Below are 55,533 nucleotides of genomic sequence, written 5' to 3'. Positions count from 1 at the left end.
TGGATCATGACGACGACGTTCCCGTACCGGAGGCAGGCCAGCACGATGTCGTCGCCGTCCACGTAGAGGCTGCCCGGCGGCTCGCCCCACGCCTCGGTCATGGCGTCCCGCAGCTCCGGGTCGAGCGTGCCGAACCACGCCCGGTAGTCGGCCAGCGGCACCCGCGCGGGCGCGGCGGCCAGCTGTTCCTCGGTGAGCCATTCCACGTCGTGGCCGCCGGCCTCGATGAGCCGGTGGATCAGCTCGTCGCCGCCGTCCGGGTATTCGGTCAGCGAGTATCCGGCGTCCCGGAGCGCGTCGAGCACCCGGACGGCCGACACGGGGGTGTCCAGGCCGACCGCGTTGCCGACGCGGGAGTGCTTGGTCGGGTAGGCGGTGAAGACGAGCGCGATCTTCTTCTCGGCGTTCGGCTTGTGCCTCAGCCGGGCGTGCCGGACGGCGATGCCGGCGACCCGGGCGGCCCGCTCGGGGTCGGCGGTGTACACCGGGACGTCGTCGGGGCCCTGCTCCTTGAAGGAGAACGGGACGGTGATCAGCCGGCCGTCGAACTCGGGGATGGCGACCTGCATCGCCGCGTCCATGGGGGACAGGGCCGCGTCGGACTCCTCCCACGCGGCGCGCGAGGAGGTGAGGCACAGCCCTTGCAGCACGGGGACATCCAGGTCGGCGAGCGCGCCGATGTCCCACGCCTCGTCGTCGCCGCCCGCCGACGCCTGGGAGGCGTGCGTGCCGCCGGCCGCGAGCACGGTGGCCACCAGCGCGTCGGCCCGCCCCAGCAGTTCGTACAGCGCGGCGTCCGCGCCGCGCAGCGAACCGCAGTACACCGGCAGGGCGTTGGCGCCGGCCGCCTCGATCGCCTCGCACAGGGTGTCCACGAAGGCGGTGTTGCCGCTCAGTTCGTGCGCCCGGTAGAACAGCACGCCCACGGTCGGGCGGCCGTCCCGGACGGCGTAGGCGCCGTGCACGCCGAACTCGGGCATGCGGTGCGGCTCCGCGAAGCCCTCGCCGGTCAGCAGCACGGTGTCCGACAGGAACCGGGACAGCTCCAGCAGGTTCGCGGGGCCGCCCTCGACGAGGTACTTCAGCGCCTCCGCGACCACGCCGGCGGGCACCGAGGACTCGGCCATCAGCTCGGCGTCCGGTACGGCCTCGCCGCCCAGCAGGACGGTGGGGATGCCGGACGCCTTCAACACGGCCAGCCCGTCCTCCCAGGCCCGCTTGCCGCCCAGCAGCCGTACGACGGCGAGGTCCGCGCCCTCGATCAGGGCCGGCAGTTCCCCGGCGACGTCGACCCGGGTGGGGTTGCCGATGCGGTAGCCGGCGCCCGAGGCCCGGGCCGCCAGCAGATCCGTGTCGGCGGTCGACAACAACAACACTGTGCTCATGCGGGCGCTCCCGGTGGGATGAAGGGCAGTCCTGGCGGCGCGCCGGACTCGATGAGCCGCCACAGCGCGTCCGTGTCCGCGTGCTGTTCGATGAGGTCGCCGAGCCGGTCGAGCTGCTCCTCGCGCAGCGCGGCGAAGGAGGTGTCCGGCGCGGGCACGAAGCGGCGGCCCGCGGCGGCGGCCACCTCGCGCAGGAAGGCCCGCCGGAAGCCGTCCGACTCCAGCGAGCCGTGCCAGTGGGTGCCCCAGGTCTGGCCGGCGCGGCAGCCGTCGAGGAAGGGTCGGCCGCCTTCGACCGTGGCCACTCCGTGGTGGATCTCGTAACCGTCGACCCGCTCGCCGAGGGCCTCTCCGCTGGGCCGGGTGAGGGTCTTCTCGCGGGCGAAGCGCACGCGCACGGGCAGGATCCCGAGGCCGTCGACGTGGCCCTGGCGGCTCTCGACCTCGTCCTCGATGTGCGTGCCGAGGATCTGGAAGCCGCCGCAGACGCCGAGGATCGGGCGGTGTTCGGCGGCCCGGCGCACGAGGGCGTCCGCCAGCCCGCGTTCCCGCAGCCACCCCAGCGCCCGTACGGTGCCGCGGGTGCCGGGGATCACCACGAGGTCGGCGTCGGCCAGTTCCTCCGGCCGGTCCACGAACCGCACGACGACGCCCGGTTCGGCGGCCAGCGCGTCCACGTCGGTGAAGTTGGACATCAGCGGGATCGCGCACACGGCGACCCGGAGCACGTCGGCGCCGACCGGGGGAGTGACGGCGGACTCCCGCACGGTGCCCCGCAGCGAGACCCGCAGTCCGTCCTCCTCGTCGATGCCGAGTCCGTGCCGGAAGGGCAGCACGCCGTAGGTCCGCCGCCCGGTGAGGCCGTGGAGCATCTCCAGGCCGGGTTCCAGCAGGCCGACGTCGCCGCGGAACTTGTTCACGAGGAAGCCGGCGACGAGTTCCTGGTCCTCGGGCGCGAGCAGGGCGACGGTGCCGAAGAAGGACGCGAAGACGCCCCCGCGGTCGATGTCGCCGACCACCAGCACCGGCAGCCGCGCACCGCGCGCGATGCCCATGTTGACGATGTCGGTCCGGCGCAGGTTGATCTCGGCCGGGCTGCCCGCCCCCTCGCAGATCACCGCGTCATACGTGCCCCGCAGTTCGGCCAGGCAGTCCAGCACCGTGCCCAGCAGCCGCTGCTGGCGCCCGCCGTGGTAGCCGCGCGCGCTCAGCTCGCCCACCGGCTTGCCGAGCAGCACGACCTGGCTGCTCTGCTCGCCGCCGGGCTTGAGCAGCACCGGGTTCATCAGCGCGGTCGGCTCGATCCGGCAGGCCTGGGCCTGCATGGCCTGGGCCCGGCCGATCTCCGCGCCCTCCCGGGTCACGAACGAGTTCAGGGACATGTTCTGCGCCTTGAACGGCGCGACCTTCACGCCCTGGCGGACCAGCCACCGGCAGATCCCGGCCGTCACGACGCTCTTGCCGGCGTCCGAGGTGGTGCCGGCCACGAGGAGGCCACCGTTCACTTCCCACGTCCTTTCAGGAGTGCGCGCGCGGCGAGTGTGGTGCCGAGGGCGAGCAGGCCGACGCGGCGGGAGAGCCGTACGGCCCGGTCGATGTCGGCGACCTCGACCGGCCGTCCGGTGCCGCCGTTGAGTACGGGCCGGTGCTCGACCCGGCCGCCGTAGGAGAGCGTCCCGCCCAGGCGTACGCCGAGGGCACCCGCGAAGGCGGCCTCCACGGGACCGGCGTTGGGGCTCGGGTGCCTGCCCGCGTCGGCCCTCCAGGCGCGCAGGGCGCCGCGCGGGTCGGGTCCGGCGGCGGCGGCGAGGGCGGCGGTCAGCCGGGCCCCCGGCCAGCCGGCGACGTCGTCGAGGCGGGCGGAGGCCCAGCCGTAGCGGCGGTGGCGGGGCGACTTGTGGCCCACCATGGCGTCCAGCGTGTTGACGGCCCGGAACCCGAGCAGACCCGGCACCCCGGCGACCGCTCCCCACACCAGGGCGCCGACCACGGCGTCGGAGGTGTTCTCGGCGACCGACTCGACCACGGCCCGGGCCATCCCGTCGGCGTCCAGCGCCTGCGGGTCCCGGCCGCACAGGTGGGGCAGCCGGGCGCGGGCGGCCTCGATGTCCCCCGCCGCCAGGGCGCGTTCGACGGCGCGGGCCTCGCGGCCGAGCGAGGTGCCGCCGACGACGGCCCAGGTGGCGGCGGCGGTCAGCGCGACGGAGGCGGTACGGGAGGGGCGTGCGGCGCGTGCGGCCAGCGCCCCGAGTGCGACGGCGCCACCGGCGCACACGGCGGTGTGCAGGGCGCCCCAGCCGCGGTGGTCGTGCCACAAGGCGCCTTCCACGGCCGTGGCCGCGCGGCCGAACGCGGCGACCGGGTGCCCGCGGCGGGGATCGCCGAGGAGCAGGTCGCCGAGGACGCCGGCGGCGGCGCCGTACGCGTAAGTGCGATCGGCACCCATCGGCTCAGCCGGCCGTGGGCACAGGGGTGTTCCCGGTACGGGTCCTACGGCAGCCGAGCATGGCGATTCGTGTCCTCACTCAGGGTGTCCACGCCCTGGTTCGACGGATTCCGGCGGCGAGAGTTCCTGGCTCCCGGGGAGTTCTTCCCCGGTGACAGTGGCGGGACCGCGCCGGATTCGCACCGGCTTCCTCTTCTGCCGCCGTACATGGCCTGGGCAGTCCACCACGTGCCCGGAAGGGCCGTCAACTTGCCTTTGACCTGGGATGCCCGAGTGTGCTGAGGCCCACATCGCGGGCCGCCGGGCGGGCCTGACGGGAACCGCCCCGGCATGCGTCCGCCCCGCCGGGTCCGGCGGGGCGGGCCGGTCGGCGGGGCGGTGCGGGGATCGGGGGGCGGGCGGTCAGCCCTTGCCCACGATCAGGTAGATGCCGTAGGCCACGGCCGCCGCGCAGGCCGCGAAGCAGACGTAGGCGCCGGTGACGGCGAGCGCGGCGGAGCCGCCCCGGGCCGCGGCCCGCTCGCGGCGGGACAGGCCGTTGATGCCGAGGGTGAACAGGGCCACCAGGCCCACCGTGAACACGACGCTGGTGCCGAGAACGGAGCCGAGGGCCGCCCAGTCGATCGTCATGGGGATGCTTCCTTCGAGTAACCGTGCGGGCGGGGTCAGACCGTGGCGGCCGGCGGGGCGGCGGCGGGCGCCGGCTCGGTGGCCGGGGCGGGGATCGTGGCCGTCAGGCCGGCGGTCGCCAGGCCGGCGGTCGTCAGTTCCCCGGCGGCCGGGGCCGTCAGGTCGCCGGCGATCTGGCCGGCGGGCGGCGGGGTCACCGCGGCGATGGCGGCGGTGACGACACCGGCCGGCTCGCCGGTCTCCTCGACCACGTTGGTGTGGTCGACGACCTCGCGGCGGGAGATCTTCCAGATCGCGGCGCTCGCGGCGACCAGGAAGACGGCGACGGCGGCGGTGCCCCAGTCACCCAGGTCGGTGACGGACTCGGCGCCCGCGCCGACCAGCGCGGCGGCCGGCAGGGTGAGCACCCAGGCGACGGCCATGCGGGTCGCGGTGGACCAGCGGACCACGCCGCCCTTGCGGCCGAGGCCCGCGCCCATCACCGAGCCGGAGACGACATGGGTGGTGGACAGGGAGAAGCCGAGGTGGGAGGAGGCCAGGATGGCGGTCGCGGCGCCGGTCTGGGCGGCGAAGCCCTGGCGCGGCTCCAGGTTGGTCAGGCCCTTGCCCATGGTGCGGATGATGCGCCAGCCGCCGATGTAGGTGCCGAGCGCGATGGCCAGGCCGGCGGAGAGGATGACCCAGGTGGGAGGGTTGGAGCCGGGGGCGAGGGAGCCGCCCGCGATCAGGGCCAGGGTGATGATGCCCATCGTCTTCTGGGCGTCGTTCGTGCCGTGCGCGAGGGAGACCAGGCCCGCGGAGGCGATCTGGCCGGCCCGGTAGCCCTTGCGGCCGGCCTCGGTCCCGGCGGTGCCGCCGACGCCGTAGGAGAGCCGGGTGGCCAGGAACGAGGCGAGGCCCGCCACGACCGGCGCCGCGACGGCCGGCAGCAGCACCTTGGTGACCAGGACGCCGCCGTGGACGGCGTCGAAGCCGGCGGAGGCGACGGTGGCGCCGACCAGGCCGCCCATCAGGGCGTGCGAGGAACTGGAGGGCAGGCCCACCAGCCAGGTCAGCAGGTTCCAGAGGATCGCGCCGACCAGGGCGGCGAAGATGACCTCGGGACGGATGCCGGTCTCGTCGACGAGACCCTTGGAGATCGTGTTCGCGACCTCCACGGAGAGGAAGGCGCCCGCAAGATTGAGGGCGGCGGACATGGTCACCGCGATCTTGGGCTTCAGGGCGCCTGTGGAGATGGTGGTGGCCATCGCGTTCGCGGTGTCGTGGAAACCGTTCGTGAAATCGAACGCGAGAGCGGTTACCACCACAATCGCGAGGATCAGCGAGAAGCTTTCCATTTACCCAGGCAATCGTTCGAGGTCATTGGCTGGATGAACGTAGGCAACCTGAGTGAACGGAAGATGAACTGAGACGGGCGCAGTGGTGTCGGTAACGCCATGCCGACGTCGCGTTCCACGCCGCCGGGCCGGGCGCCCCTTGGCTACCGGGTCCTCGCGAAGATCCGCAACCGGTCCAGGGTGCCGTTGAAGAGATCCTGGTCACCCGGCAGCGCGCCCTTCACGCGGTGCTGCCAGAAGGTCCAGTACCGCCAGCCGCCGGGCAGCGCCCCCGGCCGCGCCGTGCCGTACCGGGCGATCCACAGCGGGTGGTCCTTGGAGAACGCGCGGCTGTTGCCGGTGCACAGCTTCCACCACTGGGTCGTGGTGTAGATCACCGGGCGGCGGCCCGTCCGGCGCCGGGTCTCGTCGCTGAACGAACGGATCCAGCCGACCATGCCCTTCTTGCTCAGCCCGTAGCACTTGCGCCGCGCGTTGTACGGGTTGTACTCGATGTCGAGCGCCGGCGGCAGCGTCCAGCCGTCCGCCCGCCAGCCGCCGCCGTGCCGCACGAAGTACGCGGCCTGCTTGGCGCCGGAGGACCGGTCCGGGAGCGCGAAGTGGTACGCGCCCCGGATCAGCCCCGCCTTGCGGGCGCCGGAGTACTGCCCGGCGAAGTAGGGGTTGCGGTAGCCCGTGGACTCGGTCGCCTTGACGAAGACGAACCGGGCGCCCTTCTTCCGGGCGGCCGGCCAGTCCACGGGCCCCTGGTGGGACGACACGTCGTGGCCCTTGGGCGGCTTGGCCGCGGCGGTCGCGGGGCCGGTGAGGGCGAGGACCGCCGCCACGGCCGCGGCGAGGACGCTCGCGCGGCGACGGGCAAGGGTGGGTACACGGGCCATGCGACTCCCCCGGGGGATGGCGGTCGGCGGGCGCGCCGGGCCTCGGGGCGGCGGCGGCCGTGGGGTGGGCAGGAAGCAGTCATTCAAGGTCCGCCGATCACGAAAGTGAGGGCGATTTCAGGCGTTTCACACCCAATTCCGCCCGTTCGGCCTCACGGCCCCCGGCCCGGAACCACCGGTCCGTCCGCTCCCCGCCCCGCCCCGCCGGCTGGCAGGATCACCGCATGGCTGAACCGCGACGGAACGTGGAAGACGGGCGACGGGACGAACGGCGGGACGGGGAACCGGCCGCGCGCCGGGCCGGCCGGGGGAGCGGGACGCCGGCCGGGGACGGGGGCGCACGCCGGGGCGCGGGGGAGGGGCGGGCCGAACCGGGCGCCGCGGCGCCGGAGGGCGGACAGGTCGGCGATACGGCGCCGGAGGCGGGGCGGAGCGCACCGGGCGGTGGGGCCGCCGGGGTGGAGGGGGCCGCGCCGGTCGGTGGGGCGGCCGAGGCGGGGGAGGCCGCGTGGGGCGGTGGGGCGGCCGGGGTGGGGCAGGACGTGGCGCTGCTCTGGGAGGAGGTGGTCGCCACGGCGCGGCGGACCGTCGCCGACGGACTGGTGGTCGGCACCTCCGGCAACGTCTCCGCCCGCCTCGGCGACCTCGTGCTGGTCACCCCCTCGGGCGTGCCCTACGACCGGCTCACCCCGGCCGACCTCACCGGCGTCGACCTCACCGGCCGCCAGGTGCTCGGCCGCCTCGTGCCGACCAGCGAGCTGCCCATGCACCTCGCCGTCTACCGCACCACCGACGCCCGCGCGGTCGTCCACACCCACGCCGTGCACGCCACCGCGGTCTCCACGCTCGTCCCCGAGCTGCCGCTGGTCCACTACATGGCCGCGGCCCTCGGCGGCCCCGTACGGGTCGCCCCCTACGCCGCCTACGGCACCGACGAGCTGGCCGGGAACATGCTCCGCGCCCTCGCCGGCCGCTCCGGCTGCCTGCTGCAGAACCACGGCACGGTCACCCACGGCGCCACCCTCGACCAGGCCTACGACCGCACCGCCCAGCTGGAGTGGATGTGCCGCCTGTGGCTGACGGCGTCGGCGGTGCCGGGCCTGAGCCCGTCCCTGCTGACCAAGGCACAACTCGCGGAGGTCGGGGAACGCTTGAAGGGGTACGGCCAACGGAGGTGATCCCCTTGCCGAGCGGCAACCCGTCCCGCGCCCCGCGGACCCCGCCGGTCCCGCGCGCTCCGCTCCACCAGGCCCCGCCGCCCCGTCCCCCCGCGGTCGAGCGGGTCCGCCCGGCTCCGGCCGCTCCCGTGCGGGCCGCGCTCGCCGGTCTCGGCCGCGTCGCGCGGGCCGGCCTCCGCCGGGCCCGGCCGTCCGCGTCGTCCGCGTCGTCCGCGTCCACCGCCCTGCGCCGCGCCCTGCCGGGCCGGCCGGCCCCGGTGCTCCCGCGGACCTCGTCCCGCCCGTCACCCCTCCCACGGCCCTCACCCCGCCCCGCGGTTCGGCTGGCCGCCGTCCGCCCTCCCCGTGACACTGGAGCCGTGCGTACCGTCACCGCGACCGCCAGTGCGGTCACCGCCGTCCTGGCCGCCGGCACGGCCTCCGTGGTCGCCGGCCGGCTCGCCAGCGACGCCGCGCTGAAGGCGTCCGCGGGCCGTCCGCTGCCCACCGAGCCCCGGCTCACCGTGCACGGCACGGCCGCCGGCCGGATCACCCTCACCCGCGACCTGGCCGCCCTGCGCCCCGGCGTCTACGGCCTCGCCGGCGACGGCTCGCACGCGGTCGTCGGCCCCGTCCTGGAGGGCACCCCGCACGCCGCCGACACCGTCGTACGGCGCCTGGAACGCGTCACCCACGGCACCCTCGCGCCCGGCGACGCGGCCTGGCTCACCCCCAACCTGTACGTCGGCAACCCCCGCACCGCCCTCGGCCTGGACCACGCCGACGTCGACGTGCCCGGCGAACTCGGCACCCTGCCCGCCTGGTTCGTCCCCGGCGCCCGGGACACCTGGGTGATCGCCGTGCACGGCCTCGGCACCACCCGGGAGCACGCCCTGAACGTCATGGGCTTCCTGCACGCCCGCCGGCTGCCCGTCCTCGCCCTCGCCTACCGCGGCGACCCCGGCGCCCCCCGCCCGCCGGACCGGCTGAACCACCTCGGCGAGACGGAGTGGCGGGACGTCGAGGCGGCGATCCGGTACGCCGTGGGCCGGGGCGCCCGCCGGGTCGTCCTCCTCGGCTGGTCCACCGGCGCCACCATGGCCCTGCGCGCCGCCGAGCACTCCGCGGTCCGCGACCGCGTCGCCGGGCTCGTCCTCGACTCCCCGGTGCTCGACTGGCAGGCCACGCTGCGCGCGCTGGCCCGCGCCCGCCACGTCCCGGAGCCGCTGCTGCCGCTCGCGGTGCGGGCCGCGCAGGGCCGGGCCGGACTGCGTACCGACGGGCTCGCCGGGGCCGCCGTCCCCGGCCGGCTCCAGGTCCCCGCCCTGCTCGTGCACGGCCCGGGCGACCGGGTCGCCCCCTGGGAGCACTCCCGCCGGCTCGCCCGGCGCCTGCCCGGCCTCGTCACCCTGCACACCGTCCCGGACGCCCCGCACGCGGCGATGTGGAACGCGGACCCCGAGGAGTACGAGGAACGGCTGCGCCGGTTCCTCACCCCGCTGCTGTGACACCCCGGCGCCGGGCCCGCCGGCGCCGGTGGCGGACATTCCGCTTACGGCCGTGGCACCGGTCCGGCCACGGCCGTACGACTGGCTCGATCCCGCCCGTCCGCCGCGTCCCGCGCCCCGTGCGTTGGCCAGTCCCGTCGCCCGCCGTGACATTCCGTTTGGGTTTTCGGACCGTCAACCGGAAGACTGCACCCGTGACGTCCCGTATCCCGCGCGACTCCAGGCTCCGACTCGTCCGACCTCGACCCCTGGCCGCCGCCCCCAGAGCTGTGAACCAGCGGCGCCCCCGCCGCGCCGCGCCCCGGCCGCCCGAGGGCACGCCCGCCCCCGCCGAACTGGCCGGAATGGCCCGTGCCGGTCTGGCCGGCGCGGTCCGCGTCGCCCGCTGGGCCGACGCCGCCCTCGGCCCCGGCCGGGACGGCGCCACCGCCGACGGCAAGGCCACCCTCTCCGACGCCACCGCCGAACGCGCCGCCGCCGACCTCGGCCTGAACACCGCTCAGGTCCGCGCCGACTGGGACACCGCCCGCCTCGCCGGACTCGTCGAGGTGCACGGCGACCGCGCCCGCCCCGGCTGGCGGCTGCGCGCCTGGGACCGCGACGACAGCGCCGTGCTGCGCGGCTGGGTCGCCCTCTTCGACGCCTGGTCGCTGGCCTCCCCCGAGCCCGAGGGGTACGAGCCGGCCGCCGTCGCCGAGGTCGTCTCGGCCATGCCCCAGGTGCTCTCCTTCCTCCAGCTGTCCGCCGGCCCGGTCCCGGTCGAGCAGCTGCTCGACCTGCTCCAGCAGCGGGTCACCGAGCTGCGCACCGAACGCTGCGAGGTCGCCTACGAGCCCGGCACCGGACGGCCCGCCGGATCCCCCGCCCCGGCCCAGGCCACCCCCGCCGACGCCCCGCTCGCCCCGCTGCTCGACTGGGCGCTGCGGGCCCTCGCCGCGGTCGGCGCCCTCACCTACGGCGGCGGCCAGGCCACCCTCACCCCGCTGGGCAGCTGGGCGGTGTGGGTCAAGCTGGAGCAGATCTGCGTGGCCGCGCAGAGCCCCGCCGGCAACATCGAGCAGTCCGCCGAGGACATGCTGCGCGGCTGCGCCCAGCTGCGCCCCAACGCGGCCCGCGCCGAGTACCGCGCCTGGCTCGCCGCCCGCCCCGTCGGCGGCGCCGTCACCGAGCTGATCGCCGCCGCCCGCGGCGACGACGCGCTGCTGCGCGGGCTGGCCTTCGAGGCGCTGCGCGTCGTCGGCGCGCCCGCCGAGCCCGACGTGCGGGCCGTGGTGGACGAGCCGGCCCTGCGGCCGTACGCCCTGCTGTGGCTCGCCGAGCACGACGGCGTCGACCCGGAGGACGCCCACGAGGTGCTCACGCGCGAGGAGGCCACCTGGCTGTGGGTGGACACCGCCGCGGCCGTCGCCGACCACGGCGAGGCGCCGATGCTGGTCCGGCACCTGGAGTCCGCGGTGCAGCCCACGGTGCCCCAGCTGCTCGACGAGGTCCGCGCCGTGGGCCATCCGCGCACCGTCCAGGTGCTGGTCGCGCTCGCCGCGGCGCACCCCGACCCGGCGCTGGCCAAGGCCGTGCGCCGGGCCGCGTTCCAGGTGCACACCGGGGGATGAGGCGGGCCGGGGCGGCTCAGGCCCCGGTCTCCGGGGCGTACGTCCCGAAGCTCCAGACGTTTCCCCCGGCGTCCCGGGCAAGGTACTCCCGGGCGCCGTAGTCCTGGTCCGCCGGGGGCATCAGGATCTCCACGCCGTGCGCCACGGCCCGCTCGTGGTGGGCGTCCACGTCGTCCACCACGACGTACACCCCGCAGGGCCCCGCGTCCTTCAAGGCGGTGTCGAGCGGGCCGCCGCGGCCCTTGGAACCGATCATCACCACGCCGCCGGCCTGGGCCAGCTCGGCGTGCAGGACCGTGCCGTCCGCCTTCTCGTACACCGACAGCTCGGTGAAGCCGAGGCCCTCGGTGAGCTGCCTGATCGCCGCCTTCGCGTCCGCGTACAGCAGCGTGGGGCAGACGCCCGGCCGCCCGCCGCCCGTGCCCGTCATGCCGACCACTCCTTCGCCTACCGGTTCCGTCGTCCCCCGGCGGCCCTCGCACCGCACGCGTCTTCGCTTCCCACCGCACACAACACCCGAAACCGCCACATCCCCACCGGCCATCACCCGACCGGGCGACTTTCCCCGCCCACCCCGTCCCGCCACCCCGGCGCACCCGCCCCCGGTCACTAGGCTGCGCCCTCAGCCACGCCCAGGGGACAGCGAAGGGGGAAAAGGTGCCCGCCCCACCCCACCACCCGGCCCCGCCGTTCCCCCGCACCCGCACCCGCCCCCGTGGCGCGTGCCTGTGCCGGATGCTCGGGGTGGTGGCGGGACTCTGCCTTCTCGTCGTGCTCCACCAGGCGCGGCCGCCGGCCTACGGAGACCGGCTCGTAGGGTCCGCGCAGGGGGAGCGGACCTGGGTGCCCCGGGTGCGGGGAGCCGTCGTGGCCGGGTACGACACCCGCACCGGCGCCCCGGGCTGGCGCTACACGCGCGCGGGGCACCGCCCCGTCGTCACGCTCCCCGCGCGCGGGCAGGCGATCACGCTCTGGGACGACGGGCTGCTGACCGCCACCGACGGCCGCACCGTGCGCTGGCACCGGGCCCTGCCCGACGCCGCCGAATGGCTCCCCGCCCACGGCGGCACCGGCGTCCTGCGCCCCCTCGGCCACGGCATCCTCGCCGTCGTCACCCCGCGCCGCGTCACCGCGTACCGCACCACCGACGGCGACCTGCGCTGGACGCTGCCCGCCCGCGGCGGCTGCGCGTTCCGCCCCGAGGGCGCGGTCCGGCGCGGTACGGCCCTGCTCCTCGCCCAGCCCTGCGCGGACACCGCCTGGACCGGCCAGCTCGTCGCCCTGGACGATCTGGGCCGCATCGCCCCCGGCCGCACCCCGCTCGGCAACGAACCGCCCGGTCCGCGCCCCGGACGCCAGGACGCAGGAAAACAGCTTGCCCCGCCCCGTTAGACTGGGACCCATGGCCATTCTCCTCGCGCATTAGACGGCGGGAACGTCCTCAGCCGCCCACCCGCCAACCTCTGTACGCCCTGGAGTCTGTCCGTGATCTCCGCCTCCGGTATCGAGCTGCGCGCCGGTGCGCGCGTCCTCATCGAGAACGCCACCTTCCGTGTCGCCAAGGGCGACCGCATCGGCCTCGTCGGCCGCAACGGCGCAGGCAAGACCACTCTCACCAAGTGCCTGGCCGGCGAGGGCATCCCCGCCGCCGGCACGATCACCCGCTCCGGCGAGGTCGGCTACCTCCCGCAGGACCCCCGCACCGGCGACCTCGACGTCCTCGCCCGCGACCGCATCCTGTCCGCGCGCGGCCTCGACGTACTGATCCGCAAGATGCGCGACAACGAGGAGCGGATCGCCAACGGCAAGGGCTCCACGCGCGAGAAGGCCATGAAGCAGTACGAGCGCCAGGAGACGGAGTTCCTCACCAAGGGCGGGTACGCCGCCGAGGCCGAGGCCGCCACCATCGCCGCCGCGCTGAACCTGCCCGACCGGGTGCTCGGCCAGCCGCTGCACACGCTCTCCGGCGGTCAGCGCCGCCGCATCGAGCTGGCCCGGATCCTGTTCTCCGACGCCGACACCCTGCTGCTGGACGAGCCCACCAACCACCTCGACGCGGACTCGATCATCTGGCTGCGCGACTACCTGAAGACCTACCGCGGCGGCTTCATCGTCATCTCCCACGACGTCGACCTGGTCGAGACGGTCGTGAACAAGGTGTTCTACCTGGACGCCAACCGCTCCCAGATCGACGTCTACAACATGGGCTGGAAGCTCTACCAGCAGCAGCGCGAGGCCGACGAGAAGCGCCGCAAGCGCGAGCGCGCCAACGCCGAGAAGAAGGCCGCCGCCCTGCATTCGCAGGCCGACAAGATGCGCGCCAAGGCCACCAAGACGGTCGCCGCGCAGAACATGGCCCGCCGCGCGGACAAGCTGCTCTCCGGCCTGGAGGCGGTCCGCCAGTCCGACAAGGTCGCCAAGCTCCGCTTCCCCGAGCCCGCGCCCTGCGGCAAGACCCCGCTGATGGCCGAGGGCCTGTCGAAGTCGTACGGCTCGCTGGAGATCTTCACCGACGTCGACCTGGCCATCGACAAGGGCTCCCGGGTCGTCATCCTCGGCCTCAACGGCGCCGGCAAGACCACCCTGCTGCGTCTGCTCGGCGGCGTGGAGCAGCCCGACACCGGCCGGGTCGTCCCGGGCCACGGCCTCAAGCTCGGCTACTACGCCCAGGAGCACGAGACCCTGGACCCCGACCGCACCGTCCTGGAGAACATGCGCTCGGCCGCCCCCGACATGGACCTGGTCGAGGTCCGCAAGGTGCTCGGCTCGTTCCTGTTCTCCGGCGACGACGTCGACAAGCCGGCCGGTGTCCTCTCCGGCGGCGAGAAGACCCGGCTCGCCCTCGCCACGCTCGTCGTCTCCTCGGCGAACGTGCTGCTCCTGGACGAGCCGACGAACAACCTCGACCCGGCCAGCCGCGAGGAGATCCTCGGCGCCCTGCGCACCTACAAGGGCGCGGTCGTCCTCGTCACCCACGACGAGGGCGCCGTCGAGGCGCTCCAGCCGGAGCGGATCATCCTGCTCCCGGACGGCGTCGAGGACCTGTGGGGCTCCGACTACGCGGACCTGGTCGCCCTGGCGTGATCGACGGGCCGGATCCCCGCGCATGGATCATTCGGCCGATCCGTGATCCATCATCTGTGTGAGATCTCCTCGTATCGAGGTGTGTCGTACACGGATTTCGCGGCCGACCCCCCGGTAGCCGGAGGGTCGGCCGCTCGGCATTCCTGACCTGGTACTTCGCGAATCCACCCGTACGGACCCCCGGACGCCACCCGCTGGAATTTCGTATTCCGCTTGTGGGGACCGCCTCCTGTCGTCACAACGATGTCTCACCGACCTTGCCGAATGGGTGGCCATCACGCCCGGGAGGGGTGATCATGAGGAGACCAGAGCGCACTTCCCATGAGGAGGCACGGGTGGCCGAGACTCTGAAGAAGGGCAGCCGGGTGACCGGCGCCGCGCGCGACAAGCTCGCGGCAGACCTGAAGAAGAAGTACGACTCCGGTGCGAGCATCCGGGCACTGGCCGAGGAGACCGGCCGCTCGTATGGCTTCGTGCACCGGATGCTCAGCGAGTCGGGCGTCACGCTCCGTGGGCGTGGCGGAGCGACCCGGGGTAAGAAGGCCGCTTCGTCCTGACTCCGGGCGGCCCATCGGCTTCGATGGTGGCCACCCGGTCGGCGGTCCGACCGGCCGGGTGGTTACTGTGCAGTCACTTAGCTCCGCTCTGCTGACCGCACCCATCGGAGGCACCCCATGGCTTCGCCCGACCAGGACCTCGCTCCCGCACTCGACAAGGACGGGGTACGGCTCACCGTCGAGGACACCCTCGCCACGGTGACGCTGGCCAACCCGGCCAAGCGCAACGCGCAGACCCCCGCCCTGTGGCGGGCGCTCGCCGAGGCCGGGCGGCTGCTGCCGGGCTCCGTCCGCGTGGTCGTGCTGCGCGGCGAGGGCCAGTCGTTCTCCGCCGGGCTGGACCGCCGGATGTTCACTCCGGAGGGGATCCCGGGCGAGCCGACCTTCGTCGAACTCGCGCGCCGTGACGACGCCGGGCTCGACGCGACCATCGCCGAATACCAGGAGGCGTTCACCTGGTGGCGGCGGACCGACCTCGTGTCCATCGCCGCCGTCCAGGGCCATGCCATCGGGGCCGGCTTCCAGCTCGCGCTGGGCTGCGACCTCAGGGTCGTCGCCGACGACGTCCAGTTCGCCATGCGCGAGACCAGCCTCGGCCTCGTCCCCGACCTGACCGGCACCCACCCGCTGGTCGGCCTCGTCGGGTATGCCCGCGCGCTGGAGATCTGCGCGACCGGGCGGTTCGTCGGGGCCGAGGAGGCCGTGGCGAGCGGGCTGGCCAACCTCGCCGTGCCCGCGACCGAACTGGACGCGGCGGTACGCGACCTGGCGGCGGCGCTGCTGGCCGCGCCCCGGGACGCCGTGGTGGAGACCAAGGCACTGCTGCGCGGCGCCGTCGACCGGACGTACGACGAACAGCGCGCGGCCGAGCGCGCCGCCCAGGCCCGCCGCCTGCGCGACCTGGCCGGCCTCGGCGAGTAGGCCCGAGCGCGCCCGGGTCCCGCGGCCGGACGCGCGCAGCCGCCGGGCCCGCTCCACGGCCCGGCGGCTGCGCGTCGCGGCGTCCCGGCACGCCCGCGCGCACCGGAGTGCCGTCAGAACCCGTGCCGCATGCCGCCGTCGACGGGCACCATGACCCCGGTCAGGTACGACGCGGCCGGGGACAGCAGGAACGCGGCCGTCCGGCCGAACTCCTCCGGCCGCCCGTAGCGGCGCAGCGGGATGCGCGAGGCGTTCGCGGTCCGGGTGGCCTCGGGGTCGGCGGACCGCCCGTCCAGCTCGCGGACGCGATCGGTGTCGATCCGGCCCGGCAGCACCCCCACCACCCGGATGCCGCGCGGCCCCAGCTCGTCGGCGATCGACTTGGCGAACCCGGCGAGCCCCGGCCGCAGCCCGTTGGAGACCGTCAGCCCCGGGATCGGCTCGTACACCGACCCGGACAGCACGAAGGCGATCACCCCGCCCTCCGGCAGCTCGGCCGCCGCCGCGCGGGCCAGCCGTACCGCGCCGAGGAAGACGGACTCGAACGCGTCCCGCCACTGCTCGTCGGTGTTGTCGGCGACGAAACCGGGCGCCGGCCCGCCCACGCTCACCAGCACCCCGTGGAAGCCCCCGAAGTTCTCCCGGGCCGCCCCGATCAGCCGCTCGGGAGCGCTCGGGTCGGCGTTGTCCACGGCCACGCCCACCGCGTTCGGGCCGAGGGCGGCGGCGGCCTCGGCGACCCGCTGCCCGTCCCGGCCGCTGACGACCACCTTCGCCCCGTCCGCGACGAGTTCCCGCGCGGTGGCGTTGCCCAGTCCCCGGGTGGCTCCGGTGACGACGTACACCCGGTCCTTCAGTCCAAGATCCATGGCCCTATCCTGCCCCGTCCTCCCCGAAGAGCGTGAGTGCGGTGTTCACCAGTCCGATGTGGCTGAACGCCTGCGGGAAGTTGCCGAGCTGGCAGCCGCCGACGGGGTCGTACTCCTCGGCCAGCAGGCCCACGTCGTTGCACAGGCCCACCAGCCGGTCGAACAGCTCGCGGGCCTCCCGCGTCCGGCCGGTCACGTGCAGCGCGTCGGCCAGCCAGAAGGAACAGGCGAGGAAGGCGCCCTCACCGCTCGGCAGCCCGTCGATCACCGAGTCGTCGGTGTCGTAGCGGCGCAGGAAGCCGCCGTGCCCGAGGTCGTCGCGGATGGCGTCGACCGTGCCGACCACCCGGGGGTCGTCCGGCGGCAGGAAGCCCACGCGCGGGATGAGCAGCAGCGCGGCGTCCAGTTCCCGGGAGCCGTAGGACTGGGTGAAGGTGTTCCGCTCCGGGTCGAAGCCCTTCTCGCACACCTCCCGGTGCACCTCGTCACGCAGCCGGCGCCAGCCCTCCGGATCGCCGCTCAGCTCCGGGTGCCGCTCCAGCGTCCGCACGGCCCGGTCGGCGGCCACCCACACCATCACCTTGGAGTGCACGAACTGCCGCCGGCCGCCGCGCACCTCCCACAGGCCCTCGTCCGGCTGCCGCCACGCCGACTCCAGGAAGCCCATCAGCGACCGCTGCATGGCCCACATGTGCGGCTTGGGGGACAGCCCCGAGGTGCGGGCCAGCGACAGCGAGTCCATCACCTCGCCGTACACGTCCAGCTGGAGCTGGTCGACGGCGCCGTTGCCGACGCGCACGGGGGCGGAGCCGGCGAATCCGGGCAGCCACGGCAGTTCCGTCTCCGGCAGCCGCCGCTCGCCCGCCACGCCGTACATGATCTGGAGGTCGGCCGGGTTGCCGGCGACCGCGCGCAGCAGCCAGTCCCGCCATGCCCCGGCCTCCTCCTGGTAGCCCGCGGTGAGCAGCGCGCCGAGGGTGAGGGTGGAGTCGCGCAGCCAGCAGTACCGGTAGTCCCAGTTGCGCACGCCGCCCGGCTTCTCGGGCAGCGAGGTGGTCGCCGCGGCGACGATCCCGCCGGTCGGGGCGTAGGTGAGGGCCTTGAGGGTGATGAGCGAGCGCACCACCGCCTCCCGGTACGGCCCGTCGTAACGGCACCGCCCGGCCCAGGCCCGCCAGTCGGCGACGCTGCTCTCCAGCGCCTCGTACGGGTCGATCAGCGGCGGGCGCCTCTCGTGCGAGGGGTGCCAGGTGAGCACGAACGCGACCCGCTCGCCCTCGGTGACGGTGAACTGCGAGTGGGTGCCGTACCGCTCGCCCCAGGTGTGCACCTCCGGCTCGGTGCGCAGCCAGGCGGAGTCCGGGCCGGCGACGGCCACCCGGTGGCCGTCCGCGCGGCGCACCCACGGCACGATCGAGCCGTAGTCGAAGCGCAGCCGCAGCGTGCTGCGGACGGTGACCCGGCCGCGGACGCCCTCCACGATCCGCACGACGTCGGGGGCGCGCTCGCGCTGCGGCATCAGGTCGGTGACGCGCACCGCGCCGTCCGCCGTCTCCCACTCGGTGTCCAGGACGAGGGTGTCGGGTCGGTAGGCGCGGCGGGTGCAGACGTCCGCTCCCTCGGGCGCGATCCGCCAGTGGCCGTGGTCCTCGTCCCCCAGCAGCCGGGCGAAGCAGGCCCCGGAGTCGAAGCGCGGCAGGCACAGCCAGTCGATCGAGCCGTCCTTGCCGATCAGGGCCGCGGTCTGTTCGTCCCCGATGAGGGCGTAGTCGTCGATGCGCGCGTTCACGGGATCCGGTTTCCCGGCAGCCCAGAGGGCCAACCAGGTGGTCGGCCGGGGGAGTGAGACGACCCGGGGGCGGGGCGGACGTGCGGGGGGCGGACCGGGGTCAGACCGGGGCCGGTTCGGTCTCCTCGGTGCGGCGCTCCGCCGCGGCCTCCGCCCGGTCGCGCAGCTCGCGCCGGACCAGGAACCACCAGCCGACCGGGACGGCCGCCGCGAACAGCCACCACTGGATCATGTACGCGTAGTTCAGCGGGGCGTCCTCGCTGCCCGGGTCGGAGATCTGCTCCGGGGAGCCGCCCTCGGCGCGGGGCGCGGTCTGCTGGATGTAGCCGCCGAGCACCCGCGCGTCCAGCCGCCGGGCCTCCTCGGCGCTGTTGATCAGCATGATCTGCCGGTCGGGCAGGCCCTTGACGTTCTTGATGCCGCTCGCGGCGGTCGTCTCGTCGGCCATCAGCCGTCCGGTGACGGTGGTCCGCCCGGCCGGCGGTGCCGGCACCTTGGGATAGTCGGTCTGCGCCCCGTTCGCGGGGATCCAGCCCCGGTTGACGAGCAGCACCTTGCCGTCGTCGAGGACGAGGGGGGTGAGGACGTGGAAGCCGACCTCGCCGTCGGAATTGACACGGCGGCGGACCACGACCTCCTTCGAGGTGTCGAAGGTGCCGGTCGCGGTGACCGTGCGGTACTTCTCGGCGCGGGACACCGCGTGCCCGGGGGAGGTCAGCCGCTCGACCGGGACGGGGTCGGCGTGCAGCGCGGCGGAGACCAGGTCGTTGCGGGCCGTGCGCTCCTCGTAGCGGTGCTGCTGCCAGAAGCCCAGCCTGATCATCGTCGGGATCAGCGCGATCGCGACGAGGGTGAGGATCACCCACTGGCGGGACAGCAGGAAGCGGTAGCGGTGCACCCCACGACGGTACCCCCGCGCCATGGGGTGCGTTCAGGCGGGTACCGGGTCAGACCCGGTCGACGATGCCGGCCCTCCCCTCGGCCCGGGCGCAGTGCGCGCCGCAGTACCAGTGGCCCTCCACCTCCACGCCCTGGCCGATGATCTGCACCCGGCAGTGCTCGCAGAGCGGGGCCATGCGGTGGATCGCACAGGAGAAGCAGTCGAAGACATGCACGGCGCCCTGCGCGTGCACCTCGAAGGTCATTCCGTAGTCATTGCCGCAAACTTCGCATGTCGCCATGCGCCACAGGGTGAGCCGTCGCCGTTTCCCCGGCGAGCCGGTGCCGGGTGAGTCGCGGGTCAATCACCCGTTCGTACGATGAACCGCACGCGTCCTCGGCTACTCGTCGGCGGGCTCCACGTCCCTCAGCAACTGCCCGAACGCGGCCTCGTCCAGGATCGGCGTGCCGTACTGCCGGGCCTTGACCGTCTTCGACGTGCCCGAGTCCGGGTCGTTGGTCACCAGCAGGCTGGTCAGCCGGGAGACGCTGCCGGCCACATGGAGCCCGGCCTCGGTGGCGCGGTCCTCCAGCAGCTCGCGCTCCGTCGACGTGTCACCCGAGAAGGCGACCCGCATGCCCTGTTTGAGCTTTTTGCCGTCTTCGTAGCGGCCGGGGTTGGGATAGGGGCATGCGGGCCTTTTGCGGGAGGGGCGCCAACCGCCCTGCCGGTAGCCGCCGTAGCCTCCGGACGCCTGCCGGGGCACCGGCCGGTCCGACCACTCCGTCAGCGGCCGGCACTCCAGCAGCGGCAGCCGGACGCCGCCCGCCGCCGCGGCCCGCAGGCTGGGCCGGAACGCCTCCGCCAGCACCCGCGCGTCGTCCAGCGCGTGGTGCGCCCGCTGCTGGACGACCCCGAAGTGGGCCGCCAGCGACTCCAGCTTGAAGTTGGGCAGCGGCAGCCCCAGCTCCTTCGACAGCGCGATGGTGCACAGCCGCTGGCGCACCGGCGCCTCGCGCCGCACGCGCGCGTACTCCCGCGCGATCATCTGCCAGTCGAAGACGGCGTTGTGCGCCACCAGCACCCGGCCGTCCAGGCGGGCCGCGAACTCCTCGGCCACGTCCGCGAACAGCGGCGCGCCGTCGAGCATCTCGCTCGTCAGGCCGTGTATCCACACCGGTCCCGGATCGCGCTCCGGGTTGACCAGCGTGTACCAGTGGTCCTCGACCTCGCCGAGCGCGTCCAGCCGGTACACGGCCGCCGAGATGATCCGGTCGTCGCGGGCCAGTCCGGTGGTCTCCACGTCAACGACCGCGTATCCCTTCGGATACGCGGCCGGCCACGGGGTGGCGGAGGGCGCTGCGGTCGCACGGTCTTCGAGCATGGTCACTGAGGATACGGGCCGCCACCGACAACGCCGTCCCCCAGGGCGGCAACCCGCGTCCCGGACCCGACCGCGCACTCGGCCACCGCACACGCGCGCGTGCCCGCGCCCTCCGTCCTCGTACGCGCGCGCGTGTCCGCTCACCCGGCACCGGCACCACCGCCGCCCCCGCCACTGGCCACCGGCCGTCAACCCTCTTCCCGGGCAGGCCGCTCCCCGCCCCGGACTGCCGTGCCGGTGTCGCGGATGACGGTCCGTCACGGGAGCCCGGCGAAGGGCGGTGCGACACGGCCCGGCGGCCGAGGCGGCGTTCGCCCGGGGCGGCGGTCCGGGCGGGGTGGCGGTCCTCCGGCCCCCCGCCTGTGCCCCCTTCGCCGCGGTGTCCCGCCCCGCCGCCGGCCGGCCCCGCGTCGGTGCGGCGCCCGGGGCGCTGCCGGTGGGATCCTCCCTGCTGTGACGGAACCCACCCACGACGAGCCCCACGGCGGCGCGCTCGGCTCCCGGCTGAACTGGCTGCGGGCCGCCGTACTGGGCGCGAACGACGGCATCGTCTCCACCGCCGGCCTGGTCGTCGGCGTGGCCGGCGCCACCGGGAGCCGCTCCGCGCTGCTCACCGCAGGACTGGCCGGGCTGCTCGCCGGCTCGATGTCCATGGCGGCCGGCGAATACGTCTCCGTCTCCACCCAGCGCGACTCCGAGATGGCCGCGCTGGCCGCGGAGCGCCGGGAGCTGCGCGACCGGCCGGAGGCCGAACTGCGGGAGCTGACCGAGCTGCTGGCCCGGCGCGGCCTGTCCCGGGACGTGGCCCGCGAGGCCGCCGAGCAGCTCACCGCGCGGGACGCGCTGCGGGCCCACGCGCGCGTGGAGCTGGGCATCGACCCGGACGAGCTGACCAACCCCTGGCACGCGGCCTGGGCGAGCTTCCTGGCCTTCACCGTGGGCGCGCTGCTCCCGTTGCTGGCCATCGTGCTGCCCCCGGCCGGCGCCCGGCTCCCCGTCACCGTGTGCTGCGTCCTCGCCGCCCTGGTCCTCACCGGCTGGAGCAGCGCCCGCCTCGGCGCGGCCCGCCCCCGGCGCGCGGTGGTGCGCAACGTGGCGGGCGGGGCGCTGGCGATGGGCGTGACCTACGCGGCGGGCAGTCTGCTGGGCGCGGCCGGGGTGTGAGCGCGCGGACCCCGTCGCCGTGGGGCGGCGGGACGGCGCGGCCCGGAGCGTGGACACCGGTGCCGCGGCCGGGACGGCGGCGCCCGCTCCGGTTCGGCCGGGGCCCGCACGGACGCCTCGTCCCCCTTCGACGGCGTGCCCGGCACCGGCCCGGGGCCCCGCCGTGACGGCCGGCCGCGCGGGACGCCGCGGGCACGACGTACGGTGAGGTGCGCCCGCCGCTCGCGGGCGCGCCGCACCGCCCCGCACGAGAAGGACCCCGTCATGCGCGCCACCACCATCCACGCCCCGTACGAGATGCGCGTGGAGGACGTCCCCGATCCCGTGGTGCAGTTGCCCACCGACGCCGTCGTCCGGGTGCTGCGCGCCTGCATCTGCGGCAGCGACCTGTGGGCCTACCGGGGCGAGGCCGCCCGGCAGCCGGGTCAGCGGATCGGGCACGAGTTCCTCGGCGTCGTGGAGGAGACCGGCTCCGAGGTGGGCACCGTCCGCCGCGGCGACCTGGTGGTCGCGCCCTTCATGTGGTCCGACGGCGTCTGCGACTACTGCCGCGAGGGCCTGACCACCTCCTGCGAGCACGGCGGCTTCTGGGGCTCGGTCGGCTACGACGGCGGCCAGGGCGAGGCCGTCCGCGTGCCGTTCGCCGACGGCACCCTCGTCCGGCTGCCCAAGGAGGCGGCCACGGACGACCACCTGCTGTCCGCCCTGCTGACCCTGTCCGACGTGCTCGGCACCGGCCACCACGCCGCCCTCGGCGCGGGCGCCCGGCCCGGGGCCACGGTCGCCGTCGTCGGCGACGGCGCGGTCGGCCTGTGCGCCGTCCTGGCCGCCAAGCGGCTCGGCGCCGAGCGGATCATCGCGCTGGGCCGGCACCGGGTGCGGACCGACATCGCGCGCCGGTTCGGCGCCACCGACGTGGTCGCCGAGCGCGGGGAGGCCGCCGTCGAGGCGGTCCGCGAGCTGACCCGGGGCCGGGGCGCGCACGCCGTCGTGGAGGCGGTCGGCACCGAGCAGTCCATGCGGACGGCCGTCGGCATCACCCGGGACGGCGGTGCCGTCGGCTTCGTGGGCGTGCCCCACGGCAGCGGCACCGGCCTGGACCTCGGCGTGATGTTCGACCGGAACATCGCGCTGCGCGGCGGGGTCGCCCCGGTCCGCGCCTACATCCCCGACCTGCTGCCCGACGTCCTCGACGGCACGATCGACCCCTCCCCGGTGTTCGACCTGACCGTCGACATCGAGGGCGTCCCGGCCGGCTACCGGGCGATGGACGAGCGCACGGCCCTGAAGGTGCTGGTCACCAACGACCGGTGACCGCGCGCGTCACCCGGCGCCGCCGCCCGGGGCGGCGGTCCAGCGGGCCGGATCCGAGCCCCAGGGCGCCGGGGGCCGGGACCAGCCGGCGGGGCCGCCCGTGAAGGACACGGCCGGGCGGGCGTGCCGCAGGCGGCCCAGCGCGCTGCCGCTCTCGGCCAGCCAGGCGTCCGGACCCGGGTACGGCTCCCCCTCGGCCGGTTCCGGGACAATGCCGTGGGTCAGCCAGTGCGCGGTCCGGGCCAGCGCGAGCCGCACCAGCCGGCTCCCGCCGTCGTACGACTGCTCGGTCAGCGCCCGCAGCACGGCCGCCGCCAGCAGATAGCCGGTGCCGTGGTCCAGGGCCTGCGCGGGCAGCGCGCCCGGCTCCCCGGCCGTGCCCTCGGTGACCGCGATGCCGGTGGCGGCCTGCACCAGGCTGTCGAAGCCGCGCCGCGCGTGCCACGGCCCGTACGCGCCCCACGCCGACACCTGCGCCACGACCAGCCCGGGGTGGCGCCCGGCCAGCGCCTCGGGGCAGAGCCCGAACCGGTCCAGGGCCCCCGGCCGGTACCCCGTGACCACGACGTCGGCCGTGCTCAGCAGGTCTTCGAGGGCGTCCCGGCCGGTGCCCAGGTCCAGCGTGGCGGACCGCTTGCCGAAGCCGGTGTCGGCGTGCTGGTCGGGCAGTTCCGGCAGCCACGGGGCGTCCAGGCGCAGCACGTCCGCGCCGAGCAGGGCGAGGGTGCGGGTGGCGACCGGACCCGCCAGGACCCGGGTCAGGTCCAGGACGCGCAGCCCGGCGGCGGGCAGCAGGGCGGTGGCACCGGGGCCGAGCGGCGGGAACACGCGCGGGGGCGCCGTGTCCGGCCAGGAACGCTCGACCAGCGGGCGCGCGGCCACCTCGGCCGCCTGCGGGTGCGCCGCCCACTCCCCGGGGGTGCGCAGGGCCACGGCGAGACCGCCCGCGTCGCCGACGGTCTCCTCCACCTCCAGGGCGGTGCGCCCGGCCAGGAGCCCGGCGACCCGGTCCGCCGAGGCGTCCGCGGGCAGCCCCAGCGCGCCGAGCAACCGGGCCTTGTGGTGCGGGTAGTTGGCGTGGGTGCGCACCCAGCCGTCGGCCGTGCGCCAGAACCGCGACAGGGGCGCGAAGGAGACCGGCGCCCGGCCGTCGATCCGCAGCAGCCGCTCGCTGTGGAAGGCCGCCGCGACCGCGCCGTCGTCGACCCGGACGCCCGGGACCCCGGGGAGGCCGGACCGGCGGGCCGCCAGCTCCGCGGCGGCCAGCGCGCAGGTGCCCACGCAGGCCCGGGCCAGCTCCCGCACGGGAAGGCGCGCCGTGAGCACGCCCTCCCGCGGGACGAGGGTGAGCCGGGACAGCCGGGCGGGGTCGCCGCCCAGCGCGGACCACGCGTACGTGAGTGCAGTCATGACCGCACTATGCATGATTGATTCGATCAATCTGCCGGGTGGGCGCCCGCGCGGACGCCCCTCGGGGCGCCTACCTGGTCACCGCGGCCAGCGCGTCCGCCACGCCCCGGCCGTAGAAGCCGTTGCGGTTCTTCGTCCCCTCGCACACCGCGTCCACCTTGCCGTCGCCGTCGATGTCGTACGGGTCGGTGCAGGGGGTGGCGGTGGCCTCCGCGTACAGCAGCGCCTTCACGGCCGCCGCCGGGGCGTGCGGGTGGGTTGACTTGATCAATGCGGCGACACCGGCGACGTGCGGGGTGGCCATGGACGTCCCGGCCATGTAGCCGTACTTGCCGCCCGGCAGCGTGCCCAGGATCAGGCCGCTGACCGCCGGGGGCTGCGGCGCCTGGAGGCGGTCGCCGCCGGGCGCGGCGATGTCCACCACGCCGAGGCCGTGGTTGGAGAAGGAGGACTTCAGGCCCTTCGCGCCGGTCGACGCGACCGTGACGACACCCGGCAGCTGGGTCGGTATGTCGAAGCACTCGTGCGGGTCGACCACCCGGTCCGAGGGGGTGCCGTCGTTCGGCGAGTCCTCGTCGGTGATCGCGTCGGAGGCGAGGTCGTAGTTCTCGTTGCCCGCCGCGGCGACGTTGACCGCGCCCTTGCGCTCCGCGTAGCGCGAGGCCCGGGTGACGGCGTCCACCAGTGCCTTCTGGTCGGGGTCGGAGGCGCAGTTGAAGTACCACGGGTCGGTGTAATAGCTGTTGTTGGTCACGTCGACGTGGTGCTCGGCCGCCCACACGAAGCCGCAGACCACGGCCTCGGCGTAGAAGAAGCCGTCCGGGTTGCCCACCTTGATGCCGGAGACCTTCACCCCCGGCGCCACGCCCGTCATGCCCACGCCGTTCTTCGCCGCCGCGATCTCGCCCGCCACGTGCGTGCCGTGCGGGCTCTCCGCCGCGCCCGGCCGCCAGGCGCCGTCCGTGGTGTCCGGCTTGCCCGACACGCAGTTGACGGAGGCCGCGCGGTCGAAGTTGGGCGCGATGTCCGGGTGGGTGTCGTCGACGCCCGTGTCGATGACGGCGACCGTGACGTCCGGGCTGCCCAGGGTCTTCTCGTGCGCCTTGTCCGCCTTGATGGCCGGCAGGTCCCACTGCAACGGCTCCAGCGGGTCCTGTCCGGCGGCGGCCCGGACGCCGGCGGCCTCGGCCGCGCTCAGCGCCTTCGGCGTGCCCACGTCGGTGGTGGACTGGGCGGGCAGCGGGCGGTTGCGCGTCGCGCCCGCCGACGCGACCCCGCGCACGGCGCGGATCCGCTGGGCGAAGCCGGGGTCCGAGGAGTGGACGACGATCACCCCGATCCGGTCGTAACTCGTCACCACCGTCCCGCCGTTGCGGACGATCGCCCGCCGCACCGACTCGATCGTGGAGCGGCCCGTCCCGGTGTTCACCACGTAGGACAGGGCGGGGCCGTCCGCCGCCCGCGCCACCGGGGCCTCCGTGGCCGCCGAGGGGGCCGCGGAGGCCGCCGACGGCAGGAAGCCGAACGCGGCGGTCAGCGACAGCGCGGCCGGCACGGCGAGCGCCAGTCGGCGGCTGGAGCGCAGATGAGCCATGGGATCTCCACATCATCCGGATACGGAACCGCCCGGAACACAGGTGGTCGTCCGGGCAGGTACATGACGAGGCGGTGCAGGGCCGAAGCTATCCGCCCGCGCTGATCTCCGAAAGGCCCAGGCGCACTTGAACCACCGCCCGGGCGGCGCCGTGACCGTGGACGGGAGGCCCGAAAGGATCAGGCCCCTACGGGAATCACCGAATGGAGTCGCATGATGACTCGCTGTAATGTGTTCCCGTCCCTGCGAGATCAGCAAGCGCACGTTCGTGACGCGAGGAGACTCCGTGGCCACCGAGACGCCGCCACCCACTCAAACCCCAGCCCGCCTTCCCTCCACCGAGGAGTTCACCGAGGTGCAGCAGAGCGCGGAGTTCGGTGAACTGCGCCGCGCGCACCGCTCCTTCGCCTTCCCGCTGACGATCGCCTTCGCCGCCTGGTACCTGCTGTACGTCCTGCTGTCCAACTACGCGGGCGACTTCATGGGCACCAAGGTGGCCGGCCATGTCAACGTCGCCCTCGTCCTGGGCCTCGCCCAGTTCCTCACCACGTTCCTCATCGCCTGGTGGTACGCCCGCCGCGCCGCCGCCCGGCTCGACCCGCGGGCCGAGGCCATCAAGTCCCGGATGGAGGGCGGAGCATGAGCGCCATGCCCCACACGCTGCTGGCCGCCGGCGAGGCGAGCGAGCACCGGACGCTGATCATCACCCTGTTCGCGGTGTTCGTCGCCGCGACCCTCGTCATCACCGTCTGGGCGGGCCGGCAGACCAAGGACGCCGCCGACTTCTACGCGGGCGGACGCCAGTTCACCGGCTTCCAGAACGGCCTCGCCGTCTCCGGTGACTACATGTCGGCCGCGTCCTTCCTCGGCATCGCCGGCGCCATCGCCCTCTTCGGCTACGACGGCTTCCTGTACTCCATCGGCTTCCTCGTCGCCTGGCTCGTCGCCCTCCTCCTGGTCGCCGAACCCCTGCGCAACTCGGGCCGCTACACGATGGGCGACGTGCTGGCCTACCGGATGCGCCAGCGCCCCGTGCGCACCGCGGCCGGCACCTCCACCATCGTCGTGTCGATCTTCTACCTGCTGGCCCAGATGGCGGGCGCCGGCGTGCTGGTCTCCCTGCTCCTCGGCATCACCAGCGACGGCGGCAAGATCGGCATCGTCGCCCTGGTCGGCCTGCTCATGATCGTGTACGTCACCATCGGCGGCATGAAGGGCACCACCTGGGTCCAGATGGTCAAGGCGGTGCTGCTGATCGCCGGCGCCCTGCTGCTGACCTTCCTCGTCCTGCTGAAGTTCGACTTCAACATCTCCGAACTGCTCGGCAGGGCCGCCGACAACAGCGGCAAGGGCAGCGCCTTCCTGGAGCCCGGCCTGAAGTACGGCGCCACCGGCACCACCAAGCTGGACTTCCTCTCCCTCGGCATCGCGCTCGTCCTGGGCACGGCCGGCCTGCCGCACATCCTGATCCGCTTCTACACCGTCCCCACCGCCAAGGCCGCCCGCAAGTCCGTCCTCTGGGCGATCGGCCTGATCGGCGTCTTCTACCTGATGACCCTCGCCCTCGGCTTCGGCGCCGCCGCGCTGATCAAGCCGGACGAGATCATCGCCTCCAACAAGGCGGGCAACACGGCGGCCCCCCTGCTGGCGCTCCATCTGGGCGGCGTCGACTCCAACTGGGGGGCCATCCTGCTCGCCAGCATCTCCGCGGTCGCCTTCGCCACGATCCTCGCGGTCGTCGCCGGCCTGACCCTGGCCTCCTCGTCCTCGTTCTCGCACGACATCTACGCCAACGTCATCAAGAGGGGCCAGGCCACCGAGGAGCAGGAGGTGCGCGCGGCCCGCTGGGCGACCGTCGGCATCGGCGCGGTCTCCATCGTCCTCGGCGCCCTGGCCCGCGACCTGAACGTGGCCGGCCTGGTCGCCCTCGCCTTCGCGGTCGCCGCCTCCGCCAACCTGCCGACCATCCTCTACAGCCTGTTCTGGAAGCGGTTCACCACCACGGGCGCCCTGTGGTCGATCTACGGCGGCCTGGTCACAGCGGTCGGCCTGGTGCTGTTCTCCCCGGTGGTCTCCGGCAAGTCGAGCTCGATGTTCCCCAGCGTCGACTTCCACTGGTTCCCGCTGGAGAACCCCGGCCTCATCTCCATCCCGGTCGGATTCCTGCTCGGCGTGGTGGGCACCCTCCTGTCGAAGGAGACCCCGGACGCCGGGAAGTACGCGGAACTGGAGGTCCGGTCCCTGACCGGCACCGGAGCCCACTGACGGCGGCACGCGGGACGACCGCGTCGTCGGGGCTGTACGGTCCTACGACGCGGTCGCGCCGTTCCTCGTGGGATCGGGCCGCTGTCGATGTCGGCGGGGTCACGTACGCTCACAGGTGACGGACGACGCATGGGCGGCCGAGAATGAGTGACCGGGAGAGGGAGGGGGCCCACGTGCTCATCGACACCTACGGCCGGGTGGCCACCGACCTGAGGGTCTCGCTGACCGACCGGTGCAATCTGCGCTGCACCTACTGCATGCCCGAGGAGGGCCTGCGGTGGCTGGCCAAGCCGGACCTGCTCACGGACGACGAGATCGTCCGCCTCATCGACATCGCGGTCCGCGCGCTCGGTATCGAGGAGGTCCGCTTCACCGGCGGTGAACCCCTGCTGCGCCCGGGCCTGGTCGGCATCGTGGAGCGCGTCGCGGCCCTCGCCCCGCGCCCCCGGATGTCCCTGACCACCAACGGCATCGGCCTGGTCCGCACCGCGACCGCCCTGAAGGCGGCGGGCCTGGACCGGGTCAACGTCTCCCTGGACACCCTCCGCCCGGACGTCTTCAAGACCCTCACCCGCCGCGACCGCCACCAGGACGTCCTGGACGGCCTGGCCGCGGCCCGCGAGGCCGGCCTGACCCCGGTCAAGGTCAACTCGGTCCTGATGCCGGGCCTGAACGACGACGAGGCCCCGGACCTGCTCGCCTGGGCGGTCGAGCACGACTACGAACTGCGGTTCATCGAGCAGATGCCGCTGGACGCCCAGCACGGCTGGAAGCGCGAGGGGATGGTCACCGCCGGGGACATCCTCACCTCCCTGCGCACCCGCTTCGACCTCGCCCCCGAGGGCGCCGACGCGCGCGGCTCGGCCCCCGCGGAGCGCTGGCTGGTGGACGGCGGACCGCACCGCGTCGGTGTGATCGCCTCGGTGACCCGGCCGTTCTGCGCGGCCTGCGACCGCACCCGCCTCACCGCCGACGGCCAGATACGCACCTGCCTGTTCGCCACCGAGGAGACCGACCTGCGCGCGGCCCTGCGCTCCGGCGCCCCCGACGAGGAGATCGCCCGCATCTGGAAGCTGGCGATGTGGGGCAAGAAGGCCGGCGCGGGCCTGGACGACCCCTCCTTCGTCCAGCCCGACCGCCCCATGTCGGCGATCGGCGGCTGAACCCGGTCGTCCCGGCCCGCCGTCCCGGATTCGGCGCCCGCGCTACGCGCCGTCGGGGCGCGCGAGACGGTCCTACGACTCCCGCCGCGCCCCGGTCTCCTCGGCGGCCCGCCACTCCTCGAAGGGGACCACGTCCTTCAGGAAACCCCGCACCCCGAGGAACTGCGACAGGTGCTCGCGGTGCTCCTCGCAGGCCAGCCAGGTCTTGCGCCGCTCGGGCGTATGGACCTTGGGGTTGTTCCAGGCCAGCACCCACTCGGCGGCGGCACGGCAGCCCTTGGCCGAGCAGATCGGGGTCTCGTCGCTCACGGTCTTCGTCTCGGTTCGTCTCGTCGAGGGCGGAAAACGAAAAGGGAAAAAGGGGCGGAAAACAAGGCGACGCCGGGCAGCCACGGGGGGAGCTGCCCGGCGTCGGTCCGTCGCTCCGACGGGGGATGCGGAGCGCCTACGCAGTATGTCACGGGTACCCCGTCGCCCGGGACCGGAACAGCTAGATTGATCTGAGGTTTTCTTGAGCTGCCGGGTGACCGCCTGCGCGGGTCCCGCGTCCGCCGTGGTCAGACCGGTTCGGGACGCTCGCCGCCCGCCCCGGCCGCCTGGTTCGTCGGCATGTCGCGCGGTGCGGAATCCCGTACGGCGCCCGTCCGTTCGTCCTCGGCCGGCGTGGCGGCGATCATCGGACGCATCGGCGTGGTGACGAACGTGGAGGGAAGCGTGGGCGGCCGCTCGCGGCCCGCGTTGGCGATCACCACGGCGACATAGGGCAGCAGCGCGCCGAGCACGAGCGCCACGATCGCGACGTACCGCTCGACGTTCCACAGCGAGACCGCGAGGATCACCGACAGGGTACGGACCGCCATCGAGATCACGTACCGCCGCTGGCGGCCCCGGACATCCTCGGCGAGTCCCGTCCGGGCGCCCGTGATCCGGAACACCTGGACGCCGCCGCCGTGCTGCTTCCGCATCGCCATTCACCATCCGCCCGCATCGGACCCGTCCCGGCCCGCACCCCCGTCCGCACACCCGGCCGGGCCACCCCCCACGTTACGCCGCCCCCGCGCCGCCTTCGAGGCCGGGTCGGCCCCTGCCTGCGACGACGTCCCGGGCCGTGACGCGTACGGGGGAGGCCGACATGCGCCGTACGGCGCAGCGCACCACACTGGCCGTAATGCTCACGTCGAGCCGTACAAGGAGGCAGCCATGGGCTGGTTGTGGGCGATCATCGTGGGATTCGTGCTCGGCATCATCGCCAAGGCGGTCATCCCGGGCAAGCAGCACAGCCCGCTCTGGCTGACCACCATCTGCGGCATCCTGGGCGCCATCGTGGGCAACGCGATCGCCCGCGCGGTCGGCGTGTCGGAGACCCGGGGCATCGACTGGAGCCGGCACATCTTCCAGCTCGTGGCGGCGATCGTCATCGTCGCGGCCGTCGACGCCCTCTACATGGCGACGCTCGGCAAGAGGAAGCACCGGGCCCGGGTGTAGGGGCGCGGACCTCCCGTCACGGGTCTCCCACGCCCCTGCCGCGCGCGGCGTCACCCGGCGACGATCTCCACCGCGGCCAGGTTCTTCTTCCCGCGCCGCAGCACCAGCCAGCGCCCGTGCAGCAGGTCCCCGGCCGCCGGGACGAAGTCCTCCGCGGTGACCTTCACGTTGTTGACGTACGCCCCGCCCTCCTTCACCGTCCGCCGGGCCGCGGACTTGCTGGGGACCAGGCCGACCTCGGCGAGCAGGTCGACCACCGGGGCCGGCGCGGCGACCCGCGCGTGCGGCACCTCCGACAGCGCCGCGGCCAGCGTCCGCTCGTCCAGCTCCGCCAGCTCGCCCTGGCCGAACAGCGCCTTGGACGCGGCGATCACCGCGGCCGTCTGGCCGGCGCCGTGCACCAGGGTGGTCAGCTCCTCGGCGAGCGCCCGCTGCGCCGCCCGGGCCTGCGGACGCTCCTCGGTCTGCCGCTCCAGCTCCTCCAGCTCCTCGCGGGACTTGAAGGACAGGATGCGCAGGTAGCGGGAGATGTCCCGGTCGTCCACGTTCAGCCAGAACTGGTAGAACGCGTACGGCGTCGTCATCTCCGGGTCGAGCCAGACGGCACCGCCCTCGGTCTTGCCGAACTTGGTGCCGTCCGCCTTGGTCATCAGCGGGGTGGCCAGGGCGTGCACCGATGCCTCGGGCTCCAGCCGGTGGATCAGGTCCAGACCGGCCGTGAGGTTGCCCCACTGGTCGCTGCCGCCCTGCTGGAGCGTGCAGCCGTAGCGCCGGTACAGCTGCAGGAAGTCCATGCCCTGCAGGAGCTGGTAGCTGAACTCGGTGTAGCTGATGCCCTGGTCGGACTCCAGGCGGCGGGCCACGGAGTCCTTGGTCAGCATCTTGTTGACGCGGAAGTGCTTGCCGATGTCCCGCAGGAACTCGATCGCGGAGAGGCCGGCGGTCCAGTCCAGGTTGTTGACCATGACCGCCGCGTTCTCGCCCTCGAAGGACAGGAACGGTTCGATCTGGCCGCGCAGCCGGTCCACCCAGCCGGCCACCGTCTCCGGGTCGTTCAGCGTGCGCTCGGCCGTCGGGCGCGGGTCGCCGATCAGGCCCGTGGCGCCGCCGACGAGCGCCAGCGGCCGGTGCCCGGCCTGCTGGAGCCGGCGCACGGTGAGCACCTGCACCAAGTGCCCCACGTGCAGCGACGGCGCCGTCGGGTCGAAACCGCAATAGAACGTGACGGGACCGTCCGCGAGCGCCTTGCGCAATGCGTCCTCGTCGGTGGACAGGGCGAACAGCCCGCGCCACTTCAGCTCGTCGACGATGTCCGTCACGGTTCTCGTGTCTCCTCGATGATCTTCCGGCAGCCGGGTGACACCCGACCACGAACGCCTACGAGGTTATACGCCCTGGCTGACAGAGCTCATGTTGAAATCCGGGACCCGCAGCGCGGGCATCGCGGCCCGGGTGAACCAGTCGCTCCACTCGCGCGGCAGCGTCTTCTCCGTCCGCCCGGCCTCGGTGGCCCGGCCCAGCAGGTCCACCGGCGACTCGTTGAACCGGAAGTTGTTCACCTGCCCGGTCACCTCGCCGTTCTCCACCAGGTAGACGCCGTCCCGGGTCAGGCCCGTCAGCAGCAGGGTCGCCGGATCGACCTCGCGGATGTACCACAGGCAGGTCAGCAGCAGCCCGCGCTCGGTGTCCGCGACCATCTGCTCCAGCGAGCGGTCGCAGCCGCCGTCCAGGATCAGGTTGCCGAGCGCGGGGGCGACCGGGAGCCCGGTCAGGCCCGCGCTGTGCCGGGTCGTCGTCAGGTGCTTCAGCACGCCCCGGTCGACCCACTCGGTCGCGTGCGCGGGCAGCCCGTTGTCGAACACGGACAGGTCGCCGCCGGAGGAGTGGGCGATCACGAACGGCGGGCACTCCAGCCCCGGCTCGTCCGGGTCGCTGCGCAGGGTCAGCGGCAGCTCCGAGAGCCGCTCGCCGATCCGGGTGCCGCCGCCCGGCTTGGAGAACACCGTCCGCCCCTCGGCCGCGTCCCGGCCGGAGGCGGACCACAGCTGGTAGATCAGCAGGTCCGCGACCGCGGTCGGCGGCAGCAGCGTCTCGTACCGGCCCGCGGGCAGGTCTATGCGCCGCTCGGCCCAGCCGAGCCGTACGGCCAGCTCGGCGTCGAGCGCGCCGGGGTCGACGTCCTTGAAGTCCCGGGTGGACCGGCCGGCCCACGCCGAGCGGGCGCGGTCGGGGGACTTGGCGTTCAGCTCCAGCGTGCCGGTGGGCTGGTCGTGCCGCAGGCGCAGCCCGGTGGACGTGCCCACGTACGTCGACACCAGTTCGTGGTTGGCGAAGCCGTACAGTTCCCGGCCGCCCGCACGCGCGCGTGCGAAGGCCTCGCCGAGCGCCGGCGCGAAGTCGGCGAACACCGCGGAGGAGGTCTTGGCGGGCGCGTCCGTGAAGTCGGGGGACTGGGGCGCCCCGCCCACCAGCGGCTGCGCGTCCTCGGCGGGACCGGCGCCGCGCGCGGCGGCCTCGGCGGCCCGCACCAGCGGTTCCAGCTCCCCGGCGGTGACCGCCGACCGGGACACCACCCCCGAGGCGGTGCCCTCCTTGCCGTCCACGGTCGCGATCACGGTGAGCGTACGGCCCCGGGTCACCCCGTTGGTGGTGAGCGCGTTGCCCGCCCAGCGCAGGTTGGCGGTGGAGTGCTCGTCGGCGATGACGACGCAGCCGTCGGCGCGGGAGAGCGCCAGCGCCTGCTCGACGATCTCGTGCGGCTTGTGGGTACGGGCGCTCATCGACCGGCCTCCTGCGTGGTGTTCAGAATGTTGACGCCCTTGAAGAGGGCCGACGGGCAGCCGTGGGACACGGCGGCGACCTGCCCCGGCTGGGCCTTGCCGCAGTTGAAGGCGCCGCCGAGGACATAGGTCCCCGGTCCGCCGACGGCGGCCATGGAGCCCCAGAAGTCGGTGGTCGTGGCCTGGTAGGCGACGTCCTTCAGCTGGCCGGTGATCCGCCCGTTCTCGATCCTGAAGAAGCGCTGGCCGGTGAACTGGAAGTTGTACCGCTGCATGTCGATCGACCAGGACCGGTCGCCGACGACGTAGATGCCCCGGTCGACGCCCCCGATCAGGTCCTCCGTGGACAGCCCGGCGGGGTCCGGCCGCAGCGAGACGTTGGCCATGCGCTGCACCGGCACATGGGCGGGGGAGTCGGCGTAAGCGCACCCGTTGGACCGCTCGAACCCGGTCAGCCGCGCCGTCCGCCGGTCCAGCTGGTAGCCGACCAGGGTGCCGTCCTTCACCAGGTCCCAGGACTGCGCCGCCACGCCCTCGTCGTCGTAGCCGATGGTCGCGAGGCCGTGCTCGGCGGTGCGGTCGCCGGTGACGTTCATCAGCTCGGAGCCGTAGCGCAGCCTGCCGAGCTGGTCGAAGGTGGCGAAGGAGGTGCCGGCGTAGGCGGCCTCGTAACCGAGGGCGCGGTCCAGCTCCGTGGCGTGGCCGATGGACTCGTGGATGGTCAGCCACAGGTTGGACGGGTCGACCACCAGGTCGTACAGGCCCGGCTCCACGCTGGGCGCCCGCATCTTCTCGGCGAGCAGCTCGGGCATCCGCGCCAGCTCGTCCTCCCAGTCCCAGCCGGTCCCGGTCAGGTACTCCCAGCCGCGCCCCACCGGCGGGGCGAGGGTGCGCATGGAGTCGAACTCGCCGCTCGCCTCGTCGACGGAGACGGCGGTCAGCTGCGGGTGCAGCCGTACCCGCTGCTGCGTGGTGACCGTCCCGGCGGTGTCCGCGTAGAACTTGTTCTCGTGCACGGTGAGCAGCGAGGCGTCGACGTGGTCGACGCCGGGCGCGGCCAGCAGCCGGCCGCTCCACTGCGCGAGCAGCGCCGACTTCTCCTCGTCCGGAACCGAGAACGGGTCGATCTCGTACGAGGAGATCCACGTCTTGTCGGCGTGCACCGGCTCGTCGGCCAGCTCCACGCGTTCGTCCGAGCCGGCGGCCTTGATCACCTGCGCGGACAGCTTGGCCATGGCGACCGCCTGGGAGGCGACCCGGGCGGCGGCGTCCATGGTCAGGTCCACCCCGGACGCGAAGCCCCACGTGCCGCCGTGCACCACCCGGACCGCGTACCCGAGGTCGGTGGTGTCCGACGATCCGGCGAGCCGTGCGTCCCGCAGCCGCCAGGAGGCGCTGCGCACCCGCTCGAACCGGAAGTCCGCGTGCTCGGCCCCCAGCGCACGCGCGCGTGCCAGCGCGGCGTCGGCGAGGGCGCGTAGGGGAAGCGCCGTGAAGGCTTCGTCGATGGAATGAGGCACGGAGGTCTCCCTGCTGTCGTGGCCTGTCGGGTCCGATCATGTCCCGGGACCGGCCCGGCGGACCACAGGTTTGGGTCCCCCGCGACCGCGTTCTGTAGGGATCCGACAGCGACACCCCCGAGCCACTGTCGGTGCCCGCTTGCCCTCGGGAGCGGCGGTACCGATAGGTTTCCGATGAAGCCGCCTGCCGCCCAGGAGCCCGGGCGGATGTGCAAGACCGCTATCGAAAGGGTGATCCGTTGAGCCGCTCGGTTCTCGTCACCGGAGGCAACCGGGGCATCGGCCTCGCCATCGCCCGCGCTTTCGCCGACGCCGGCGACAAGGTCGCGATCACGTACCGCTCGGGTGAGCCGCCGGCCGGTTTCCTGGCCGTCAAGTGCGACATCACCGACCCGGAGCAGGTGGAGCAGGCCTACAAGGAGATCGAGGACCGGCACGGTCCGGTCGAGGTCCTGGTCGCCAACGCCGGCGTCACCAAGGACCAACTCCTGATGCGCATGTCCGAGGAGGACTTCACCTCGGTCATCGACACGAACCTCACCGGCACCTTCCGGGTCGTCAAGCGCGCCAACCGCGGCATGCTGCGGGCCAAGAAGGGCCGCGTCGTCCTGATCTCGTCCGTGGTCGGCCTGCTCGGCTCGGCGGGCCAGGCGAACTACGCCGCCTCCAAGGCCGCGCTGGTCGGCTTCGCGCGTTCCCTCGCCCGGGAGCTGGGCTCGCGCAACATCACCTTCAACGTCGTCGCGCCCGGTTTCGTCGACACCGACATGACCAAGGTGCTCAGCGACGAGCAGCGCCAGGGCATCGTCGCGCAGGTACCGCTCGGCCGGTACGCGCAGCCGGAGGAGATCGCCGCGACGGTGCGGTTCCTCGCGTCCGACGACGCCTCGTACATCACTGGAGCCGTCATCCCGGTTGACGGCGGACTGGGAATGGGTCACTGATCACCATGAGCGGAATCCTCGAGGGCAAGCGCGTCCTGATCACCGGTGTGCTGATGGAGTCCTCCATCGCCTTCCACGCCGCCAAGCTGGCCCAGGAGCAGGGCGCCGAGATCATCCTGACCGCGTTCCCGCGGCCCACGCTGACCGAGCGCATCGCCAAGAAGCTGCCGAAGCCGACCAAGGTCATCGAGCTGGACGTCACCAACGAGGAGCACCTCGGGCGCCTCGCGGACGTCGTCGGCGAGGAGCTGGGCGGCCTGGACGGCGTCGTGCACTCCATCGGCTTCGCGCCGCAGGACGCGCTCGGCGGCAACTTCCTCAACACGCCGTTCGAGTCGGTCGCCACCGCCATGCACGTCTCGGCGTTCTCCCTGAAGTCGCTGACCATGGCCTGCCTGCCGCTGATGCAGAACGGCGGCTCGGTCGTCGGCCTCACCTTCGACGCGCAGTACGCCTGGCCGCAGTACGACTGGATGGGCCCGGCCAAGGCCGCCCTGGAGGCCACCAGCCGCTACATGGCCCGCGACCTGGGCAAGCAGAACATCCGCTGCAACCTGATCTCGGCGGGCCCGATCGGCTCCATGGCCGCCAAGTCCATCCCGGGCTTCAGCGATCTGGCCTCCGTGTGGGACACCCGTTCCCCGCTGGAGTGGGACCTGAAGGACCCGGAGCCGGCCGGCCGCGGCATCGTCGCGCTGCTGAGCGACTGGTTCCCGAAGACCACAGGCGAGATCATCCACGTCGACGGCGGTCTGCACGCCATCGGCGCCTGAGGCACCGCCCGGGGCCTCACGAGGCCCCGCCGACGCCCCGTTCCCCGCCGCGCCGCGGGGAGCGGGGCGTCCGTCGTCGGCCACCGGGTGCCGGGTGTCACCCGTTCGGCTCACCGGCCGGGCCGCCGCCGCGCCGGCGGCGCACCCTATGAGTACGCCTTCGCGGACGCGCCGTGCCGAAACCTCCGGATGACGCGTCCGCCCGCACGACCCTCCGCTGCCCGGCCGAGGAGGTCTCCTTGTGCGCCTGTTCCGCAGCATCGCCCCGGTGGCCGTGGCCCTGGCCCTCGTCCTGTCGCTGCCGTGCGAGGCGCTGCCGTACGACGGGCTGCCCCACGCGCGCGTGCGGGACGGCGAGTCACCGCCGCCGGTCCGGTTCGGCGCCTCCTGCCGTACGACCGTGCGCGGCTCCCAGGTGGTGGCCTACTGCCACAACCCCTATGTCGACATCGACCGCGTGCGGCTGCACATCGAGTGCGCCCGCTGGTGGGACATCGACACCGACAGCGCCCCGGCGGACGCCTGGCCGGCCATGACCGTACGGCTCACCGGCCGGTGCTGGAAGGAGGTCCGTTCGGTGTGGATCAGCCACCAGAAGGCGCGCTGAACCGGCCCGGATCGCACAGGAACGGATAGCTCGCCGCCTCCTCGGCCGCCGCCTCGGCGTCCCCCGTGCGGATCGCGTCCACCAGGCGCGCGTGGTCCATGTGGGTCTCCGGGGTCAGCTCCGCCCCGACGTCCGCGCGCAGCCAGTCGCGCAGCACCTCGCCCAGATCGGCGTACATCGCCACCATCACGTCGTTGTGGGACGCGGCCACCACCGCCAGGTGGAAGGTGGCGTCGGCCGCCACGAAGGCCTCCGTGTCGCCGGTCTCCCACACCTGCTCGCGCCGGACCAGCAGCGCGTCCAGCTGCTTGAGGTCCTTCTCGGTGCGCCGCTCGGCGGCGAGCTTCGCCGCGGCCGACTCCAGCGTGGAACGCAGCTCGGCGATGTGCCGCGGATCGGCGCCGGCGAAGCGGCGGTGCATCACCCCGGCCAGCTCGCTCGTGGCCACGACGTAGGTGCCCGAGCCCTGGCGGATGTCCAGCAGGCCGTTGTGCGCGAGCGCGCGGACGGCCTCGCGGACGGTGTTGCGGGCGACACCGAGCTGCTCGACCAGTTCCGGCTCGGTCGGGATGCGCGAGCCGACCGGCCACTCGCCGGAGGTGATCTGGTTGCGCAGTTCGGCGATGACCTGCTCGGACAGGGCCGAACGACGCGGGTGGCTCAAGGGCATGGCACACCTTCGCACGGGAGGACCGGGCGCGGAGGCTCCGGGGATGGACCGGCAATCATCCTATGATTCTATGATGGGCCTCATGGCTAGTGAGGAAACCCGGACAGTGGAGACCCGTACGGCGATGTCAGCGACCGAACGCGGTACGGCCCCCGCGACGAACACCCCCGAGACCACCCCGGGTGCGGGCCGCACGCGCGCGTGGGCCACCCGGCTGGTCGTCGTCGGCATCATGCTCTCCGCCCTGAACCTCCGGCCGGCCATCACGAGCCTCGGCGCGCTCCTCGAAGAGGTCCGCGACGGACTCGGCATGAGCGGCAGCGTGGCCGGACTGCTCACCTCCGTGCCCCCGCTGTGCTTCGCCGTCTTCGGAGTCATGGCACCACGCCTGGCCCGCCGCTTCGGACCGGCCGCCGTGGTGTGCGCCGGCATGGCCGCCATCGCCGCCGGCCTGGTCATCCGGCCGTACGTCGGCAACACGGCCGGATTCCTGGCCGCCAGCGCCCTCGCCCTGATGGGCATCGCGGTCAGCAACGTGCTGATGCCGGTCATCGTCAAGCGCTGGTTCCCCGACCGGGTCGGCTCCATGACCGGCCTGTACTCGATGGCCCTCGCCGCCGGCACCTCCCTCGCCGCCGCGCTGACCGTCCCGCTCACCGACGCCATGGGCGGCAACTGGCAGTCCGGCCTCGTCGTCTGGGCGGCCATCGCCGCCGCCGCCGTCCTGCCCTGGCTGCCGCTGCTCCGCGACCGCGGCGCCACCACCGCCGCCGCCGACGCCCGGCCGGAGGAGCCGGCACGGGACGCCGACGAGCCGCAGGCCCCGCTGCGCATCACCCGCAGCCGCACCGCCTGGTCGCTCGCCGTCTTCTTCGGCCTCCAGGCCACGGCGGCCTACATCACGATGGGCTGGATGCCGCAGATCTTCCGGGACGCCGGTGTCTCGGCCGGCACCGCCGGTGTGCTGCTCGCCGTCACCATGGTGATGGGCGTGCCGCTGGCCTTCATCATTCCCCGGGTCGCCACGCGCCTGCCCCACCAGGGGCCGATCGTCCTGGTGCTGGGCGTCTGCGGGCTCGCCGGATACGCCGGGCTCTACCTCGCGCCGGCCGGCGGCGCCTGGGCCTGGGCCCTGCTGCTCGGCGTCTCCAACTGCGCCTTCCCGCTCGCCCTGACCATGGTCGGGATGCGCGCCCGCAGCGGTGCGGGCGTGGCCCAGCTGTCCGCGTTCGCCCAGAGCACCGGCTATCTGATCTCCATCCCCGGCCCGCTGCTGGTCGGCGTGCTCTACCAGCAGAGCGGCGGCTGGGGGCTGCCGATCGCGCTGATGGCCGCGCTGATGGTGCCGCAGATGGCGGTGGGTTTCGTGGCCGGGCGCGACCGCACGGTCGAGGACGAGGCGACGCGCTGACCCGGCCGGGGGTGCCCCGGCGCCGTCCTGGGGGCGGCGGGATGCGAGACTGGACGCATGCAGCCTGTGCTCGACCCGAACCCGCGAAACGGCCAGAAGAAGATGCTGCTCGTCTTCGGCGCGTTCCTCGCCATCTTCGTGATCATCGCCGTGGTGGCGACCATCGCGTCCCCGTGACGACGCCCCTCCCCGGCCCCCACGGAGCACCCGGCCGCCCGGGTCTTCCCGGCCGGATGGTGGGGCTGGCCCCCCCATCCCCTAGGGGGTCGGGGTCAGGGTCAACTGGGTGGGAATCCGGATGGGTTGGCGCCCCCGGAAGCCGTAGCTTCGAGGTGTGACCGCGACGGGCGGTCGCGGAACCTCGAAGACGCACGCACGGAGGCGACCATGCCGGCCCGCACCCCCTCCCGGCCCCTCCCGGCGACCACGGGCGGTGCCGGCACCCGGCTGCCCTGGTGGGCGCTCGCCCTGCCCGCCCTCGCGTTCGTCGCGCTGCTCACGCTGGTACTCAACCCCACGGACGCCCAGGCGGCCGGCGGCGACCCGGCGATCGCACGGCTGCTGGAGCGCGTCCAGCAGCTCGCCGCCCGCTGACGGCAAGCGTCCGCACGCCGTGAATCCGCATGTCAACTCCCTGCGCCGGGTGGTCCGTTTCGTGCGAAGCTGGATCTCATGAGCGTCGCAGAACCCCGCAGGATCGTCCTCTTCCGGCACGCGAAAGCCGACTGGCCCCAGGTTCCCGACCACGAGCGCCCGCTCGCCGAGCGGGGCCGCATGGACGCCCCCGTCGCCGGACGCAGGCTGGCCGACACCGACATCGCCTTCGACCTGGCCCTGTGCTCCACGGCGACCCGCACCCGCGAGACCTGGAAGCTCGCCGTCCAGGAGCTGGCGCACCGGCCGAGGACCGTCTATGAGGAGCGGGTCTACGAAGCCTCGCCCGGCGAGCTGATCGCCGTGCTCAACGAGGTGCCCGACGAGGTGCGCAACGTGATCCTCATCGGCCACAACCCGGGCGTGCACGGCCTGGCCGAGATCCTGGCGGGCTCGGCCGAGGGGGACGCCCGCGCCCGGATGAACCGCCGCGGTTTCCCCGCCGCCGCCTTCGCCCTGCTCTCCTTCGACGGCCATTGGAAGGGCGTCGAACCCGGCGTCGCCACCCTCACGGACTACTGGGCGCCCTCCGAGTGATCCGGCACCCCGCCCGGCCGGAAGCGTGGGGCCCGGCACCCGGCGGGGTGCCGGGCCCTCCCGGCGCTGCGGACGGCCGGTGGCCGGCCCGTCACGGACGGACGCGGCCCGGTCCGGCCCGGTTCAGCCCTCGTCGTGCGTGTCGGCCGCCTCGACCTCTTCCCGGGTGACGCCGAGGAGGTAGAGGACCGTGTCGAGGAAGGGGAAGTTCACCGCCGTGTGCGCCGCCTCCCGCACCACGGGCTTGGCGTTGAAGGCCACGCCCAGACCCGCCGCGTTCAGCATGTCCAGGTCGTTGGCGCCGTCACCGATCGCCACGGTCTGCGACAGCGGCACCCCGGCCTCCGCCGCGAACCGGCGCAGCAGCCGCGCCTTGCCCGCCCGGTCCACGATCTCCCCGACGACCCGCCCGGTCAGCTTGCCGTCGACGATCTCCAGCGTGTTGGCCTGCGCGAAGTCCAGCCCCAGCCGCTCCTTGAGATCGTCGGTGACCTGGGTGAAGCCACCGGAGACGACGCCCACCTGGTAGCCCAGCCGCTTCAGGGTGCGGATCAGGGTGCGGGCGCCCGGCGTCAGCCGGACCTGCCGGCGCACCTTCTCCACCACCGACGCGTCCAGCCCCTTCAGCAGCGCCACCCGCGCGTGCAGGGACTGCTCGAAGTCCAGCTCCCCGCGCATCGCCGCGGCGGTCACCTCGGCGACCTGGTCCTCGCAGCCGGCGTGCGCCGCGAACAGCTCGATGACCTCGTCCTGGATCAGGGTCGAGTCCACGTCCATGACCACCAGCCGCTGGGCCCGCCGGTGCAGGCCCGCCGAGACCACCGCGATGTCGACACCCAGTGCCGCGGCGTCGGAGGCCAGGGCCGTGCGCAGCGGCTCGGTCTCCACTCCGGAGACGGCGAACTCCACCGCCGTCACCGGGTACTTCGCGAGCCGGAAGATACGGTCGATGTTGCCGCCGGCCTTCGCGATCCGGGCGGCGATCGCGGCCGTCGACTCGGCGGTGAGCGGATGGCCCAGCACGGTCACCAGGGAGCGTCCGAGGCCGCGCGGGCGGTTGTCGCCGTGCCCGGAGATGATCTCGGCCTGCATCTTCACCGACTCGGCCCAGCTGTGCACGGTGGCCCGCAGGTCGCCCTCCAGACCGGCCGGCGGCTGGGTCACCAGGGCGCACAGCACCAGGCGGCCCCGGGTGACGACCTGCTCGATGTCGACGACGTCGACCAGGTAGGCGGCGAGGGTGTCGAAGAGGCCCGCCGTGATGCCCGGCTGGTCCTTGCCGAAGATCTTGACAAGGAGGGTGGGGACCTCGGGGGTCTGCGAAGCGGAGGTCTGCGAAGCGCTCATGGTGTCACCACCGTATCCGGCACCCGGTGCCTCCCGCCGCCGAGGTCCGCCTGACGGACACGGAACAATCGGCGGCGCCCCGGTGTCGGGGGCCTTACCGCCGGGAGGCGGCGCGGGCGCGGAACCCGGCGCCACCGCGCCCCACCACGAGCGTGCCACGCACCACGCGCGTCCGCCGCCCGTCCCGGCCACGCACCACGCGCGTCCGCCGCCCGTCCCGGCTGTGCCCGACGCGCGTCCGCCGCCCCGCGAACGCAGGGCACCGGCCCCGCCCCGCCCCGCCGCGCCGAGTGGCGTGATCCCGACGCCGGTGCCGGCCCCGGGAGCCCGCACCGCCCCCGCCGCACGCCCCTGCCGACTCCGCCGTACGCACCCCGGTGGGCCGGCCGACCCGCCGGCCCCGCCGCCCGCGGACGCCGGTGGCCCCGCTCGCCCCCTCGCCGCACCCGCCGACCTCCGCCCCGCTGCGCCCCCTCCACTTCCTCCACCCCCGTCACCAGGGCCAGTTGGAGCGCCCGGGCAACCCCTTGGCAAGGCCCGGGTTTCGGTCAGGCGGCCGCGCCTGGAATAGTTCCCCACGATGTTCGACATCCCTAGACTCCCCGCTACGGGGGCAATTCGGGGGACAACTCAGTGGGGCATGGAGTGCCGGAACTCGTACTGGAAACAAACGGACGGACCTGGACGCTCGATCCGTCCAGGCCTTACACCCTCGGCCGCGATCCGCAGGGTGACATCGTCTTCGACGACGCCAGGGTCTCCTGGCGGCACGCCACGGTCAGCTTCAACGGCCACAGTTGGGTCATCGAGGACCACGGCAGCACCAACGGCACGTACGCGCAGGGACGGCGGGTCCAGTACACGGAGATCGTCCCCGGCTCGTCGCTGCACCTCGGCAACGCGACCGACGGCCCGCGGCTGAACCTCTCGGCGGCCACCGCACCGGTCGGCGGCCCGGCACCGCAGCCGCAGTCGGCGGCCCCGTACGCCGCGCAGCCCGCCGGCGCCCCCGACTGGACCCGGCAGGCCCCCGCCCACCAGGCCATACCCCAGCAGGCGCCGACCCCACAGGCCCCGGCCCACCAGCAGGCCGTACCGCACCAGGCCCCGGCCGCGCACCAGGACCCGCACGCGGCCTGGCAGCAGCCCGGGCCCGCGGAGCAGTACGTCCAGAAGACGCCCGGCGGTGGCGCGGGGGCGCCGCCGGTCCACGGCGACCGCAGCCCGACCACGTTCCACCAGTTCGCGCTCGGCCGCGTGATGCGCATCGGCCGTGCCCTGGAGAACGACCTGGTCGTCTCCGACCTCCAGGTCTCCCGGAACCACGCCGAGTTCCACGCCACGCCCGACGGCCGCTTCGAGATCCGTGACCTCGGCTCGCACAACGGCACCTACGTCAACGGCCAGCCGATCCCCAAGGGCGGCTCGGCGCTGCTCGGCCCGAGCGACATCGTCGGCGTCGGCCACTCCACCTTCCGCATCGTCGGCGACCGCCTCGAGGAGTTCGTCGACACCGGTGAGGTCTCCTTCTCGGCCCGCCACCTGACCGTCACGGTCGACGGCGGCAAGCAGATCCTCAAGGACGTCTCCTTCGGAGTCCCCGAGAAGTCGCTGATCGCCGTCATCGGCCCGTCCGGCTCCGGCAAGTCCACCCTGCTCAAGGCGCTCACCGGCTACCGGCCCGCCAACCAGGGCGAGGTGCTGTACGACAACCGGAACCTGTACAAGCAGTTCGCCGAGCTGCGCCAGCGCATCGGCCTGGTGCCGCAGGACGACATCCTGCACCGCGAGCTGACCGTGCGGAAGGCCCTGAAGTACGCGGCCAAGCTGCGCTTCCCCGCCGACACCACGGCCAAGGAGCGCGATGCCCGCATCGACGAGGTGCTGCGCGAGCTGAAGCTCGACATCCACAAGGACAAGAAGGTCACCTCGCTCTCCGGTGGCCAGCGCAAGCGCGTCTCGGTCGCCCTGGAGCTGCTCACCAAGCCGTCGCTGATCTTCCTGGACGAGCCGACCTCCGGCCTCGACCCGGGCATGGACCGGGACGTCATGCAGCTGCTGCGCGGCCTCGCCGACGACGGCCGTACGGTCCTCGTGGTCACCCACTCGGTGGCCGAGCTGGCGTTGTGCGACAAGCTGCTGGTGATGGCCCCGGGCGGCGCGGTCGCCTACTTCGGCCCGCCCGAGGAGGCACTGAACTTCTTCGGCTACGACAGCTGGGCCGACGTCTTCTCCGCCTTCGAGAACTACCGCGACTACGACTGGGCGGGGCGCTGGAAGGGCTCGCAGCACTACCAGATGTACGCGGCGGAGATCGACGCCGTCGCCCCGCAGACCGGCCCCGTGCCCGTGCCGCAGGCCCTGAGGCCGCCCAAGCCGCAGAGCTGGGGCTCGCAGCTGATGACCCTCGTCCGGCGTTATGTGGCGGTCATCGCCTCCGACAAGGGCTTCCTGGCGCTCACGGTGCTGCTGCCCGCGGTCATCGGCGCGGTCAGCCTGCTGATCCAGCACGACCGAGGACTGCTGCCGAACCCGGTCAACCCCAAGACCCACCTGCCCGCCCCGAACGGCACCGCGACCACCGTCCTGCTGATCCTCGCGGTCGGCGCGTGCTTCGCGGGCGCCGCGAACTCGGTCCGCGAGCTGATCAAGGAGCGGGTGATCTACGAGCGGGAGCGCGCGACCGGCCTGTCCCGCTCGGCGTACCTGATGTCCAAGGTGGTCGTGCTCGGCGCCGTCACCATGTTCCAGGGCCTGCTGGTCGGCCTGATCGGCTTCGCCAGCCGCGAGATCCCCGGCGAGGGGCTGGTGCTCGGCGGCTCCACGCTGGTCGAGCTGTGCCTGCCGATCATGGCGCTGGGCTTCACCTCGATGATGGTCGGCCTGGTGATCTCCTCGCTGGTGAAGACCGCCGAGAAGACCATGCCGCTGCTCGTGATGTTCGCGATCGTCCAGGTCGTCTTCACCGGCTGTCTGTTCACCCTGCACGGCACGCTCGGCGTGAACGAGTTCTCGTACCTGATGCCGTCCCGCTGGGCGGTGGCCGCGGCCGGCACCACGCTGGACTTCAACGCCATCGCCCCGAACACCGACGACCCGGGCAGCACCGACCCGCTGTGGGACCACGCGGCCTCGGCCTGGGGCCTGGACATGCTCGTGCTGCTCGCGCTCGGCGCGGCCTGCGGTTTCTTCGTCTCCCGCTTCCTGCGCCGCCACGAGCCGGAGGTCATGCGCAAGTAACCGCGCCCGTACGACGCCGAAGGGCGGCGCCCCGGTCCCCGGGTGCCGCCCTTCGGCGCTTGCGTCGCTGAGGTCCGCGCCAGGCCTCAGTACGCGCTGTTGACGTTGTCGATCGAGCCGTACCGGTGCGCCGCGTAGTTGGCGGCGGCGGTGATGTTGGCGACCGGGTCGTAGATGTTCCAGGACGTGCCGGCCACGTGGTACGCGGTGAAGGTCGGCGGGATGACCTGGAGCAGGCCCTTGGACGGGATGCCGTTGACGGCGTTGACGTCCCAGTTATTGATGGCGAGGGGGTTGCCGGAGGACTCCCGCATGATGTTGCGGTGCAGCCCGTTGTAGCTGCCCGGGATGCCCTTGGCCTTCATGATGGACAGGGCCTGCCGGATCCAGCCGTCGAGGCTGTTGGAGTACGTCTTGGCGGCGACCGGCCGCATGGGCAGACGCGCGGTGGAGCGGGTGGCGGCCTGCACGGCGGAGTGCTGCCGGGCGGTCTTCGCGGTGGCGGCCCGCTTCTGCGCGGCGGCCTTGTCGGCGGCGTCGTCGTCGGCCTTCTTCCGCGCCGCGAGGGTGTCGAGCTTGACGCTGGTGGCGGCAAGCCGGCCGGTGACGGTGCCCTTGACGTTCTCCAGGACGGCGTCGGAGGCGACCTGCGCCGTCGCGGCCGGGGCGCCCGTGGTGACGGTGCCCTCGTGGCCGGCGGTGGCCGACAGGGCGAGGGCGGCGGTGCCGAACGCGGCGACGCCGGCGACGCCGGCGATCCTTCGCTGCTTGGCCAGCGTACGACTATGGGCTCGGGCGAGGATGTTCTTGGGCATGGCTGATGGACCTCTTCGATAGCGCGGAGGTCGCTCCTGCGTCCGCCGGGGGAATCGGCTCCTCCCGCACGAACGCCGCGGTGCGAATCCGCGGCGCTGAGCGACGAGGCAATTCTTAGCGGGCGCAAAATGCCCAGGCAAAGGTGTGACATACGATCCGGGATAGTGGATCAGGGAAGGGCAAAATAGGACAGACGGGGCCGTCGATCCCGTTCATGTGGACGGGGGTATCTCCTATGCGCTTTCGTACGTGATGTAGGCCCTATGCGCGGGCTCACATGGAATACCGGGAGTACTCACAGCCCGTTGCCACCGCAACGCGCGGCGTGAGGGCTCTCCTCCCACAGGATGAGACGGCCGGCGCCCGCCTCGTCCCCTGGGCAGAGCCCGCTCCGCACTCCCTCCCGCGCCCGGGGAAGCCCGGCCCCGCCACCTCTGTCCTCGCGGGCGCGGTACGCACGCGCGCGCGTACGCGTGTGCCGCCCCTCCCTCACCCCGGCGTGCCCGGGTCCTCCGCCCGCCCTAGGACCAGCGGACCAGATTCCGCCGTGACCGGACCGATCCGGGCTGTCGGACCCCGCCGGTACCGTGAGGACATGAGTCAAGGCCCCCGGTCCGGCCTCGCCGCGGTGAGTTCCGCGCTGCTGGCCATGAGCAGGCATCTGGAGGTGCGCGACGTCCTCAAGACGATCGTCGCCTCCGCCCGCGAGCTGCTCGACGCGCAGTACGCCGCCCTCGGCGTCCCCGACGACCACGGAGGCTTCGCCCAGTTCGTCGTGGACGGCGTCAGCGAGGAGCAGTGGCGTGCCATCGGCCCGCTCCCGCGCCAGCACGGCATCCTCGCCGCGATGCTGCGCGAGGCGAAGGCCGAGCGCCTCGCCGACGTGCGCGAGGACCCCCGCTTCGAGGGCTGGCCGGACGCCCACCCCGACCTGGCCGACTTCCTGGGCCTGCCGATCAGGGACGGCGAGGAGGTCATCGGGGCGCTCTTCCTCGCCAACAAGCGCTGCCCCAGGCCGGAGGGCGGCTGCGGCTTCACCCAGGACGACGAGGAACTGCTCTCCATCCTCGCCCAGCACGCCGCCATCGCCCTCACCAACGCCCGCCTCTACGAACGCAGCCGCGAGCTGACCATCGCCGAGGAACGCTCCCGCCTCGCCCACGAACTGCATGACGCGGTCAGCCAGAAACTGTTCTCGCTGCGCCTGACCGCCCAGGCAGCGGCGGCGCTCGTCGACCGCGACCCCGCCCGTGCCAAGGGCGAGCTGCACCAGGTGGCCTCGCTCGCCGCCGAGGCCGCCGAGGAGCTGCGCGCCGCCGTCGTGGAGCTGCGGCCCGCGGCGCTGGAGGAGGACGGGCTGATCGCCACCCTGCGCACCCAGATACAGGTCCTCGACCGCGCCCACTCGGCCCGCGTGAGCTTCGCCGGCAGTGGCTTCCGCGCCCTGCCCGCGGCCCAGGAGGAGGCCATGCTCCGGGTCGCCCAGGAGGCCCTGCACAACGCCCTGCGGCACTCCGGGGCGGCACATGTCCACGTCAGCGTGGGGCGGCGCGGCAACGGCGCCGTCCTGCGCGTCACGGACGACGGCGGCGGCTTCGACCCCACGGCGGTCCGCCGCGCCGGCCGCCACCTCGGCCTGGTCTCCATGCGGGACCGGACCAGTGGCGTCGGCGGCTCGCTGACCGTGGAATCGGCGCCCGGCAAGGGCACCACGATCGAGATGGAGGTCCCCGGTGGGTGAACCGATCAAGGTGCTGCTGGTCGACGACCACCAGGTCGTCCGCCGGGGCCTGCGCACCTTCCTGGAGGTCCAGGACGACATAGAGGTCGTCGGCGAGGCCGCCGACGGCGCCGAGGGAGTCGCCCGCGCCGAGGAACTGCGGCCCGACGTCGTCCTCATGGACATCAAGATGCCGGGCACGGACGGCATCGAGGCGCTGCGCAGACTGCGCGGACTCGGCCATCCCGCGCGCGTGCTGATCGTCACGAGCTTCACCGAGCAGCGCACGGTCGTCCCCGCCCTGCGCGCCGGGGCCGCCGGGTACGTCTACAAGGACGTGGACCCCGACGCCCTCGCCGGCGCCATCCGCTCCGTGCACGCCGGGCACGTCCTGCTCCAGCCGGAGGTCGCCGACGCCCTGCTCTCCCACGAGGAGGCGGGTGGCGGGCAGGGCAGGGGAGGATCGCTCACCGAACGGGAGCGCGAGGTGCTCGGCCTGATCGCGGACGGCCGCTCCAACCGGGAGATAGCCCGCGCCCTCGTCCTGTCCGAGAAGACCGTCAAGACGCACGTCTCCAACATCCTGATGAAACTGGACCTCGCCGACCGCACCCAGGCCGCGCTGTGGGCCGTACGCCACGGCGTGGCCGACTGACACGCCCGGCCGGTCCTCACCCACGGCAACACGGAGCGTCACCAACCGGGCTGAGATTCATACCGTCGTGGGAATGTCACCCGGATGGCGCATCCTCCGGCGATCCCCGCCGTTCCCCAGTGCGTGCCGCGGCGATCGCCGCGGGGGAACACCACAGGAGGGGCAGACAGTGAAGAACCTGAAGAAGGCGGCGGCCGCGACGATGGTGGCGGGTGGCCTGGTGGCCGCCGGCGCGGGCCTCGCCTCCGCCCAGAGCGGCGCCGCCGGCGCGGCCGTCGGGTCCCCGGGCGTCGGCTCGGGCAACGCCGCCCAGGTGCCGGTGCACGTCCCGGTGAACGCGGTCGGCGACAGCGTGAACGTCATCGGCGTGCTGAACCCGGCCTTCGGCAACCTCGGCCTCAACCACTGAGCCGGACCGCGAAGCGACCCCGGGCCTCCCGGACGCCGGGAGGCCCGGGGGCCACCCGGCGGACGCGGCTAGCGCGCCCCGCGCTCCCGCTCCTCCACGTACGCGTTGTACGCCGCCACCTGCGCCCGCCGCGCAGTCCGCTCCACCGGCCTGAGCGCCTCGGCCCGCGCCCGCATCTCCGCGGAGCTCACCGCGGCCCCGTGCCCGTTGCCGTGCGCCAGCGACACCAGCAGCCCCACCCGCTGCGCCAGCTCCAGCACCCGCACCGCCCGCGGCGGATACCCCGGCGCCAGCACCTCCCGGCCCCGCTCGGCCCGCGCCCGGTACGCGTCGATCGCCGCCTCGGCCACCGGACCCGACCCCGCGACGTCCAGCTTCGACAGCACCTCGGTCGCCTCCCGCAGCGCCTCGGCCAGCTCCCGCTCCGCCTCGCCCAGCGACGGCACGTCGGCCGGCGGCGCCTCGCGCACCGGCAGCACACGCCAGACCACCTCCACGTGCACATCGCCCTCGGGCCCGGCCTCGTACACCTCCGGCACCAGCCCGAACGCGGCACCGTGACAGACCACCGCCTCCTCGGCCTCCAGTGCCCGCGCGTTGAACTCCGGCGGACCGCTCAGCCCCAGCGGATGCCCCGGCGCCGGCAGCGCCACCCGCAGCCCGACCGCCCCCAGCGCGCGCAGCCGCCCCAGCGCGAGCGTCAGCCCGACCGGCGCCGGCTCACCGGGCAGCCCCTCCACCCGGTGCACCGCGTCCTCGCCCACGATGGCGAGGGCGGCGTCATCCGGAGCGACAAGTCCGGCCAAAAGGGCATTGCCCCAAGCTGCGAGGCGTCCTGAACGCGGTTCCGAGAGCATGCCCCCACCCTAAGGACCGGACCGATGGAATGGAGCGGGGCACTCGTGGCGTAGATTTCATAAGGGCTGCGCCCACCGGCGCGGGACCCCAGCCACAGGCGTACGCGACAGCCGAGACCGGCCACACTGCAAGGGGAGACAACGCGCTCATGAGCGATGTTCTGGAGCTTCAGGACGTATCCGTGGTCCGCGAGGGCCGGGCTCTGGTGGACCAGGTCTCCTGGTCGGTCAAGGAGGGCGAGCGCTGGGTCATCCTCGGCCCCAACGGCGCCGGCAAGACCACCCTCCTGAACGTCGCCTCCAGCTACCTCTACCCCAGCACCGGCACCGCCACCATCCTCGGCGAGACCCTCGGCAAGCCCGGCACCGACGTCTTCGAGCTGCGCCCCCGCATCGGCATGGCCGGCATGGCCATGGCCGACAAGCTCCCCAAGCGCCAGACCGTCCTGCAGACCGTCCTCACCGCCGCCTACGGCATGACCGCCGGCTGGCAGGAGGAGTACGAGGACGTCGACGAGCAGCGCGCCCGCGCCTTCCTCGACCGCCTCGGCATGAGCGACTACCTGGACCGCACGTTCGGCACCCTCTCCGAGGGCGAGCGCAAGCGCACCCTGATCGCCCGCGCCCTGATGACCGACCCCGAGCTGCTCCTGCTGGACGAGCCCGCCGCCGGCCTCGACCTCGGCGGCCGCGAGGACCTCGTCCGCCGCCTCGGCCGGCTCGCCCGCGACCCCATCGCCCCCTCGATGATCATGGTCACGCACCACGTCGAGGAGATCGCCCCCGGCTTCACCCACGTCCTCATGATCCGCCAGGGCAAGGTCCTCGCCGCCGGCCCCGTCGAGCTGGAACTGACCTCCCGCAACCTCTCCCTCTGCTTCGGCCTCCCGCTCGTGGTCGAGCAGGTCGGCGACCGCTGGACCGCCCAGGGCCTGCCCCTGTCCTGACCCCTCCCCTGCGCGCCCTGTCCGCCGCCCGGCCACGGCCCTACCATGACCATGTGGACATCGACGCATGGGTGTGGTGGCTCGTCGGCGCGGCGGCACTCGGAATCCCGCTCGTGGTCACCGCCATGCCGGAGTTCGGCATGCTCGCGGTGGGAGCCGTCGCGGCGGCGGTCGCCTCCGCCCTCGGCTTCGACGCCGTCGTCCAGGTCCTCGCGTTCGTCGTCGTCTCCGTCGCCCTCATCGCCGTCGTCCGGCCCATCGCCGCCCGGCACGGCCGGCAGCGCCCCCAACTCGCCACCGGCGTGGAGGCGCTGAAGGGCAGACAGGCCGTCGTCCTCGAACGGGTCGACGCGGCCGGCGGCCGGATCAAGCTCGCCGGAGAGGTCTGGTCGGCCCGTGCCCTCGACACCGGCCGCGCCTACGAAGTCGGCCAGGAGGTGGACGTCGTGGACATCGAGGGGGCCACCGCGATCGTCCTGTGAGGACAACTCACGGGGAACGGCACACGAGTTGCCCCGCGGTCTGACAGACTCGACCAGCAAGATCCTCAACAGTCATGAGATCTGCCGAAGGCGCCGAGGCGGAGAAGGGTACGGGGAGCGACGATGGAACCGGTCATCATCGTCCTGATCATCCTGGTGGTGTTGGTCTTCATCGCCCTGATCAAGACGATCCAAGTCATCCCACAGGCCAGCGCCGCCATCGTCGAGCGCTTCGGCCGTTACACACGGACGCTGAACGCGGGCCTGAACATCGTCGTCCCGTTCATCGACACCATCCGCAACCGCATCGACCTGCGAGAGCAGGTCGTACCGTTCCCGCCGCAGCCGGTGATCACCCAGGACAACCTGGTCGTGAACATCGACACGGTCATCTACTACCAGGTCACCGACGCCCGGGCCGCCACCTACGAGGTCGCCAGCTACATCCAGGCGATCGAGCAGCTCACCGTCACCACGCTGCGCAACATCATCGGCGGCATGGACCTCGAACGGACCCTGACCTCCCGCGAGGAGATCAACGCCGCCCTGCGCGGCGTCCTGGACGAGGCCACCGGCAAGTGGGGCATCCGCGTCAACCGAGTCGAACTGAAGGCCATCGAGCCGCCCACCTCCATCCAGGACTCGATGGAGAAGCAGATGCGCGCCGACCGGGACAAGCGGGCCGCGATCCTCCAGGCCGAAGGTGTCCGGCAGTCCGAGATCCTGCGCGCCGAGGGCGAGAAGCAGTCCCAGATCCTGCGCGCCGAAGGCGAGGCCAAGGCCGCAGCCCTGCGCGCCGAGGGCGAGGCCCAGGCCGTCCGCACGGTCTTCGAGGCCATCCACGCCGGCGACCCGGACCAGAAGCTGCTCTCCTACCAGTACCTCCAGATGCTCCCCAAGATCGCCGAGGGCGACGCCAACAAGCTCTGGATCGTCCCCAGCGAAATCGGCGACGCCCTCAAGGGCCTCTCCGGGGCCATGGGCAACTTCGGCTCCCTGGGCGGCGGTTCGGGTGGCGCAGGCTCCAACGGCGGCACGGAGCGCCGGGAGAAGCCCCCGATCGACTGAAGCACGTCCACCCCGCGCCCCGAACCGGGTGCGGGGAACCGTGCTCCACAACCGGCCCCCGGCCGCCGACGGACGGCACCCGGCAGACGCCTAGGCGGCATCCCGGGCGAGCCACTCGGGGAGCGCGGCGAGGTCCTCCTGCCCCAGCGAGAGCAACATGGCATCGGCAGGCGTGGGCTCGAACGGCTGCCGCAGCAGCGTCATCCCGGCTTCCTCCGGAGTCCGGTTCGCCTTGCGGTGATTGTCCTCCGCGCACGCGGCCACCGTGTTCAGCCACGTGTCCTGCCCGCCCTGCGCCCGCGGCACCACATGGTCCACGGTCGTGGCCCGGCGCCCGCAGTACGCGCACCGGTGCCGGTCCCGCACCAGCACCCCCCGCCGCGACCACGGCGCTCGTCTTCGGAACGGCACCCGTACGTACCGGCACAGCCGGATCACCCGGGGCGCGGGTATGTCCACATCCGCGCCGCGCATGCGCAGTTCGGGGTGGGCCTGCTCGACCACGGCCTTGTCCTGGAGCACCAGGACCACGGCTCGGTTCAGGGACACCGTCGACAGCGGCTCGAAACTCGCGTTCAGGACCAACGTGTCACGCATCCAGCCCACCTCCCGTGTGCGCCTGCCCACCCCCGGCGGGCTCGGATCAACTCTGGACGGGCGCGCCGGGATGGACAACGCAATAAAAAATGCCCGCCTCCGATCACTTCCAAGACAGGAGGCGGGCAAACGTTCAGTGAACGCCGAACCGGGTCGCGGTACGGCGCTCAGCCCTCGGCGGGGTTCTCGTACTCACCGATCAGCTGGGCGCGCGCGATGGTGTGGAACCGGAGGTTGAAGCCGACGAAGGCCGGCGAGGCGTCCGCGTCCGGACCCAGTTTCTCCTGGTCCACCGCGTACACCGTGAAGACGTACCGGTGCGGACCGTCCCCGGGCGGCGGAGCGGCACCGCCGAAGTCCCTCGTCCCGTAGTCGTTCCGCGCGTGCACGGCACCCTCGGGCAGCCCCTCGAAGGACCCGCCGCCCGCACCCGCCGGCAGCTCGGTCACCGAGGCCGGGATGTCGAACAGGACCCAGTGCCAGAACCCGCTGCCGGTCGGCGCGTCCGGGTCGTAGCACGTCACGGCGAAGCTCTTCGTCTCGGGCGGGAAGCCCTCCCAGCGCAGGTGCGGCGAGGTGTTGCCCTCCGCGTACACCTGGGCGCCCGCGAGCGTGGCGCCCTCCTCGACGTCCTCACTCGTCACCGCGAACGACGGAACGGGCGGATGGAAGTCATGGGGGAGCGGCCGCCGCTTGAGCTCGGTCACCTCGGTACCTCCTGATCGATGATCTGCAACCAGCGGCTCCGAGCCTAGAACCAGTTGCGCTTGCTGCCGACCTCGGACAGCCACTGGTTGAGGTACGCCGCCCAGTCGGTCCCCTGCCAGTCGTTCAGGCCCACCTGGAAGGACCGGTAGGTGTCCGAGCCCTCGCTGAACAGACCCGGCTTCTTGTCCATCTCCAGCACCACGTCCATGGCGTGCTCGTCCGCCACGAAGCTCAGCTCCACCTGATTCAGCCCCCGGTACTGCGCCGGCGGGAAGAACTCGATCTCCTGGTAGAACGGCAGCTTCTGCCGCGTACCCCGGATGAGACCGCGCTCCATGTCCGCGTTCTTGAACCGGAAGCCCAGCTGGACGAAGCCGTCCAGGATCGCCTTCTGCGCCGGCAGCGGGTGCACGTTGATCGGGTCCAGGTCGCCGGAGTCCACGGCCCGCGCGATCGCCAGCTCGGTGGTCACACCGATGTGCATCCCGTGCAGCGCCTGCCCGTCGATCATGGTGATGGGCGTCTCCCAGGGAATCTCCAGTCCGAACGGCACCGCGTGCACCGCACCCGCCTGGAGCTCGAAGGCACCGCCGAGCCGCACCTTCGTGAACTCGATGTCCTGCTTGTACTCCTGGTCGCCGCTCTCCACCTCCACCTTGGCCTGCAGCCCGACGGACAGCCCCTCGATGGTCTGGTTCACCGACCCGCCCTGGATCCGCACCTCGCCCTGGACGACGCCGCCCGGCACGACGTTGCCCTCGGTCAGCACCGTCTCGACCGACGCGCCGCCGGCCCCCAGGCTCGCGAGCAGCTTCTTGAACGCCATGGCACTCCCTTGACTAATGGACACCCTCGACCGGTACAAACGCGATCCGCCCGGGACCGGTTCCGTCGGCCCCGTACGCCCCCTGGACTACCCTCGGAGGGCATGATCGCGCCCCCGGACCGTACGCCACTGCCCCGCACCTTCTTCGACCGCCCGGTTCTGGAGGTCGCCCCGGACCTCCTCGGCCGCATCCTGGTCCGGGCCACCCCCGACGGCCCGATCGCCGTCCGCCTCACCGAGGTGGAGGCCTACGACGGCCCGAACGACCCCGGCTCGCACGCCTACCGGGGCCGCACCGCCCGCAACGCCGTGATGTTCGGCGAGCCCGGGCACGTGTACGTCTACTTCACCTACGGCATGTGGCACTGCATGAACCTGGTCTGCGGACCCGAGGGCCGGGCCAGCGCCGTCCTGCTGCGCGCCGGCGAGGTGGTGGAGGGAGCCGAGCTGGCCCGCAAACGACGCCTTTCGGCCAGGAACGACAAGGAACTGGCCAAGGGTCCCGCCCGCCTCGCGACGGCCCTCGGGGTCGACCGGGCCCTGGACGGCACGGACGCCTGCGCCCCGGGCGAGACCCCGCTGCGGATACTGACCGGCACGCGGGTTCCCACCGACCAGGTACGCAGCGGTCCCCGCACCGGTGTGGCGGGCGAGGGCGGCGACGGCGACCTCCACCCCTGGCGCTACTGGGTGGCGGACGACCCCACCGTCAGCCCCTACCGGGCCCATGTGCCGAGGCGCCGCCGGGGTTGACGCGGCGGGTCGAGGTGCGTAATGTGGCCCGAGCCGCTGAACCGGGTACGGCGTATGCCTGCAGCCGGAGCGGCCAACCCACTACCTAGCTCCACCCCCTCAGACGGGGTCGTTTCCGGCGCGCCCGCGCGCCCGAATTCGAACTCGTCAGACTCGATTATGAGACTCCGAGGGAATCGGCTAACGTAGTGAATGTCGAAAGGGCGGACGGCGAAAGCCGAAAGCCCCGAGACAATCCCGCCGACAGGGAATCGGACGCCGAAAGGATCTGATAGAGTCGGAAACGCCGGAAAGGGAAACGCGAGAGCGGGAACCTGGAAAGCACCGAGGAAATCGGATCGAGAAAAGATCTGATAGAGTCGGAAACGCAAGACCGAAG

At 73.3% G+C, this 55,533-nt stretch carries 54 protein-coding genes and 1 riboswitch (1 of these 55 only partly in view); of the genes, 28 read left to right on the top strand and 26 right to left on the bottom strand.

The genetic code is table 11. The features are described 5' to 3' along the window. The 6 genes from cobN to ACZ63H_RS18165 all read right to left on the bottom strand — a co-directional run. Positions 1 to 1,385, bottom strand: partial view of a cobaltochelatase subunit CobN gene (cobN, locus tag ACZ63H_RS18190; protein ID WP_469866129.1) — the 5' portion only. It extends 2,266 nt beyond the left edge of the window; 1,385 of the gene's 3,651 nt are visible here — the first part of the coding sequence; its start codon is at positions 1,383 to 1,385; its stop codon lies off the left edge, out of view. Further along, the gene (locus ACZ63H_RS18185) at positions 1,382 to 2,890 is read right to left on the bottom strand and encodes a cobyric acid synthase (RefSeq protein ID WP_469866127.1); all 1,509 of its coding nucleotides are present in this window, start codon (positions 2,888 to 2,890) and stop codon (positions 1,382 to 1,384) included. The genes cobN and ACZ63H_RS18185 overlap by 4 nt, the downstream gene beginning before the upstream one ends. Then, entirely contained in the window at positions 2,887 to 3,831 is a 945-nt protein-coding gene (locus tag ACZ63H_RS18180; protein ID WP_469866125.1) for a cobalamin biosynthesis protein, read from the bottom strand. The genes ACZ63H_RS18185 and ACZ63H_RS18180 overlap by 4 nt, the downstream gene beginning before the upstream one ends. Before the next feature lie 98 nt (positions 3,832 to 3,929). After that, a riboswitch (cobalamin riboswitch) is annotated at positions 3,930 to 4,072 on the bottom strand. 161 nt (positions 4,073 to 4,233) lie between these two features. Beyond that, positions 4,234 to 4,461: a hypothetical protein gene (locus tag ACZ63H_RS18175; RefSeq protein WP_469866123.1), complete on the bottom strand. Its 228-nt coding sequence runs from the start codon at positions 4,459 to 4,461 to the stop codon at positions 4,234 to 4,236. A 35-nt stretch (positions 4,462 to 4,496) separates the two neighbouring features. Beyond that, positions 4,497 to 5,798, bottom strand: coding sequence for an inorganic phosphate transporter (locus tag ACZ63H_RS18170; RefSeq protein WP_469866121.1), 1,302 nt, complete (start codon positions 5,796 to 5,798; stop codon positions 4,497 to 4,499). 143 nt (positions 5,799 to 5,941) lie between these two features. After that, positions 5,942 to 6,679, bottom strand: coding sequence for a lysozyme (locus tag ACZ63H_RS18165; RefSeq protein ID WP_469866119.1), 738 nt, complete (start codon positions 6,677 to 6,679; stop codon positions 5,942 to 5,944). A gap of 530 nt (positions 6,680 to 7,209) precedes the next feature. Between ACZ63H_RS18165 and ACZ63H_RS18160 the strand changes: the two genes are divergently transcribed. From ACZ63H_RS18160 to ACZ63H_RS18150, 3 genes are all read left to right on the top strand, one after another. Continuing rightward, entirely contained in the window at positions 7,210 to 7,857 is a 648-nt protein-coding gene (locus tag ACZ63H_RS18160) for a class II aldolase/adducin family protein (protein ID WP_469866117.1), read from the top strand. Positions 7,858 to 8,216: 359 nt separating this feature from the next. Further along, on the top strand, positions 8,217 to 9,344 hold the full coding sequence (locus ACZ63H_RS18155) for an alpha/beta hydrolase (protein WP_469866115.1): 1,128 nt from the start codon (positions 8,217 to 8,219) through the stop codon (positions 9,342 to 9,344). A gap of 344 nt (positions 9,345 to 9,688) precedes the next feature. After that, positions 9,689 to 10,954 (top strand): hypothetical protein, encoded by a 1,266-nt coding sequence (locus ACZ63H_RS18150; RefSeq protein ID WP_469866236.1) that lies wholly within the window; start codon positions 9,689 to 9,691, stop codon positions 10,952 to 10,954. Between the two features lie 16 nt (positions 10,955 to 10,970). On the opposite strand, the gene ACZ63H_RS18145 is transcribed toward ACZ63H_RS18150, so the two are convergent. Further along, positions 10,971 to 11,384: a VOC family protein gene (locus ACZ63H_RS18145; protein WP_469866113.1), complete on the bottom strand. Its 414-nt coding sequence runs from the start codon at positions 11,382 to 11,384 to the stop codon at positions 10,971 to 10,973. Positions 11,385 to 11,611: 227 nt separating this feature from the next. On the opposite strand from ACZ63H_RS18145, the gene ACZ63H_RS18140 reads away from it, so the two are divergent. The 4 genes from ACZ63H_RS18140 (at position 11,612) to ACZ63H_RS18125 (ending at position 15,516) form a co-directional block, all read left to right on the top strand. After that, positions 11,612 to 12,346 carry a PQQ-binding-like beta-propeller repeat protein gene (locus tag ACZ63H_RS18140; RefSeq protein ID WP_469866111.1) on the top strand — a complete coding sequence of 245 codons (735 nt, stop codon included), beginning with the start codon at positions 11,612 to 11,614 and terminating at the stop codon, positions 12,344 to 12,346. 93 nt (positions 12,347 to 12,439) lie between these two features. Beyond that, positions 12,440 to 14,038 (top strand): ABC-F family ATP-binding cassette domain-containing protein, encoded by a 1,599-nt coding sequence (locus ACZ63H_RS18135; RefSeq protein ID WP_469866109.1) that lies wholly within the window; start codon positions 12,440 to 12,442, stop codon positions 14,036 to 14,038. Positions 14,039 to 14,373: 335 nt separating this feature from the next. Then, positions 14,374 to 14,595, top strand: coding sequence for a helix-turn-helix domain-containing protein (locus tag ACZ63H_RS18130; RefSeq protein WP_004002281.1), 222 nt, complete (start codon positions 14,374 to 14,376; stop codon positions 14,593 to 14,595). Between the two features lie 117 nt (positions 14,596 to 14,712). After that, positions 14,713 to 15,516 carry an enoyl-CoA hydratase/isomerase family protein gene (locus ACZ63H_RS18125; RefSeq protein ID WP_469866106.1) on the top strand — a complete coding sequence of 268 codons (804 nt, stop codon included), beginning with the start codon at positions 14,713 to 14,715 and terminating at the stop codon, positions 15,514 to 15,516. A 113-nt stretch (positions 15,517 to 15,629) separates the two neighbouring features. On the opposite strand, the gene ACZ63H_RS18120 is transcribed toward ACZ63H_RS18125, so the two are convergent. The 5 genes from ACZ63H_RS18120 to ACZ63H_RS18100 form a co-directional block, all read right to left on the bottom strand. After that, complete coding sequence (locus tag ACZ63H_RS18120; protein ID WP_467937485.1) at positions 15,630 to 16,385, bottom strand: SDR family oxidoreductase; 756 nt, start codon at positions 16,383 to 16,385, stop codon at positions 15,630 to 15,632. 4 nt (positions 16,386 to 16,389) lie between these two features. Next, positions 16,390 to 18,174 carry a glycoside hydrolase family 15 protein gene (locus ACZ63H_RS18115; RefSeq protein WP_469866104.1) on the bottom strand — a complete coding sequence of 595 codons (1,785 nt, stop codon included), beginning with the start codon at positions 18,172 to 18,174 and terminating at the stop codon, positions 16,390 to 16,392. Positions 18,175 to 18,274: 100 nt separating this feature from the next. Continuing rightward, positions 18,275 to 19,096: an SURF1 family cytochrome oxidase biogenesis protein gene (locus ACZ63H_RS18110; protein WP_469866102.1), complete on the bottom strand. Its 822-nt coding sequence runs from the start codon at positions 19,094 to 19,096 to the stop codon at positions 18,275 to 18,277. A gap of 25 nt (positions 19,097 to 19,121) precedes the next feature. Next, on the bottom strand, positions 19,122 to 19,355 hold the full coding sequence (locus ACZ63H_RS18105; RefSeq protein ID WP_467937491.1) for a hypothetical protein: 234 nt from the start codon (positions 19,353 to 19,355) through the stop codon (positions 19,122 to 19,124). A gap of 99 nt (positions 19,356 to 19,454) precedes the next feature. Then, positions 19,455 to 20,438 (bottom strand): DEDDh family exonuclease, encoded by a 984-nt coding sequence (locus ACZ63H_RS18100; protein ID WP_469866100.1) that lies wholly within the window; start codon positions 20,436 to 20,438, stop codon positions 19,455 to 19,457. 453 nt (positions 20,439 to 20,891) lie between these two features. On the opposite strand from ACZ63H_RS18100, the gene ACZ63H_RS18095 reads away from it, so the two are divergent. Together ACZ63H_RS18095 and ACZ63H_RS18090 are read left to right on the top strand one after the other, a co-directional pair. Continuing rightward, positions 20,892 to 21,602 (top strand): VIT1/CCC1 transporter family protein, encoded by a 711-nt coding sequence (locus ACZ63H_RS18095; RefSeq protein ID WP_469866098.1) that lies wholly within the window; start codon positions 20,892 to 20,894, stop codon positions 21,600 to 21,602. A 264-nt stretch (positions 21,603 to 21,866) separates the two neighbouring features. After that, entirely contained in the window at positions 21,867 to 22,916 is a 1,050-nt protein-coding gene (locus ACZ63H_RS18090) for a zinc-dependent alcohol dehydrogenase family protein (RefSeq protein ID WP_469866096.1), read from the top strand. Between the two features lie 9 nt (positions 22,917 to 22,925). On the opposite strand, the gene ACZ63H_RS18085 is transcribed toward ACZ63H_RS18090, so the two are convergent. Both ACZ63H_RS18085 and ACZ63H_RS18080 read right to left on the bottom strand, forming a co-directional pair. Continuing rightward, positions 22,926 to 24,326, bottom strand: coding sequence for a CoA transferase (locus ACZ63H_RS18085; protein ID WP_469866094.1), 1,401 nt, complete (start codon positions 24,324 to 24,326; stop codon positions 22,926 to 22,928). A gap of 70 nt (positions 24,327 to 24,396) precedes the next feature. Next, positions 24,397 to 25,920, bottom strand: coding sequence for a S8 family peptidase (locus ACZ63H_RS18080; RefSeq protein ID WP_469866092.1), 1,524 nt, complete (start codon positions 25,918 to 25,920; stop codon positions 24,397 to 24,399). Between the two features lie 286 nt (positions 25,921 to 26,206). Here ACZ63H_RS18080 and ACZ63H_RS18075 point away from each other — a divergent pair, with 286 nt between their 5' ends. The 3 genes from ACZ63H_RS18075 to moaA all read left to right on the top strand — a co-directional run bounded on the left by ACZ63H_RS18075 (position 26,207) and on the right by moaA (position 29,348). After that, positions 26,207 to 26,563, top strand: a complete 357-nt coding sequence (locus ACZ63H_RS18075; RefSeq protein ID WP_469866090.1) for a DUF485 domain-containing protein — start codon at positions 26,207 to 26,209, stop codon at positions 26,561 to 26,563. Next, positions 26,560 to 28,185, top strand: coding sequence for a solute symporter family protein (locus tag ACZ63H_RS18070; protein ID WP_469866088.1), 1,626 nt, complete (start codon positions 26,560 to 26,562; stop codon positions 28,183 to 28,185). The genes ACZ63H_RS18075 and ACZ63H_RS18070 overlap by 4 nt, the downstream gene beginning before the upstream one ends. Positions 28,186 to 28,358: 173 nt before the next feature. Then, on the top strand, positions 28,359 to 29,348 hold the full coding sequence (gene moaA, locus ACZ63H_RS18065) for a GTP 3',8-cyclase MoaA (protein ID WP_469866086.1): 990 nt from the start codon (positions 28,359 to 28,361) through the stop codon (positions 29,346 to 29,348). A 72-nt stretch (positions 29,349 to 29,420) separates the two neighbouring features. Here the strand turns inward: moaA and ACZ63H_RS18060 are convergent, their stop codons facing one another. Both ACZ63H_RS18060 and ACZ63H_RS18055 read right to left on the bottom strand, forming a co-directional pair. Then, on the bottom strand, positions 29,421 to 29,657 hold the full coding sequence (locus ACZ63H_RS18060) for a hypothetical protein (protein WP_469866084.1): 237 nt from the start codon (positions 29,655 to 29,657) through the stop codon (positions 29,421 to 29,423). 248 nt (positions 29,658 to 29,905) lie between these two features. Further along, positions 29,906 to 30,313: a DUF3099 domain-containing protein gene (locus ACZ63H_RS18055; RefSeq protein WP_469866082.1), complete on the bottom strand. Its 408-nt coding sequence runs from the start codon at positions 30,311 to 30,313 to the stop codon at positions 29,906 to 29,908. A 235-nt stretch (positions 30,314 to 30,548) separates the two neighbouring features. Between ACZ63H_RS18055 and ACZ63H_RS18050 the strand changes: the two genes are divergently transcribed. Continuing rightward, a complete protein-coding gene (locus ACZ63H_RS18050; protein WP_469866080.1) occupies positions 30,549 to 30,833 on the top strand; it encodes a GlsB/YeaQ/YmgE family stress response membrane protein in 285 nt (94 codons plus the stop codon). A gap of 50 nt (positions 30,834 to 30,883) precedes the next feature. On the opposite strand, the gene tyrS is transcribed toward ACZ63H_RS18050, so the two are convergent. From tyrS to ACZ63H_RS18035, 3 genes are all read right to left on the bottom strand, one after another. Beyond that, on the bottom strand, positions 30,884 to 32,152 hold the full coding sequence (tyrS, locus tag ACZ63H_RS18045; protein WP_469866078.1) for a tyrosine--tRNA ligase: 1,269 nt from the start codon (positions 32,150 to 32,152) through the stop codon (positions 30,884 to 30,886). A gap of 66 nt (positions 32,153 to 32,218) precedes the next feature. Then, complete coding sequence (locus ACZ63H_RS18040; RefSeq protein ID WP_469866076.1) at positions 32,219 to 33,613, bottom strand: metallopeptidase TldD-related protein; 1,395 nt, start codon at positions 33,611 to 33,613, stop codon at positions 32,219 to 32,221. Then, positions 33,610 to 35,133 (bottom strand): TldD/PmbA family protein, encoded by a 1,524-nt coding sequence (locus ACZ63H_RS18035; protein ID WP_469866074.1) that lies wholly within the window; start codon positions 35,131 to 35,133, stop codon positions 33,610 to 33,612. The genes ACZ63H_RS18040 and ACZ63H_RS18035 overlap by 4 nt, the downstream gene beginning before the upstream one ends. Before the next feature lie 239 nt (positions 35,134 to 35,372). Here ACZ63H_RS18035 and fabG point away from each other — a divergent pair, with 239 nt between their 5' ends. The 3 genes from fabG to ACZ63H_RS18020 all read left to right on the top strand — a co-directional run bounded on the left by fabG (position 35,373) and on the right by ACZ63H_RS18020 (position 37,457). Beyond that, positions 35,373 to 36,077: a 3-oxoacyl-[acyl-carrier-protein] reductase gene (gene fabG / locus ACZ63H_RS18030; RefSeq protein WP_467937534.1), complete on the top strand. Its 705-nt coding sequence runs from the start codon at positions 35,373 to 35,375 to the stop codon at positions 36,075 to 36,077. Between the two features lie 5 nt (positions 36,078 to 36,082). Further along, positions 36,083 to 36,850 (top strand): enoyl-ACP reductase FabI, encoded by a 768-nt coding sequence (gene fabI / locus ACZ63H_RS18025; RefSeq protein WP_469866071.1) that lies wholly within the window; start codon positions 36,083 to 36,085, stop codon positions 36,848 to 36,850. A 241-nt stretch (positions 36,851 to 37,091) separates the two neighbouring features. Further along, positions 37,092 to 37,457, top strand: coding sequence for a hypothetical protein (locus tag ACZ63H_RS18020; RefSeq protein WP_469866069.1), 366 nt, complete (start codon positions 37,092 to 37,094; stop codon positions 37,455 to 37,457). Here the strand turns inward: ACZ63H_RS18020 and ACZ63H_RS18015 are convergent. After that, complete coding sequence (locus ACZ63H_RS18015) at positions 37,435 to 38,127, bottom strand: FadR/GntR family transcriptional regulator (RefSeq protein ID WP_469866067.1); 693 nt, start codon at positions 38,125 to 38,127, stop codon at positions 37,435 to 37,437. The two genes, ACZ63H_RS18020 and ACZ63H_RS18015, sit on opposite strands and share 23 nt — an antisense overlap. Positions 38,128 to 38,209: 82 nt before the next feature. Here ACZ63H_RS18015 and ACZ63H_RS18010 point away from each other — a divergent pair, with 82 nt between their 5' ends. The 4 genes from ACZ63H_RS18010 (at position 38,210) to ACZ63H_RS17995 (ending at position 40,729) form a co-directional block, all read left to right on the top strand. Beyond that, the gene (locus tag ACZ63H_RS18010) at positions 38,210 to 39,538 is read left to right on the top strand and encodes a CynX/NimT family MFS transporter (RefSeq protein ID WP_469866065.1); all 1,329 of its coding nucleotides are present in this window, start codon (positions 38,210 to 38,212) and stop codon (positions 39,536 to 39,538) included. A gap of 57 nt (positions 39,539 to 39,595) precedes the next feature. Continuing rightward, entirely contained in the window at positions 39,596 to 39,715 is a 120-nt protein-coding gene (locus ACZ63H_RS18005) for an SGM_5486 family transporter-associated protein (RefSeq protein WP_467937544.1), read from the top strand. Positions 39,716 to 39,925: 210 nt separating this feature from the next. Further along, a complete protein-coding gene (locus tag ACZ63H_RS18000) occupies positions 39,926 to 40,132 on the top strand; it encodes a hypothetical protein (protein WP_469866063.1) in 207 nt (68 codons plus the stop codon). Between the two features lie 78 nt (positions 40,133 to 40,210). Then, positions 40,211 to 40,729, top strand: coding sequence for a SixA phosphatase family protein (locus ACZ63H_RS17995; protein WP_469866061.1), 519 nt, complete (start codon positions 40,211 to 40,213; stop codon positions 40,727 to 40,729). A 123-nt stretch (positions 40,730 to 40,852) separates the two neighbouring features. On the opposite strand, the gene serB is transcribed toward ACZ63H_RS17995, so the two are convergent. Next, positions 40,853 to 42,076: a phosphoserine phosphatase SerB gene (gene serB / locus ACZ63H_RS17990; RefSeq protein WP_469866059.1), complete on the bottom strand. Its 1,224-nt coding sequence runs from the start codon at positions 42,074 to 42,076 to the stop codon at positions 40,853 to 40,855. A gap of 645 nt (positions 42,077 to 42,721) precedes the next feature. On the opposite strand from serB, the gene ACZ63H_RS17985 reads away from it, so the two are divergent. Then, the gene (locus tag ACZ63H_RS17985) at positions 42,722 to 45,316 is read left to right on the top strand and encodes an FHA domain-containing protein (protein ID WP_469866057.1); all 2,595 of its coding nucleotides are present in this window, start codon (positions 42,722 to 42,724) and stop codon (positions 45,314 to 45,316) included. 86 nt (positions 45,317 to 45,402) lie between these two features. Here ACZ63H_RS17985 and ACZ63H_RS17980 read toward each other — a convergent pair whose 3' ends face one another. Then, positions 45,403 to 46,131: a transglycosylase SLT domain-containing protein gene (locus tag ACZ63H_RS17980; protein ID WP_469866055.1), complete on the bottom strand. Its 729-nt coding sequence runs from the start codon at positions 46,129 to 46,131 to the stop codon at positions 45,403 to 45,405. Between the two features lie 596 nt (positions 46,132 to 46,727). Between ACZ63H_RS17980 and ACZ63H_RS17975 the strand changes: the two genes are divergently transcribed. The 3 genes from ACZ63H_RS17975 (at position 46,728) to ACZ63H_RS17965 (ending at position 48,916) form a co-directional block, all read left to right on the top strand. Then, positions 46,728 to 47,873 carry a GAF domain-containing sensor histidine kinase gene (locus ACZ63H_RS17975; protein ID WP_469866053.1) on the top strand — a complete coding sequence of 382 codons (1,146 nt, stop codon included), beginning with the start codon at positions 46,728 to 46,730 and terminating at the stop codon, positions 47,871 to 47,873. Beyond that, positions 47,866 to 48,507, top strand: coding sequence for a response regulator (locus ACZ63H_RS17970; protein ID WP_469866051.1), 642 nt, complete (start codon positions 47,866 to 47,868; stop codon positions 48,505 to 48,507). The genes ACZ63H_RS17975 and ACZ63H_RS17970 overlap by 8 nt, the downstream gene beginning before the upstream one ends. A gap of 169 nt (positions 48,508 to 48,676) precedes the next feature. Then, the gene (locus ACZ63H_RS17965; protein ID WP_469866049.1) at positions 48,677 to 48,916 is read left to right on the top strand and encodes a chaplin; all 240 of its coding nucleotides are present in this window, start codon (positions 48,677 to 48,679) and stop codon (positions 48,914 to 48,916) included. A 68-nt stretch (positions 48,917 to 48,984) separates the two neighbouring features. Here ACZ63H_RS17965 and ACZ63H_RS17960 read toward each other — a convergent pair whose 3' ends face one another. Beyond that, a complete protein-coding gene (locus ACZ63H_RS17960; RefSeq protein ID WP_469866047.1) occupies positions 48,985 to 49,773 on the bottom strand; it encodes a hypothetical protein in 789 nt (262 codons plus the stop codon). Positions 49,774 to 49,922: 149 nt separating this feature from the next. Here ACZ63H_RS17960 and ACZ63H_RS17955 point away from each other — a divergent pair, with 149 nt between their 5' ends. The 3 genes from ACZ63H_RS17955 to ACZ63H_RS17945 all read left to right on the top strand — a co-directional run bounded on the left by ACZ63H_RS17955 (position 49,923) and on the right by ACZ63H_RS17945 (position 52,270). After that, on the top strand, positions 49,923 to 50,720 hold the full coding sequence (locus ACZ63H_RS17955) for an ABC transporter ATP-binding protein (RefSeq protein ID WP_469866045.1): 798 nt from the start codon (positions 49,923 to 49,925) through the stop codon (positions 50,718 to 50,720). Between the two features lie 53 nt (positions 50,721 to 50,773). Continuing rightward, the gene (locus ACZ63H_RS17950) at positions 50,774 to 51,202 is read left to right on the top strand and encodes an NfeD family protein (RefSeq protein WP_469866043.1); all 429 of its coding nucleotides are present in this window, start codon (positions 50,774 to 50,776) and stop codon (positions 51,200 to 51,202) included. Between the two features lie 123 nt (positions 51,203 to 51,325). Next, positions 51,326 to 52,270 carry an SPFH domain-containing protein gene (locus ACZ63H_RS17945; protein ID WP_469866041.1) on the top strand — a complete coding sequence of 315 codons (945 nt, stop codon included), beginning with the start codon at positions 51,326 to 51,328 and terminating at the stop codon, positions 52,268 to 52,270. A 90-nt stretch (positions 52,271 to 52,360) separates the two neighbouring features. Here the strand turns inward: ACZ63H_RS17945 and ACZ63H_RS17940 are convergent, their stop codons facing one another. The 3 genes from ACZ63H_RS17940 to ACZ63H_RS17930 form a co-directional block, all read right to left on the bottom strand. Beyond that, positions 52,361 to 52,867, bottom strand: coding sequence for an HNH endonuclease (locus ACZ63H_RS17940; protein ID WP_469866039.1), 507 nt, complete (start codon positions 52,865 to 52,867; stop codon positions 52,361 to 52,363). 167 nt (positions 52,868 to 53,034) lie between these two features. Continuing rightward, the gene (locus tag ACZ63H_RS17935) at positions 53,035 to 53,574 is read right to left on the bottom strand and encodes a YbhB/YbcL family Raf kinase inhibitor-like protein (RefSeq protein WP_469866037.1); all 540 of its coding nucleotides are present in this window, start codon (positions 53,572 to 53,574) and stop codon (positions 53,035 to 53,037) included. 44 nt (positions 53,575 to 53,618) lie between these two features. Further along, complete coding sequence (locus tag ACZ63H_RS17930; protein WP_469866035.1) at positions 53,619 to 54,401, bottom strand: sporulation protein; 783 nt, start codon at positions 54,399 to 54,401, stop codon at positions 53,619 to 53,621. 102 nt (positions 54,402 to 54,503) lie between these two features. Here ACZ63H_RS17930 and ACZ63H_RS17925 point away from each other — a divergent pair, with 102 nt between their 5' ends. Next, positions 54,504 to 55,154 carry a DNA-3-methyladenine glycosylase gene (locus ACZ63H_RS17925; protein ID WP_469866033.1) on the top strand — a complete coding sequence of 217 codons (651 nt, stop codon included), beginning with the start codon at positions 54,504 to 54,506 and terminating at the stop codon, positions 55,152 to 55,154. Positions 55,155 to 55,533 lie beyond the last annotated feature (379 nt).

The organism is Streptomyces sp. NPDC104831 (assembly GCF_055583025.1).
This window is presented reverse-complemented; position numbering and strand designations above follow the sequence as displayed.

Bases quoted from the DNA above. Each gene is read 5' to 3' on its own strand.
- ACZ63H_RS18180 (WP_469866125.1), bottom strand. From the start codon at position 3,831: ATGGGTGCCGATCGCACTTACGCGTACGGCGCCGCCGCCGGCGTCCTC.
- ACZ63H_RS18175 (WP_469866123.1), bottom strand. From the start codon at position 4,461: ATGACGATCGACTGGGCGGCCCTCGGCTCCGTTCTCGGCACCAGCGTC.
- ACZ63H_RS18170 (WP_469866121.1), bottom strand. From the start codon at position 5,798: ATGGAAAGCTTCTCGCTGATCCTCGCGATTGTGGTGGTAACCGCTCTC.
- ACZ63H_RS18165 (WP_469866119.1), bottom strand. From the start codon at position 6,679: ATGGCCCGTGTACCCACCCTTGCCCGTCGCCGCGCGAGCGTCCTCGCC.
- ACZ63H_RS18150 (WP_469866236.1), top strand. From the start codon at position 9,689: ATGGCCCGTGCCGGTCTGGCCGGCGCGGTCCGCGTCGCCCGCTGGGCC.
- ACZ63H_RS18145 (WP_469866113.1), bottom strand. From the start codon at position 11,384: ATGACGGGCACGGGCGGCGGGCGGCCGGGCGTCTGCCCCACGCTGCTG.
- ACZ63H_RS18125 (WP_469866106.1), top strand. From the start codon at position 14,713: ATGGCTTCGCCCGACCAGGACCTCGCTCCCGCACTCGACAAGGACGGG.
- ACZ63H_RS18120 (WP_467937485.1), bottom strand. From the start codon at position 16,385: ATGGATCTTGGACTGAAGGACCGGGTGTACGTCGTCACCGGAGCCACC.
- ACZ63H_RS18110 (WP_469866102.1), bottom strand. From the start codon at position 19,096: ATGGCGCGGGGGTACCGTCGTGGGGTGCACCGCTACCGCTTCCTGCTG.
- ACZ63H_RS18105 (WP_467937491.1), bottom strand. From the start codon at position 19,355: ATGGCGACATGCGAAGTTTGCGGCAATGACTACGGAATGACCTTCGAG.
- ACZ63H_RS18100 (WP_469866100.1), bottom strand. From the start codon at position 20,438: ATGCTCGAAGACCGTGCGACCGCAGCGCCCTCCGCCACCCCGTGGCCG.
- ACZ63H_RS18090 (WP_469866096.1), top strand. From the start codon at position 21,867: ATGCGCGCCACCACCATCCACGCCCCGTACGAGATGCGCGTGGAGGAC.
- ACZ63H_RS18085 (WP_469866094.1), bottom strand. From the start codon at position 24,326: ATGACTGCACTCACGTACGCGTGGTCCGCGCTGGGCGGCGACCCCGCC.
- ACZ63H_RS18080 (WP_469866092.1), bottom strand. From the start codon at position 25,920: ATGGCTCATCTGCGCTCCAGCCGCCGACTGGCGCTCGCCGTGCCGGCC.
- ACZ63H_RS18070 (WP_469866088.1), top strand. From the start codon at position 26,560: ATGAGCGCCATGCCCCACACGCTGCTGGCCGCCGGCGAGGCGAGCGAG.
- ACZ63H_RS18055 (WP_469866082.1), bottom strand. From the start codon at position 30,313: ATGCGGAAGCAGCACGGCGGCGGCGTCCAGGTGTTCCGGATCACGGGC.
- ACZ63H_RS18050 (WP_469866080.1), top strand. From the start codon at position 30,549: ATGGGCTGGTTGTGGGCGATCATCGTGGGATTCGTGCTCGGCATCATC.
- ACZ63H_RS18040 (WP_469866076.1), bottom strand. From the start codon at position 33,613: ATGAGCGCCCGTACCCACAAGCCGCACGAGATCGTCGAGCAGGCGCTG.
- fabI (WP_469866071.1), top strand. From the start codon at position 36,083: ATGAGCGGAATCCTCGAGGGCAAGCGCGTCCTGATCACCGGTGTGCTG.
- ACZ63H_RS18015 (WP_469866067.1), bottom strand. From the start codon at position 38,127: ATGCCCTTGAGCCACCCGCGTCGTTCGGCCCTGTCCGAGCAGGTCATC.
- ACZ63H_RS18010 (WP_469866065.1), top strand. From the start codon at position 38,210: ATGGCTAGTGAGGAAACCCGGACAGTGGAGACCCGTACGGCGATGTCA.
- ACZ63H_RS18005 (WP_467937544.1), top strand. From the start codon at position 39,596: ATGCAGCCTGTGCTCGACCCGAACCCGCGAAACGGCCAGAAGAAGATG.
- ACZ63H_RS18000 (WP_469866063.1), top strand. From the start codon at position 39,926: ATGCCGGCCCGCACCCCCTCCCGGCCCCTCCCGGCGACCACGGGCGGT.
- ACZ63H_RS17995 (WP_469866061.1), top strand. From the start codon at position 40,211: ATGAGCGTCGCAGAACCCCGCAGGATCGTCCTCTTCCGGCACGCGAAA.
- serB (WP_469866059.1), bottom strand. From the start codon at position 42,076: ATGAGCGCTTCGCAGACCTCCGCTTCGCAGACCCCCGAGGTCCCCACC.
- ACZ63H_RS17980 (WP_469866055.1), bottom strand. From the start codon at position 46,131: ATGCCCAAGAACATCCTCGCCCGAGCCCATAGTCGTACGCTGGCCAAG.
- ACZ63H_RS17975 (WP_469866053.1), top strand. From the start codon at position 46,728: ATGAGTCAAGGCCCCCGGTCCGGCCTCGCCGCGGTGAGTTCCGCGCTG.
- ACZ63H_RS17960 (WP_469866047.1), bottom strand. From the start codon at position 49,773: ATGCTCTCGGAACCGCGTTCAGGACGCCTCGCAGCTTGGGGCAATGCC.
- ACZ63H_RS17955 (WP_469866045.1), top strand. From the start codon at position 49,923: ATGAGCGATGTTCTGGAGCTTCAGGACGTATCCGTGGTCCGCGAGGGC.
- ACZ63H_RS17945 (WP_469866041.1), top strand. From the start codon at position 51,326: ATGGAACCGGTCATCATCGTCCTGATCATCCTGGTGGTGTTGGTCTTC.
- ACZ63H_RS17940 (WP_469866039.1), bottom strand. From the start codon at position 52,867: ATGCGTGACACGTTGGTCCTGAACGCGAGTTTCGAGCCGCTGTCGACG.
- ACZ63H_RS17930 (WP_469866035.1), bottom strand. From the start codon at position 54,401: ATGGCGTTCAAGAAGCTGCTCGCGAGCCTGGGGGCCGGCGGCGCGTCG.
- ACZ63H_RS17925 (WP_469866033.1), top strand. From the start codon at position 54,504: ATGATCGCGCCCCCGGACCGTACGCCACTGCCCCGCACCTTCTTCGAC.